Annotated in this window: 34 protein-coding genes and 2 pseudogenes (1 of these 36 cut by a window edge); 15 read left to right on the top strand and 21 right to left on the bottom strand. The window is 49.8% G+C overall.

Going from position 1 to position 46254, the window contains the following annotated elements; translation table 11 throughout:
* The 3 genes from ACN0YR_RS18755 to ACN0YR_RS18745 form a co-directional block, all read left to right on the top strand.
* Window positions 1–615: zinc-dependent peptidase (locus ACN0YR_RS18755; RefSeq protein WP_417850741.1), on the top strand; the 615-nt coding region annotated here is incomplete at its 5' end.
* A 387-nt stretch (window positions 616–1002) separates the two neighbouring features.
* Entirely contained in the window at window positions 1003–1338 is a 336-nt protein-coding gene (locus tag ACN0YR_RS18750; RefSeq protein WP_417850740.1) for a hypothetical protein, read from the top strand.
* 533 nt (window positions 1339–1871) lie between these two features.
* Window positions 1872–2951: a formylglycine-generating enzyme family protein gene (locus tag ACN0YR_RS18745; RefSeq protein ID WP_417850739.1), complete on the top strand. Its 1080-nt coding sequence runs from the start codon at window positions 1872–1874 to the stop codon at window positions 2949–2951.
* A gap of 218 nt (window positions 2952–3169) precedes the next feature.
* On the opposite strand, the gene ilvA is transcribed toward ACN0YR_RS18745, so the two are convergent.
* The 9 genes from ilvA to ACN0YR_RS18700 all read right to left on the bottom strand — a co-directional run bounded on the left by ilvA (window position 3170) and on the right by ACN0YR_RS18700 (window position 17785).
* Entirely contained in the window at window positions 3170–4690 is a 1521-nt protein-coding gene (gene ilvA, locus ACN0YR_RS18740) for a threonine ammonia-lyase, biosynthetic (protein ID WP_417850738.1), read from the bottom strand.
* 363 nt (window positions 4691–5053) lie between these two features.
* Window positions 5054–6154 carry a type III polyketide synthase gene (locus tag ACN0YR_RS18735; RefSeq protein ID WP_417850737.1) on the bottom strand — a complete coding sequence of 367 codons (1101 nt, stop codon included), beginning with the start codon at window positions 6152–6154 and terminating at the stop codon, window positions 5054–5056.
* Window positions 6151–7308, bottom strand: coding sequence for an NAD(P)/FAD-dependent oxidoreductase (locus ACN0YR_RS18730; RefSeq protein ID WP_417850736.1), 1158 nt, complete (start codon window positions 7306–7308; stop codon window positions 6151–6153). Before ACN0YR_RS18730 ends, ACN0YR_RS18735 begins: the two co-directional genes overlap by 4 nt.
* Window positions 7305–8039 carry a methyltransferase domain-containing protein gene (locus ACN0YR_RS18725; protein WP_417850735.1) on the bottom strand — a complete coding sequence of 245 codons (735 nt, stop codon included), beginning with the start codon at window positions 8037–8039 and terminating at the stop codon, window positions 7305–7307. Before ACN0YR_RS18725 ends, ACN0YR_RS18730 begins: the two co-directional genes overlap by 4 nt.
* 410 nt (window positions 8040–8449) lie before the next feature.
* Window positions 8450–11431, bottom strand: coding sequence for an FG-GAP-like repeat-containing protein (locus tag ACN0YR_RS18720; RefSeq protein WP_417850734.1), 2982 nt, complete (start codon window positions 11429–11431; stop codon window positions 8450–8452).
* Window positions 11432–11482: 51 nt separating this feature from the next.
* Window positions 11483–11911 (bottom strand): hypothetical protein, encoded by a 429-nt coding sequence (locus tag ACN0YR_RS18715; RefSeq protein WP_417850733.1) that lies wholly within the window; start codon window positions 11909–11911, stop codon window positions 11483–11485.
* 252 nt (window positions 11912–12163) lie between these two features.
* Window positions 12164–13153 carry a DUF1559 domain-containing protein gene (locus tag ACN0YR_RS18710; RefSeq protein WP_417850732.1) on the bottom strand — a complete coding sequence of 330 codons (990 nt, stop codon included), beginning with the start codon at window positions 13151–13153 and terminating at the stop codon, window positions 12164–12166.
* Between the two features lie 805 nt (window positions 13154–13958).
* The gene (locus tag ACN0YR_RS18705) at window positions 13959–16499 is read right to left on the bottom strand and encodes a DUF1592 domain-containing protein (RefSeq protein WP_417850731.1); all 2541 of its coding nucleotides are present in this window, start codon (window positions 16497–16499) and stop codon (window positions 13959–13961) included.
* A gap of 2 nt (window positions 16500–16501) precedes the next feature.
* Window positions 16502–17785 carry a DUF1552 domain-containing protein gene (locus tag ACN0YR_RS18700; protein ID WP_417850730.1) on the bottom strand — a complete coding sequence of 428 codons (1284 nt, stop codon included), beginning with the start codon at window positions 17783–17785 and terminating at the stop codon, window positions 16502–16504.
* Window positions 17786–19100: 1315 nt separating this feature from the next.
* On the opposite strand from ACN0YR_RS18700, the gene ACN0YR_RS18695 reads away from it, so the two are divergent.
* Together ACN0YR_RS18695 and ACN0YR_RS18690 are read left to right on the top strand one after the other, a co-directional pair.
* A complete protein-coding gene (locus tag ACN0YR_RS18695; RefSeq protein ID WP_417850729.1) occupies window positions 19101–20123 on the top strand; it encodes a DUF1559 domain-containing protein in 1023 nt (340 codons plus the stop codon).
* Between the two features lie 488 nt (window positions 20124–20611).
* Window positions 20612–21049, top strand: coding sequence for a hypothetical protein (locus ACN0YR_RS18690; protein WP_417850728.1), 438 nt, complete (start codon window positions 20612–20614; stop codon window positions 21047–21049).
* A gap of 268 nt (window positions 21050–21317) precedes the next feature.
* On the opposite strand, the gene arsC is transcribed toward ACN0YR_RS18690, so the two are convergent.
* Window positions 21318–21659 (bottom strand): arsenate reductase (glutaredoxin), encoded by a 342-nt coding sequence (gene arsC, locus ACN0YR_RS18685; protein ID WP_417850727.1) that lies wholly within the window; start codon window positions 21657–21659, stop codon window positions 21318–21320.
* A 449-nt stretch (window positions 21660–22108) separates the two neighbouring features.
* Here arsC and ACN0YR_RS18680 point away from each other — a divergent pair, with 449 nt between their 5' ends.
* Both ACN0YR_RS18680 and ACN0YR_RS18675 read left to right on the top strand, forming a co-directional pair.
* Window positions 22109–23623, top strand: coding sequence for an SDR family oxidoreductase (locus ACN0YR_RS18680; protein ID WP_417850726.1), 1515 nt, complete (start codon window positions 22109–22111; stop codon window positions 23621–23623).
* A 199-nt stretch (window positions 23624–23822) separates the two neighbouring features.
* Window positions 23823–24392, top strand: coding sequence for an HdeD family acid-resistance protein (locus ACN0YR_RS18675; protein WP_417850725.1), 570 nt, complete (start codon window positions 23823–23825; stop codon window positions 24390–24392).
* Window positions 24393–24624: 232 nt separating this feature from the next.
* On the opposite strand, the gene ACN0YR_RS18670 is transcribed toward ACN0YR_RS18675, so the two are convergent.
* The 4 genes and pseudogenes from ACN0YR_RS18670 to ACN0YR_RS18655 all read right to left on the bottom strand — a co-directional run bounded on the left by ACN0YR_RS18670 (window position 24625) and on the right by ACN0YR_RS18655 (window position 26967).
* Window positions 24625–25128 carry a hypothetical protein gene (locus ACN0YR_RS18670; RefSeq protein ID WP_417850743.1) on the bottom strand — a complete coding sequence of 168 codons (504 nt, stop codon included), beginning with the start codon at window positions 25126–25128 and terminating at the stop codon, window positions 24625–24627.
* Window positions 25117–25494 (bottom strand): annotated as a pseudogene (locus tag ACN0YR_RS18665) (ATP-binding cassette domain-containing protein); the annotation flags it as partial. The gene ACN0YR_RS18670 and the pseudogene ACN0YR_RS18665, both read right to left, overlap by 12 nt.
* A 135-nt stretch (window positions 25495–25629) precedes the next feature.
* A pseudogene (locus ACN0YR_RS18660) lies at window positions 25630–26412 on the bottom strand (ATP-binding cassette domain-containing protein); the annotation flags it as partial.
* Window positions 26413–26562: 150 nt separating this feature from the next.
* Entirely contained in the window at window positions 26563–26967 is a 405-nt protein-coding gene (locus tag ACN0YR_RS18655) for a diacylglycerol kinase (RefSeq protein ID WP_417850724.1), read from the bottom strand.
* 669 nt (window positions 26968–27636) lie between these two features.
* On the opposite strand from ACN0YR_RS18655, the gene ACN0YR_RS18650 reads away from it, so the two are divergent.
* Both ACN0YR_RS18650 and ACN0YR_RS18645 read left to right on the top strand, forming a co-directional pair.
* The gene (locus ACN0YR_RS18650) at window positions 27637–27987 is read left to right on the top strand and encodes a hypothetical protein (RefSeq protein ID WP_417850723.1); all 351 of its coding nucleotides are present in this window, start codon (window positions 27637–27639) and stop codon (window positions 27985–27987) included.
* A 42-nt stretch (window positions 27988–28029) separates the two neighbouring features.
* Window positions 28030–28527, top strand: coding sequence for a Fur family transcriptional regulator (locus tag ACN0YR_RS18645; RefSeq protein ID WP_145197412.1), 498 nt, complete (start codon window positions 28030–28032; stop codon window positions 28525–28527).
* A gap of 288 nt (window positions 28528–28815) precedes the next feature.
* Here ACN0YR_RS18645 and ACN0YR_RS18640 read toward each other — a convergent pair whose 3' ends face one another.
* Entirely contained in the window at window positions 28816–30474 is a 1659-nt protein-coding gene (locus ACN0YR_RS18640; protein ID WP_417850722.1) for a hypothetical protein, read from the bottom strand.
* Between the two features lie 602 nt (window positions 30475–31076).
* On the opposite strand from ACN0YR_RS18640, the gene ACN0YR_RS18635 reads away from it, so the two are divergent.
* Complete coding sequence (locus ACN0YR_RS18635; RefSeq protein ID WP_417850721.1) at window positions 31077–31643, top strand: transcription termination/antitermination NusG family protein; 567 nt, start codon at window positions 31077–31079, stop codon at window positions 31641–31643.
* 30 nt (window positions 31644–31673) lie between these two features.
* On the opposite strand, the gene ACN0YR_RS18630 is transcribed toward ACN0YR_RS18635, so the two are convergent.
* Window positions 31674–32315 carry a hypothetical protein gene (locus ACN0YR_RS18630; protein ID WP_417850720.1) on the bottom strand — a complete coding sequence of 214 codons (642 nt, stop codon included), beginning with the start codon at window positions 32313–32315 and terminating at the stop codon, window positions 31674–31676.
* Window positions 32316–32721: 406 nt separating this feature from the next.
* Here ACN0YR_RS18630 and ACN0YR_RS18625 point away from each other — a divergent pair, with 406 nt between their 5' ends.
* From ACN0YR_RS18625 to ACN0YR_RS18615, 3 genes are read left to right on the top strand one after another with little or no spacing between them, the layout of a single operon-like run.
* Window positions 32722–35055, top strand: coding sequence for a M1 family metallopeptidase (locus ACN0YR_RS18625; RefSeq protein ID WP_417850719.1), 2334 nt, complete (start codon window positions 32722–32724; stop codon window positions 35053–35055).
* A 37-nt stretch (window positions 35056–35092) separates the two neighbouring features.
* Window positions 35093–35641 carry a DUF6702 family protein gene (locus ACN0YR_RS18620; protein WP_417850718.1) on the top strand — a complete coding sequence of 183 codons (549 nt, stop codon included), beginning with the start codon at window positions 35093–35095 and terminating at the stop codon, window positions 35639–35641.
* Entirely contained in the window at window positions 35638–36915 is a 1278-nt protein-coding gene (locus ACN0YR_RS18615; RefSeq protein WP_417850717.1) for a Gfo/Idh/MocA family protein, read from the top strand. Before ACN0YR_RS18620 ends, ACN0YR_RS18615 begins: the two co-directional genes overlap by 4 nt.
* A 58-nt stretch (window positions 36916–36973) precedes the next feature.
* Here the strand turns inward: ACN0YR_RS18615 and ACN0YR_RS18610 are convergent, their stop codons facing one another.
* Both ACN0YR_RS18610 and ACN0YR_RS18605 read right to left on the bottom strand, forming a co-directional pair.
* Entirely contained in the window at window positions 36974–39319 is a 2346-nt protein-coding gene (locus ACN0YR_RS18610) for a PSD1 and planctomycete cytochrome C domain-containing protein (protein ID WP_417850716.1), read from the bottom strand.
* A 362-nt stretch (window positions 39320–39681) separates the two neighbouring features.
* Window positions 39682–41112, bottom strand: coding sequence for a tetratricopeptide repeat protein (locus ACN0YR_RS18605; RefSeq protein WP_417850715.1), 1431 nt, complete (start codon window positions 41110–41112; stop codon window positions 39682–39684).
* A 387-nt stretch (window positions 41113–41499) separates the two neighbouring features.
* On the opposite strand from ACN0YR_RS18605, the gene obgE reads away from it, so the two are divergent.
* On the top strand, window positions 41500–42507 hold the full coding sequence (gene obgE / locus ACN0YR_RS18600) for a GTPase ObgE (RefSeq protein ID WP_417850714.1): 1008 nt from the start codon (window positions 41500–41502) through the stop codon (window positions 42505–42507).
* A 50-nt stretch (window positions 42508–42557) separates the two neighbouring features.
* On the opposite strand, the gene ACN0YR_RS18595 is transcribed toward obgE, so the two are convergent.
* The 3 genes from ACN0YR_RS18595 to ACN0YR_RS18585 form a co-directional block, all read right to left on the bottom strand.
* Entirely contained in the window at window positions 42558–43490 is a 933-nt protein-coding gene (locus tag ACN0YR_RS18595) for a hypothetical protein (protein WP_417850713.1), read from the bottom strand.
* Between the two features lie 97 nt (window positions 43491–43587).
* The gene (locus ACN0YR_RS18590) at window positions 43588–44535 is read right to left on the bottom strand and encodes a DUF4349 domain-containing protein (protein ID WP_417850712.1); all 948 of its coding nucleotides are present in this window, start codon (window positions 44533–44535) and stop codon (window positions 43588–43590) included.
* A 134-nt stretch (window positions 44536–44669) separates the two neighbouring features.
* Entirely contained in the window at window positions 44670–45461 is a 792-nt protein-coding gene (locus ACN0YR_RS18585; RefSeq protein WP_417850711.1) for a sugar phosphate isomerase/epimerase family protein, read from the bottom strand.
* A gap of 697 nt (window positions 45462–46158) precedes the next feature.
* Here ACN0YR_RS18585 and ACN0YR_RS18580 point away from each other — a divergent pair.
* A protein-coding gene (locus ACN0YR_RS18580) for a Nif3-like dinuclear metal center hexameric protein (RefSeq protein ID WP_417850710.1) crosses the window boundary here: on the top strand, window positions 46159–46254 show its beginning. 705 nt of this gene lie beyond the right edge of the window; the window shows 96 of its 801 coding nt (coding positions 1–96); the start codon lies at window positions 46159–46161; its stop codon lies off the right edge, out of view.

The raw sequence follows: 46254 nt of genomic DNA, 5'->3' as shown, positions 1-46254 counted from the left end.
TGCAATGGATTGACGATCACGGATGAAATCAAAGTGACGATCGCTGCGCTGGCTGCCCTCTTGTTGTTGGGATTTGAGAATCGCTACTTCGATATGGTGCAATCGATTCTGGTGTACCCTGATTCGTACGTCCGGAAGGGTCAAGTGATGCTCTCGCATGGGCTGCTCATTGAGGGAGACTCTCACCTGGAAGGTGAAACATCCTACCGAGGACCAGTCATCCTTTCTTGGGACGACACTTTAAGAGGCGGACAACGCATCACCGGCCGAGACAACCTCGTCTTGCATGAGTTCGCTCATCAACTCGATATGGAAAACGGTCGCATGCCGGATGGTGTCCCACCTATTGAGAGCAAAGCACAGGCATCACGCTGGCTTGCTGTGATGGAGTTGGAATTCGACAAGCTGAAGCGGGCCTGTCAACGTGGGGAGGCGACTTTGCTCGATTGTTACGGAACAACGAACACCGCAGAGTTTTTCGCGGTCTGTACCGAATCTTTTTTCGAACAACCGCAAGCCATATACAGGCATCACCCCGACCTGTATGAGATTCTAAAAGAATTCTACAACCAAGACCCGAAGTCTCGCGAAACAGGGATCAGTAGAAGCTTGTAGAGCAGTTTGCTCAACCGTTTGCCTGTGAAGAACGCATTTCTCTAGAACTGATCCTGAAACTTGAAATTGCTCTCTCAAACGTTGAGGAAAGCATCTATTTCAGAGGTTTTCGGACTGGTTCTAGTAAAAATGCTGTTCGCCACGAGGCAGAGCCCGAACACCGATTCGAAAAACGTCAAATGACTCCTTCCCTACCCCTCTCTGCATGGTTCTCTTTACATTGAAGGTGACGTTTAAGCATCAGGAATCGTTGACTACGACCATGAAGCTCGAAGGGACGATCAGCGGAGAGGTCGACGGGACAGCTCATACCAGGAATTTCAAAGAAGAAGCCCCGGCCGCGAGTCGTTCAGCCTTTCATAACTCGGCAGAATTTGGGAGAGAAACATGTGGTGGAGAGCGGTCATTGCAGGTCTTGTCATCGCTGGGGTTTCGCAACTCGCTGATCGCTTTCCGCGACTGGGAGCGTTATTGCTGACACTTCCAGTTGTCAGCATCGTTGCGTTTGTCGCTGTCTGGAATAAGGAGCAGGACCTCGCCACTGTCTCTCGGCTCGCGCGGGAAACACTGATTCTTGTTCCACTCGGCCTCCCCTTCTTTGTTCCTCTGACTTTTTCACAACGCCTCGGAATCGGGTTCTGGGGGTCATTTGCCTTGGGGATTTTTCTCGCCTCGATCACCATCGGCCTCTGGTTCTGGCTTGGACCTCAAGCCACTGAATAGCAGTTCATCGAAGATGGCTTTTCACTTTCTTCGTCAGAACATGGATGCTCTGGCAGAATCACAGTTCGATTGTTGAATTCTCTACAACGACCAGGTCATGTTCGAACTTTTGATTGGCTTCTCAACAGATGCTTGAACGTCGGTGATCGATGTGCCACTCCTTCATCTCGCAACTGCTCGATTTCAATGTGTCTCAGTAAGCTCTTGCCAGTTGCAACTCTTGGACAGTATTCACTCAAATTTATCATTGTTGATGCGTAGCGTTGTGTCAGACTGCGTGACCTTCTACAACTCAGAAAGCACGAAAGTACTCAAGTTGCTCTGGCGCTACCCGATAACGATCGAGACGTTTTTTGTAATACGTACTTGAATTAGGGAGGGCCTGTCCGGCGTTCTTGAGCAGCGTTCGAAATCATGTTCGCGATCCGCCTTGTAGAGACGCAATATTATTGACGGAACCCGTTGTTCATGGTTAAACGGTAGAGCAATTTATTCTAGACGGAACGTCTGATTCGTTCAGATTGGAGAGACCGATGAGAAACCGAAGCGTGTTGAATTTGATTCTGTTCATCGTGATCGGAGTTGCCTCGAATGCGGCGCGCGGTGACGAACCGCAGCAAGGCGCAGTGAAAAAGGCTGACCTGGGTGACGGAGTCCTTCTGGAAACGGTGTTCATTCCGCCAGGCACATTCTTAATGGGAAGTACACAAGAAGAGAAAAACTGGGCGACAGGAATCGAAGGTGGTGCTCAGGCTGGGACTGAACGGGAGTCGTACGAAGGCGAAAAACCTCGATCGATGTCAGTGAAGTACGGCTTCTGGATGGGACGCACGGAAGTGACTGTCGGCCAGTTCAAACAGTTTGTGGAAGAGAGTGGATATGTCACTGATGCAGAGAAACCTGGCGGGCATACTCAGTGCTTCAATCCCAAATGGACGAGTTATAATCTGACAGGTGAGGTGACTCATCCTTGGGAACCGATGGAGGGGAAGAGTTGGCGCGATCCAAATTTCCAGTTTCCATTGCGAGATGACTTTCCAGTCGTGTGCGTCAGCTGGACGGACGGACGGGAGTTCGCCAAGTGGTTGACGAAACGTCAAAGTGAAGCGGGCCGTCTGCCGGACGGTCTGGTATACCGTTTACCAACAGAAGCTGAATGGGAATACGCCTGCCGAGGCGGGAGTCAGGAGAGCCACTACTTCTGGTGGGGAAACGAACTCAGCGAAGGTGAAGGACGACTGAATATCTCGGCTGTCGATTTCCTGCCTGATCGAAAGCAAAAATGGCCTCTCTCCAGTGCGCCATGGAGTGATGGATTTGCATTTGTTTCCCCTGTCGATCATTTCGGAAAACGTGGTCGCAATGGTTTTGGAATTGCCGACATGTGTGGCGGAGTTTGGGAAGTGATTCTGGATCACTTCGACCCCAAAGGAGGTCACGAAGAACTCTTCACTGTTAAAGAGAATCCGCGTCCAGTTTGTCGAGGTGGCAACTACTTCGATGTCCCCGGCAACGCACGCTGTGCGGTTCGCCTGGGACTGGCCGGTCCTCACTACTCCGACTCCCGCGATGGTTTCCGCATCTGCCTGGGACCTCCGCGAGACCATCAGTGATTCCTGGAGTATTTCCCATTCTTCCCGTGCCTATGGAGTTTGCTTTGATGACTCCATAGGCTGCTTGCCACAAAGCTGAACGTAAAGACTAATATTGGAAATGCTCTATAGCATTTTTCGAACCGGTGTTCGCGTTCTGCCTCATGAAAATGAGTGATTCAGCTTGTGAAAAGTACCTTCACGGACAAAATACACGAATGTGTTTTGGCTGACCTCGTTTAACGAAGGAATTGTGCGTAGACCGGATTTGCTGACTCATCGGCGTAGCGATATCCCAGTGTGTTGATGAAGTCGCTGAATGCAGGCAAGTCTTCATCGGAAACCTGAATGCCGACGAGAATGCGTCCATAGTCAGCACCTTCGTTGCGGTAGTGAAACAGGCTGATGTTCCAGTCTGGGTGCATGCTCGAGAGGAATCGCATCAAAGCAGCTGGTCGCTCGGGGAACTCAAAACGGTACAATCGTTCGTTTTCACAGAGCGGGCTTCTGCCACCGATCATGTATCGCAAATGCTGCTTCGAGAGTTCGTCATCCACCAGATCCAAAGCAGCGAACCCCTGCGCAGCCAGTAACTGGCTGATTTCCGGGACTTCTCCACGATGCCGAATTTCCAACCCGACCAGAACATGGGCTTCGTGCTGATCACTGATGCGGTAGCTGAATTCCGTCACGTTGCGTTGGCCGATTGATTCACAAAGCAACTTAAAGCTGCCGCGTTCTTCAGGGATGGTGACTGCGAACAATGCTTCTCGTTCGCCTCCCGCATCCGCCCGTTCCGCCACAAACCGCAGCCGGTCAAAATTGATGTTGGCTCCGCAGGTGATCGCCACCAGATTCTCACCCTGTAGAGCATGCTTCGCAACGTATTGTTTCAGCCCCGCGATACCCATTGCACCCGCTGGTTCCAGGATGATCCGGGTATCTTCAAAGGCATCCTTGATGGCGGCGCAGACGGAGTCTGAATCGACTTTTACGAAATCATCAACAAGTTCCCGAGTCATGCGGAACGTCTCTTCGCCAACCATTTTCACCGCTGTGCCATCAGAAAAAAGGCCCACATCTTTCAGCTCAACCCGCTCGTTGGCAAGGATCGATTGCAGCATCGCATCAGAATCATTCATCTGGACGCCAATGACCTTGATTTCCGGTCGAACCGCTTTGATGTAAGCCGCCACTCCAGAAATCAGTCCTCCACCTCCGATCGCCACGAAGACAGCATGGATCGGACTTTGCAGCTGCCGAAGGATTTCCATACCGACTGTCCCCTGCCCCGCGATAACGTCTGGGTCGTCAAACGGATGAACGAAAATATACTCATGTCGCTGTTGCAGTTCGAGCGCATGGGCATAAGCATCGGAGTAGCTGTCGCCATGCAGGATCACCTCTCCACCCAGTGCGAGGACCGCGTCGATCTTCAACTTTGGAGTTGTCACTGGCATGACAATATGTGCTTCGCATCCCAACCGGCGGGCACTGAGGGCAACTCCTTGAGCATGGTTCCCGGCGGATGAACAGACAACTCCGCGCGAAAGTTCAGCTGGAGACAGGCGGGCCATTTTGTTGTAAGCCCCGCGCAACTTAAAGCTGTGTACTGGCTGCGTATCTTCACGTTTCAACCAGACCTGATTCCCAAGGCGATCCGATAATTTGTTCGCCGGGTTGAGCGCTGTTTCGATTGCGACATCATAAACTTTGGCGTTCAGAATTCTTTGTAAATAATCCAGCAGATGTTGTTTCATGATTATCGCAATTTCGAATGAGTGTTCGCGTTCTGCCTCGTGGCATACAGTATTTTTACTGGTGAAACGCGTTTTTCACGGGCACGGGAAACACGAAAGTGTTCCAGCAAATGAGTCAGTATGTGAAATCATCGATGACCCGCCAAGAATATCAAGACCAGCACAACCTCACCACGAACCGCCGAGTTGCGACGTGATGCCAAAACTCAAGTCTCAATAATCTGGCAACACTCGCGGTCTGCCAGTCGGGAGCATTCAAATCAACCTAATGCTGCACTTGAACAGGCAGAAGTGACAAAAAAGTTTTTGTTGGTTGGATGACTTCTCAGCGATTATCTGCTGGCATCACTCAATGTGAGGTGATCAATCGATAAATAAAGCTGCTTCAATCGTGATCCCCGGTCCAAAGCCGATGCTAAGGCAAGGAAGTTGACTTTGTTCTTCGAGCATTCGCTGAATAATAAAGAAGACTGTGGTGGAACTCATGTTTCCAAAGTTTTGGAGAACGTATCGCGAATGAGATAAGGCTTCGTCGGGAAGTTGCATCGCTTTCTGAAACGAGGAGAGGATACGAGGCCCGCCCGGGTGAACCGCCCAGCTCTTGATGTCGTCCAGTTGAAGTTCATGTTCCGCCAGCCAGCCTTCTAACCACGGCCTCACGTGTTCTTCAATCAATTGGGGCAACTTGGGAGACAACGACATCTCAAACCCCAGCTTCCGGACCTTCCAGGTCATCATGTCATCGCTCTCGGAGATGACATGTGAAACCGAATCTTTCGCAATCCATGAGGTCGATTTCGACTGCTGAACTGCTTGCCCTGCCCCAACGAGAGCGATTGAACCATCTGCGAATAATGCATTGGAAACAATCTGATCGGCGCCTCCCTGATACTGATAATGCAAAGAGCACAATTCCGTGGCGCAGAGTAAAACGCAGGCGTTCGGGTCGCTTTCAGCGATGGCTCTCGCGACACGAAGCCCGTTCAGCCCACCGTGACACCCCATGAATCCGACATGGGTCCGTTGCACAGAGGGCAACAGAGGAGTTTCCCTGAGTAAAAACAAGTCGAATCCGGGAGCGGAGAAACCAGTGCATGAGACCGTCACGAGATGCGTGATTTGCTCCGGTGAGATGCCTGAGTCCGCAATGGCATTGCGAACCGCTTTCAAGGCAAGTGGACCAGAAAGTTCTTCGAAGAACTCCATCCGCTGAGTGATTGAAGGTCCTGAATACTCAGGACTGCTGCTACGAGGAAGGTACAAAGTCTGCCGTTCGGATAACGATCCATCGGAACTGTTCAACACCGCACTGTAGCGTCGCTTCACCCCGGTCCGTTCGTACAAAACCGGTAACAGCTTACGTTCTCTTTCCGTTCCGAGAAAAAAGTGTTCAGCGATTTCAAATCGATCTTCTAATTGATACGCATGCTCAGGGAGTGCGGTACCGAGTCCAAGTATTCTCATGATGAATATGATTTTTCTGAAGGCTCTCCGTGGATTGATTTGATAATCGGAGTTGCCAGAAAGGGGACGAATCGCAGCACGACTAAGGCTGTTGATATAAGCTTGGGAAACCGCATGACACGTTTGAGAAAGCCGATACTCCACTGCCGTTGAGAGACAGCTTGTCGATAAGTCTGTTCCCATTGTTTAATGAGCTTGTCGTCCCAGCGTTCGATTGCTGAAAGCAATACTGGGAGTCCTGCTTGAGCCCCGGAAAACGCCCAGGCCATCCCTTCTCCCGTAAAAGGTTCCACATACCCCGCAGCATCGCCAAGGATAAATAGCCTCTCTCCCGCAACGTGACTGCGGCGACGACTCAGCAGCGGAGTTCCCGTCCACTCAGTCGAATCGATTCCACCTGGGACTGGAAAACCAACTGACCGAATCAGATCAGAGATGATTGCAGACAAGTTTTTGTTTTTTCGAATCGTGTCAGACCGTAAAGCTGCCGCCAAATTTAATCGACCATCTTCAAGAACAACCAGCCCCACATACCCTGCCGGACCGGTCGCCATGTAGATGGTCTGAGATTCATAAAGTTTAGAGGACGGAAGAATGGTGGAGAAGCCAATTTTGTTATGTTGAGCGATCTCTTCAGCTCGCGCATCAGGTAAGATGCGGTGTCCTAATCCTCCACAAGCCAGCACGATTTTGCCCTGTACAGTTTGGCGTTGGTTGTCCTGACTGATTGCGACTTCACGGATGTTTCCGGGATGTTCAAGAATCGTGGCACTGGCTTCCTGAAGAAAAGTTGCGCCTGCCTCGATTGCGCGTTTGGCCAGCCTTTCATCCAGTACGGATCGCGAGATTGTCAGGCCGTTCGAAGTTTTCAATCGAAGCTGACGTTGGTTCGCTCCCAAGACGAAACTTTCGCAATTCACCGCTCCGGCCAACACTTCTGCTAAGCCGAGTTCAGACAAAGTTTGCACTGCACGACCACTCAGGCAACAGCCGCAAACTTTCTCACGCGGGAATCGCTTTTTGTCAATCAGTAAAACTTTTTGACCACTCTTTGCCAACAAAAACGCCGATGTCGCCCCTGCTGGACCGGCTCCGATCACAATGGCATCCCAGAGAGTCTTTGTAAGAGAGATGAGCGGCTGAGATTCTTTCACGAATTTGCCGATGTTGAAGGTGTCCAGCGCAGCAGCATTCGCTCAGGGAAAAACTTCTGAATTCGTGCAGATCCCAGGTCGGCACATTGACTGATTTCCCGAAGTTCTTCGGGAGTGAAAGCTGCCTCGACAGAAAGTGGTCCATCAGTGTGAACAATTTTCGAAGAAGAGAGGAGCCGTGTTCCCAGCCAGGCAAGGAGATGTCCAGTTCGGCTGCGAACCAGATCACTCACCAGCATCTCGTGTTCTGCTGCGGCGGACATTTTCCGAAGGACACTCACTGCGTCTGGGATCTCTAAGTGATGTAAGAAAAGTGAGCAGAAGACGACATCATGGGGCGGCAAGCGAGCATCACCGAAAATGTCAAACTGTAATGTTTCAAGGTCCACACCAGCTTGAGTCGCGTTCGCTTGTGTTTGTTGAACAGCGGTGCTGCTGATGTCCAGTCCCGTCAATTTCAGCGAAACGTGATTTCGACGTGCTCGCTGACCTAGCTCCACGAGGACATCACCGCCACCACATGCGACATCGAGTACAGTGAGAGGCCGCTCAAGACGTCGGCTGAGCTTTCGAATTGAATGCCAGAGCTTCCTCGTCGTCATCGACACTTTATTGATGCGCCGCAAACCCTCCAGAGCCTGACGATGCTCTTCAGCATCAAGTTCTGGATCATCCATCAATTCTGCGACTAGATGCCGTTCAAGAAGATCAGGGAAAAGTTGTGTATGCATAAAGATCAGCTATCACATTATTCGAATTGGTGATCGGTGCTGTCTGGTGGGGGTAGTCTGTGAAGTCATGAAATTAAAGTCATGAAAGTGATCTACACGGGCACGGCAAGCATTCAAAATGCTTTGATCAACGATTGTGTCGCACGGCTCGGTTGCGAGATTACTTCGGTCTTTGAATTTCGTTCCATTGTACGGAAAAGTCCAGAACCAAACCATTCGCGTTCTGAATCCATAAATCAAAGTCGACCGAAACTTGATAGCATTTTCAAATGGAGCTTCGGATACTGTTCCATGGTGAACAGGTATTTCCTGGCAAAGCGAGATCGGCAGCGACACGCAGAAAGGCGAACTGCTTTCCATTGGGATCAACACGTGAAGCATAATTCGTGTCCGATTCCCAATAGCATGGGTCAATCATGCGGAAGGTGGAGTGGTTCTGAGCGAGATTCGATGAATAGAAGTTCGGTGTCGACCGGAATGTTTTCAAACTTCTGGTTTATCCCTGAAGGCCAGCGGACAGTCAGTTCCTCGACAGCCTCAGCCGAGCCAATTCCAATGACGATCCGTCTTTCGTTGGATGCCTGGAATCCGTCACCAGCGGCCAGTTCGCGGACGAGACGTTTCCCACCAGCTGAGACTGTAACGACACTCCCGATGGCATCGCGGCTGGACTCGGTCCCTCGAAGTTGAAGGCTGACGAAGTGCCCCACGTCTTCGGTTTTATTCGTCAATAAGGCAAACGGGACATCGAGATGTGAGACAGCAATGTCGTCTCGGCCGTCACGATTCCAGTCCAGTCGGGCGAGTCCGCGACCGAGGTTTTTTTTCTTGAAGTATGGGCCCAGAGTGTCAGCTGGAACTTCTGTGAAGTTCCCCTGCCCATCGTTCGAGAAAAACTGAGCAGGCATCTCATATGGAATCCCTTCGGTGCTCAAATCGTCGATATGACCGTTTGTGACAATGAGGTCAAGATCGCCATTCAAGTCGGCATCAATGAACTGCGTGCCGAATCCGAGCATCTTTAAACTGGGATGATGAAGTTGACTCGCTCGAGTTGAGTCCTCGAAAAGCCCATCAGATGTCTGCCGGTAGAAGGTGTTGGATTCATTATGGAAATTCGTCACGAACAGGTCGATCAATCCATCATTATTCGCGTCTCCCGCTGCGACTCCCATACATGCTTCGGGAACTCCACTTTCGTTAATCGCCAAACCACTCACCAGTGCCTGATCCTCAAATTGAAGCTGTCCCTGTGGTGACGTCGCAGAGTTGACCAGAAAGAAATTCGGCACCGCGTCATTCGCCACAAACAGGTTCAAGGCCCCTGCTCTTTCGCCCGACATGGCGACAATTCCTAACCCTTTTCCATCGACCAGTTCGATTCCCGAAGTGTTAGTGATGTCAAGAAAAGTCCCCTCTCCCTGATTTAAATAGAGTCGATCTTGCGCACCCGGAAATTGCCGCGGAGAGCAACTTCGTGTTTGATTTCCTTCTCCAGAACAAATCCGCGTGAAGATGTCTGCTCCACTCAGATAATTCACAACGTACAAGTCCGGGAGGCTGTCTCCATTGAGGTCAGCGAGAACGCAACTGCTCGACCAGTCGTTACCCGCCGTCCCTGTTTGTGCTGTGATCTCTTCGAAGGTTCCGTCGCCATTATTCATCAAAAAACTGTTGCCGTGGAGATTGGCGATATACAAATCGGAAAAGCCATCGTTGTTAAAATCCCCAACTGTGACGCCGTTGCTGAACTGAGAGTCTGTTGTTCCGGACTCTTCACTTACCTCCACGAAACGAATGCCATCGATGTTTCGGTAAAGGCGATCACTCCATGAACCGCCGGAGTTTCCATCTGGCTCGTCGCTCCCCTGGGAGAGATAAAGGTCCGGCCAACCGTCATTGTCGAAGTCGACAACAGCGACTCCACCACCATTGAATTCGTACATCCGTCGCGTTTGGTGTTCACGCGGGGCACCGTTGTAGAAAGTCATTTCGATGCCGGCCTCAGCAGCCTGATCCTGAAAATGAAAGTTTGTTGCAGCGGTCTTTGACTTCGCCAATTCGGGAGTTTGCGGAGTCGACTCTTGAGCATTGAGTGCAGGAAGAGGAAAATCCGACAAGTCCACAGCGATTGCCGGATTTGCTTCCGCGACAACTCGATCAAGAGAGAGGGAGGAGACTTCTGGCCTGATGAGTCGAAGCATCTGCTCCGGCCATCTAATTTGTGGATGATGCAACTGCATCAACGAGGACCACCCAAAGACCTCCCACTTCATGCCGAGAGAATTTGCCAGTTCGGCCGCCTGGCGAATGGCGTCAAGGTTTTCACCGGTCCATGCTGTGCTGACGGTTGTGTAATACCGCTCCAGTAATTTGGAATGGTCCAAAAATTTCTCGGCGTCTTCTTCGTGATCTTCCACCCGTAACAACTGCGACAACTGGTACGATGACTGAGCTTGTGCGGGATCGATTTTGAGTCCTTCCCAGAAGCATCGGATCGCTTCTCGCGGTTTTGAATGAGCTCGCGACCAGTTTCCGATCAGCTTCCAGTAACCGGGATGTTTCTGGATCTCTTCAGAAACAGAATTGTGCCAGACTACGAAATCAGAGTCTCTCTTCTGTTCGAGCAGAAATTCCCCGAGTTTGACCTGCGCTTCCAGATCGCCGGGACTCAAGCGAAGGCAAGTTCTTAACAGTTTCTCGGCAGTTGTGAAATCCTGTCGGTCCGTTGCCTGTCGTGCCATCCCGACAAGGATGAGGGGGTCTTCTGGAGAGGATTGATAGAATTCGGCAAGCTCGTCAACGTTTTGCAGCAGGGAATCCCCGTCACACAACAGGTAAAGATCGATTGGGCTCGCCTGGTTCGCCCGAATTAATTGCAGGCGATATGGTATCACTTCCCAGTTTCGTCCGCCGATCCCAAGCAGGTATGCGATCCGATGGATGGCGAATGTATTCTCAGGGTCGACTTCCAGTACGCTGCGATAAACCTCGGCCGCTTCGGATGCACGCTTCAGGTGCGTAAAAAGAATCTCGGCGGTTTCAAGTTTTGCTGTCGTTGCCAGCGGACCCGCATCATTGGGAATTTGTCGAAGATACCCAAGTGCTTTCTCGAAATCTTGAGTTCCAGACGCGGATTGCCCAGCGATCAGCAAGGCTTTGGGGTTCTGAGGTTCGAGACGCAACGAGCGTTCCGCCAGAGATAATGCTCGAGTGAAATCTTTGCGGTCTAAAGCAGACCTGGCGCGTGAGATCTCGTCGGCCGCAGAACGCTGAGAGAGAGAAAAACCAACCACAAGAACAGTGATGGCGATGAGAAGAAGAGCGCCAATCACCACCACTCTGCGTACGGATCCATTGTGCCCTGATGGCGACGTAGAAGTGGTGGTCATGGATGCTTCTCAAGCTTCGTGTCCGTGAAATGATCCCGGTGTCACTCAGCGTCAGGGCGATAATTCAAGGGGAATTTTGTTCTTTCCTTCTTCAATTGTCGCGGTCAGATCTGTTGTTGCTTCACTTTGGTATTTTTGAGGAACGCCCTTTAATCCCGTGTTGGCATCTGCTTTCGGATTGTCTGAAGGAGGATTGTCTCCCAGTCCAACTGCTGTCAGATAAACTTTATACTGTCCAACTGGTAAAGGACCTTCAAAAGTAAATTCACCGTCCGGCGTCAGATCTGCCGAACCAGCAGCCCCTAAGGTCGCTGATGTAAATGTGATTTTTCCCGGGAAAACAGGTTCCCCTTTCAGCTTGACGGATCCGGAAACTTTTCCGCTGGGAGCCTTATCACCTCCGCCACCACATCCAGCCATGAGGCACAAGTTTAGCAGAACGACGAGAGTGAATCCAAGATTTCTTGAGTGGTAAGGCATTCGATCGGGCTTCAATTAAACTTTTAAACGGTTTGAGTAAAATATCAATTCCGGACTTCTGAGCGATCTTTGGAATTCGATAGCAGTTTTCGAATTGGTGTACAGGCTCTGCCTCATGGCGAGCAGCCTATGAAGTCATGAAAGTGGACTACAACAGGTGCGTCAAGCATTGAGGATGCTCTGATTGAGGGTGAGTGGCTCATTACCACTCACCCTCATCAAGCTGTTTTTCGCCTCGAAGGTTCAGCGTTCTTAGAACTCGCCGAGAACCTGTCCATCTTTGGCACTACCGAGTGCTAACAGAGTGGTGATATCGAGGTTTTCAGAAAGGAAACGTACAGAACCGTCAGCCATGACGATTTGAACTCCACCAACATGCTCTGAAGTGAGCGGACCGTTTGAGTTGTAGGTCTGATCGCCACCTGGAGGAGCAATTGCTGGGTTCGGGCTGTAACGAATTGTGCGGACACCTGTTCCCCAGCTATTGATACTGGAGTATCCAGCCCAGCCACCATAGTAGTTGGCTCGGTAGTCACGATTGTTGATCAATCCTGATTGTTCTCCGATGATCATTGTGTTTGAAGAACCATCTGTGGCATCTCGCATTCTTGACACGGCACCAACTCGCATGAGTCCGTTATTGCATGCATAACCACCGTAGATCTCTGTTCCACAGTTCTGGTTGTAAGGAGCCACGCCGGAGTACGACCCACTGATGCCGATGTAATCCATCGTCATTGCTGTCTCGTTTCCAAGTGAAGCATCCGGAGAAGGTTTTCCGTTGTTCGTGACAGGGCTTGTCGAAATGTTGAAACTGTCGGTAGTCGAAGAAGGACACTTGTACGCGGGGATGAGCTGATTGTTCAGCGCCTGGTTGGCGACTTGCCATCCGGCTGCAGAGTTTCCGTTTCCAGAAGCATATCCACGAGTTGGCTCTGGAGTTTGAGTTAACTGGTTGTACAACGGAGCTTGATCAAGGTAAGGCAAGATCGAAGCTCTCCAGTTTGCTCGGTAGTACGGAGTTTGTGCACCGATCGGGAAGGTCGAGTACACGTCGTGATAGTTGTGTAGAGCCAGCCCCATTTGCTTCAGGTTGTTCTTGCACTGGGTGCGGCGAGCCGCTTCTCGGGCCTGCTGCACTGCTGGCAGCAAGAGAGCGACTAAAATCGCGATGATTGCAATGACAACCAACAATTCAATAAGTGTGAATCCTTTGGAGGTTCTAGTTCGATAACGTTGCATTCTCTCAATCACTTTCGGTGAAAATCTGTTTGAAAAGTAAACTTACTTAAATTTAATGGCCTGCCTATTTAGCAGGCATCAGCCTAAAAGAATTGCCAGGAACTTTTTGATGTAAACGGTTTCTCCGCAAATTTGTTGAAGAATCTGTATACACCTTCTTTAGTATCAATCTGAATGCAAATTAGATGCCATTTAAGGCCGGTGATCATCCTGGATGATTTACTCTAATGTCATGCCAGCGACAATCGTCAGAATACGTTTTGTGTGGCATACCAGTCGCATGAAGAGTTGCCTGATTGTTTATGCGATGGTCTGGTTTACTCGTAACCTGGCTTAGCGAAAATCGAGGACTCCCAATCTTCTGAGACATGCGTCACGAGAGTCTCACTGAATGTGAGGATCTGAAGAGATGTTTGTGAAGAATCGACAACAGAATCCCGAGCAAAATTTATGTCCTTCACACTGAATGTCAACCCCCGAAATGGTTCAGAGCCTATAGAAAGAGGAGATCAGGAAGTCGATCTGGTCTCCCAATGTCACAGGCGAAGTGACCTTTTTGATTAACGCATCTGCCTTTGCCGATGTGCTTGTGTCACTGCGTAGCTGTGTGTCTATTGAACTCCGGACGATCTGTGAAGTTCTTCGATTTTTTTAATTTTCTCGGAGAGAACTTTACCGATAGAGAGGCTGCTCCAAGAGTTTTTTGACTTTCATACTCCGATACGCAGCCTATGAAGCTATGAAAGTCGTTTTCATAGACACGCAGTGTAGAAAACTGCTCTGAAAAGTGGGCTTGCTCAATCACTCATCGTGAACGGAAAGTTTTGGAGGTCAGAACTTCTGTCACGATTGTCTGAAGCCCGTAGTCATCAGCCTTCACACGCTCCAGAATGTCTTCGATCTCGAATTGATCGGTCCGTTCCATGTGGCGGCCGGTGGAGTAGGTGAGCAGTTTCTCGATCAGGGTTCGGGTGAAGAGGTCGAGACGACTCTTGACCAGGACTTGCTTGAAGCTTTCAAAGTCTTGATATGTTTCCCCAGAGGGAAACTTGCCGGTTGGATCGACCTTGGGAGCCGGCTTTTTTCCTTTCGGAGCAGGATACTTGCTGCGCCAACGACCGATGGGGTCGAACGATTCGAGTGCATGGCCGTGTGGGTCGATGTTCCGATGACAAACGTAGCACGTTTGGTCAGTGCTATGGATTGACAATCTCTCACGAATCGAGGTCGCACCACTGACGTCAGGTTCGATGGCAGGAACTTCGTCAGGCGGTGGTGGCGGGGGCATTCCCATCAGGTTTCCCAGTACCCAGACACCGCGAGTTACTGGAGATGTCTCCACGCCATTGGCGCTGACGGTCAGTACGCCCGCCATACCCATGAGTCCTCCACGCTGTTTGTTTCCAGCCAGGCTGACTCGCTGAAAGCCATCGGCCAGACGGAGTGTCTCCTGTTCCGGGAGTTGATAGAGTTTTGCCAAGTTTTTGTTGACGAAAGTGTAGTCGGCATCCAGAAAGCCAACGACTGATCCGTTCTCGTCAAGCAGCGAACGGAAGAACAGACGAGCTTCCTGCTTCATCGATTCGGGTAAATTCTGAGCGTAGTATTCCCAGGCAGACTTTCGAGGTGGTGGGAGGTCACCGATGTTTCGCAGGTTGAGCCAGCTATCCAGAAAGCCATTGACGAATTCATCAGAACGCGGGTCATTGAGCAGACGAAGAACCTGTTTTTTTAATTCCTTCGTCTCCGTCAAACGCCCGGACTCGGCAACAGCGAAAAGCTCGTCATCGGGAGGTGCTGCCCAAAGTGCGTAAGAAAGCCGGGAGGCAAGGTCATACGACTGCAACTCGTTTTGGTCCTCTGGAGTGATCTCGCTGAGGTAAAGGAAGGATGGCGAACAAAGCATCATCTTCAGGGTGTCGAGTGCTGCCTGACGTGGTGTGGCTTGGTCGGCCAAACGTTTATTGTACAGAGTTTCAATCCGTAGTTGATCGCGTTCATTCAGCGGACGCCGGTAGGCCCGTTTGGCAAAGGCATTCAGTTGCTCAATTGCGTGGTCTTCCTGAAATCCCTCTTCCCCAAACACTGCAAGCTCTTCTTTTCCGCCGCCTGGTTCCTCAATTGGTCCGTGGACTTTGATTTCTCCAATCTTAATATGCGGCAGTGCACCTTCCCGAAGAAGTGAAGTCCGGCTGACTCCGACTTTGGGGTCTTTGAATTCATCTTTGTAGCGTTTGTTTGTTTCAATGACTGAAGCCCGTGACTCATATGGGCCATTCGGAAAGATAAAACGAGGTGTCTGTCCTGCTTCAAGCCAGACCCGAAAGCTCAACCACTCCGGCTGGTCATCCGGGACAACAGCACTGGCCAGGATCGGTTCGATGGCCTGCGGGTAGTGAATATGTCCTTTTGTCGCGTCGCCGGGAACGACTGCCAGTTGAAAAGGCTCTGAAAAGTCGATTCGAAAAATCTTCGGATCGTAGTGTGTGTCACGATGCATCGCTTGAGCATTGACTTCGATGTCATAAAGCCCTGAGACAGGGACTCCCTCAAGGAAATCCTCGATATGTCCATATCCACCTTGCCGCGTATCAGTGTTGGGCTGCTCGTAAAGGCAAAGATATTGATATTTGAAGACTGCCCTGTGTGCGCCGGACAGTTCTTCGTATTGCCGAAAGTTGTCGGTGAAGTGCCACGATTTTGGTTTCATGGCAGGTTTTCCAAGACGTGTCTCGACCAGTCGATTGGCTGCTGCAAAGTATTGATCAAGCAGGAATCCCGATGTCACCAGAGACTTGCCGATGTTGTCCATCTGTTGGCTGGTCTCTTCCTTTGGGAAGTCTGCCGTTAACCCGAGCGTGTCGACGCGACGATCAAAAAGAGTCGCCAGAGTGTTGACGTATTCGCGATTGGAAAGCCGGCGCATGACGGTACGTCCTCCCGAGCTTTCAAATTGACTTCGAGCATCTTGGACGCTGCCCCGCAGAGCATTGATCACAACCAGTCGCTGTTCGTCGGTCGGCTGGTCCTCGTCGATGGGTGGCATATTGCGGAGCGTCAGTTGATCAATGATTTCATTGGCGGTGATCAATTGCTGCTCGGATTTGATCGGCAGCGAGAACGATTCGAATTCGCGCTCGCCATCGGCAGTGCTGGCGTCATGGCATTGGATGCAATATTGGCCTAGAAATTTGGCAACGACCGCACCATGCTCGGATTCCGCACCGCTTTCCTGAGGACTCGCTTCCGCACCATAAGCCGATGACGACACTGCGACGCAGATGGCGAGAATCCAACAGGAACGAAATGTTCCGCGACAATCAGAGACAAGAGAAGAGATGCTCATATTTATGAGAACGTTCCAGTACTAGTGCCGAACGATTCCTTCTGAACGCCCATTCGCTGAGCGATGTCAAGGAAGAGATTGCACAGGGGAACTTTTCCAGGTCCACTGGATGGTGTCTGCTTAAATTCTCCCTTTCCATAGCCACCGCCAGCCAGAATAATCGGCAGGTCGGTGTTGGTGTGAGTGTTGGCACTGCCGATACCACTCCCAAAGAGTACTGTTGTCGAATCAAGCAGTGTTTGCTCGCCATCCTGCATTCCAGCGAGGCGGGTTAAGAACTTGCCATAATGCTTCAGTTGATACTTCTCGAGAGTTACCAAGAGTGCGACAGTATCTTCGTCGTTGCCATGATGCGACAGGCCGTGATAGGACTTTTCGATCCCGAGGTGCTGAGGCAAAAAGCTGCCGCCGATTTCCAAAGTTGCGATTCGTGTCGAGTCTGTCTGCAAGGCGAGTGCGATCAACTCATACAGCATTGGAAGATCTTCGACCGTATTGAGGTCGGCTGGCTGGTCAAAAGGTCGCTGCGGTTTGGGTTGATCAGCCCAGCGCTTGCGGAGTTCCAGGCGTTTTTCAACGTCGCGGATCGAACTGAAATACTCGTCGAGTTTCGCTTTGTCCTCGTGATTGACACGTTTCGAGAGCGATCCCGCTTCCTCGCGAATTGAATCGAGAATGGAAGCCTGTAATGAGTTCGCCTGCACTTTCTGAGCGTGACGACTTTCCGAATCGGTGACAAAGAGTTTTTGAAACAACTCCGCCGGGCCAGTGATCGGTGGGACGCGAACACCTGACTTGGTCCAAGAAAGCTGACACCCGCCATGGATGCCACCTTCTGATCCAACCGTGAGTGATGGAAATCGAGTTTGGTCTCCTACTTCATCTGCAATGAATTGGTCGATGGTGACGTTACCATCCGATCGGTTTTTGGACTCGTGGTGCAGCAAGCCCGAGAGAAACGTATGGACTGCGAAGTGACCACCGCGAAGGCCGTGATCAAGCCCGCGATAGATCGTGATCTGATCTCGGTTCTCAGCGAGAGGCTCGAGCAACGGCGTTTCTTCAAAAGCTTTGCCCTTCGTTTCAGGGAAGAAATGTTTCTGCTGAAACCCCAGCAGGTTCCCTATCGCAACGAATCGGCGAGCTCCAACGCCCGCGCCGCGCGACTCTGCGACAGCAGATGTCCCGTTGATCGATCCAGCCATCAAGGATGGCAGCCCAGGTAAAGCGAGAGATCCTGCAACGGATCGAATGAAAAAACGGCGACGGTCGATGGTTTTGTTCATGCTGGCAGCCTATTGAAAACAAAGGAAAACCCACAGTTTTCTGAAAATGCTCGATGGCTCTCAAAATATTTGATGATTGAGATTGAGGAGGTTTCAGTCTGCAGCTCTTGGTTCTTTCAACACGCAGCGAGTCGCGGGGGGGGAATTCAAGGGAGCAGACCGGAGGATTCTTGAAACACTGAGGTCACAGTATTCGTGAGGACTAAGTCAATCGCTTTGAAACTAGAGTCCGATTCTACCTGAAACCGAGACGCATTCAAATGGAGAGATGTGAGAAGAAATTAGACATGCGAATTTGTTGATTGGTTGTCATGCAGTGACGTTTATACAGGCGAGAACGAGCGTCGTCGCTCCGGAACGCTGTTGTGTGCGGAACAGATGTGTCTTGAACCGGCATGAGATATGGGAAAAAAGGCCGCAGGCAAATTTTTTCAGAGGCTCTGCCGAATTCGAGATCGAAGTCAGCGAAAATTGGCTAGGCGATGCGATACACTGTGATGCGAGGCGATGCACCGTGATGCAAGGTGGGACACTGTTGAGTTCATCGTCGTTATCGTCGCCATCTCTTCGGCAGTGACTCTGGGAAAATTAGATTTAAGCTTCGCTTCAGCCTGACTTATCAACATTCATTGTTGCGTCTTGGTCTCTGCTATCTAAGTTCTGGCTGCATTGCTTATTTGTGAATCAGAGATTTCTAGAGCTGCATTAAATAAACTTTGATGCATAAGCATTCACTGCTGTGTTTGAAGGTGCGGCCGCCAGTCGCATTAATGTAGCTGCATTTGCTGATGGGATGGCAAGGCTAGGTGATAGACAACTGAATCAGGGATTCTATTCGGAATTTATGCAGCTGTTTCCAGTCGAGCAGGTTAATTTTTCGTGAGAAACTGATGGCGGTTGAATTGACTTTCAGGCTTAGTCAATTTGCGAATCCTACTTGACTTTTTTCTATTTGAGGGCTTTAATTATACAGCGCAAAAGTGACAGCTCGTTGTCATTTTGAGATGTTTTTTTCAAACTACGAATGAGCTTTTCTGTATTCTTTACTAGTCCCTACCCTTGTTCAGTGCATCACAAGCATCCTCGCAAATTTCCTTCCCCAAGATTGTTGTCCCACGGTGTAGCTGTCGTGTTGAGCAACGCCCCGCCAGATTTTTAGAATTTATTTTCAATTAATTCTAGTAGATACTCTTCGATATTCTGTGCGGACCTTGACGACCTGTCCCGGTTGGTTGCGAGTCAAATGCATTCTCAAATGATGTGCTCATCAGTGGAGTGGCTGCATATTAATTTCATCTTTGAAGAAAGAGCCCCCATGACTCAGATCTCCACGATTTCTGAACAGAAACCTCGCCGCATGCCAGGTTTCACCCTGATCGAATTGCTGGTCGTTATTGCGATCATTGCGATTCTGGTTGCCCTGTTACTGCCAGCTGTGCAACAAGCTCGCGAAGCCGCTCGGCGATCACAATGTAAAAACAATTTGAAACAACTCGGGATCGCGATGCACAACTATCTGGACACTCATAGTGTGTTTCCGTACGGGCACCAGCAAGAGTTGTATGCTGGGCAAACGAAACGACGAGATTCCTGGTTCCAGAGAATTCTTCCATTCATCGATCAAGCGCCTCGGTACAACCTCTACGAAAATTATCACACGGTTGATCCATACAAGGCGGAGTACATTCACCGAATTACAGACCAGGACATTGTTGGCCCAGTTCCAAGTGCATCGTGTCCATCCGATCCAGAAAGTCCAGGACGAGGCGGGAACGGAGGCACAGTAGCTTTCCAAAGTAGCTATGCTGTTTCTGCCGGAGCTGGTCAGACAATCACAGTCGATCCGACGACTCAGAACATTACCGTCACGAATATGAATGTGGCAAATACCACTCAGTCAACCGGCCTGTTCTATCTGAATTCCAAAACTGGAATTAACACTTGTCGTGATGGAAGTTCCAATACCCTTCTCTTCAGCGAAGGAATCGTTCGAGATAGTACTAAAGGAGGCTGGGGAGAGTTGGGTGGTCACTGGGGCGGAGCTCCACATGGATCGTTCGGGTTCTCAGTCGCGGAAACGCCAAACACCACAGTTCCAGATCGCGTCTACAGCTGTAAGCAAACTTCGGTGACTGGTGCTCCAAATCTTGCCCCTTGCGAAAGCGGTAACGCTGGAGGCTTGTCGGGACGCTGGAACTTCGCACGAAGCTATCACACCGGAGGCGTTCAGGTCACTCTCGCAGATGGCTCAGTACGATTCATTTCCGAGAACCTCGATCGTCAGACCTGGTTGAAGCTGGGTATGCCGCAAGATGGTCAAGTCATTGGTGAGTTCTAGAGCTTCTTCGAAATAGACGTTCACGTTTTGTGCCATGGTGTACGGTCTTTCTTTTCTTTAATGAGAGACATTTTCGCGGACATTCTGGAAGACGAACGTGTTCTTCACGGGCACACGGTAGAGCAAACTGCTCTAAGTCGATCATTTTTTGAGAAGGGGCCGGTCTATCTGTCTGAGATCGGTCCCTTTTTTTGTTCTGCGAATCGGGGCGTCCTGGTTTTTGCAGAACAACCTTTGGAGATTTCATCTGAGAGCGGATGAGAACGGAATTGGCCTGCTTCTGTTTTTGCGACCCGAAGACTTGAGCTATTTAGAACAAGTCCGAAAACCTCTGGGATCACTGCTTTTCTCAACGTTTGAGAGAGCAATTTCAAGTTTCAGGACCAGCTCTAGAGAAATGCGTTCTTCACGGGCAAACGGTAGAGCAAACTGCTCTAGGCTCAGTTCTAATTTAATCATTTTTCAATAATCACATCTGAAAGCACAACATGCGTATCAACATTTGTCGTTTGTCAAAGTCCTGGAATCTGCTCGCATGTGGATTGGTTTTTGCCTCTTTATCACTCGCTGGATGTGGAGGAGGAGAGACAGGTCCCAAGATGCATACCGTAAATGGTACGGTTACGTTCGACGGAAATCCTGTTGAGAAGGGACGGATTCAGTTCCGTTCGATTGATGGCGGGAAAGCTTATTCTTCTGAAATCGTAGAGGGCAAATATTCTTTGCAAGCCGAGGCTGGTGAAGTGAAAGTCGAGATTGTGGCTTCAAGGAATATCCCGGGGAAATTTGACAATTCTAACCCAGATGAAGAACCACAACCCGTTGGAGAAATGTACATCCCAGCGAAGTACAACACGAAATCAGAGTTGACTGCAACAATCAAAGAACATGGTGAAAACTCAATCCCATTCGATTTGAAATCATAATTGAAGAGTCGATTGCAAGGTTACTTGCGGGCTCCATTAAACATTGTAGATGTCGTGGATTGTGTTTTCGCTTGAAAGCACAATCCACTTTTGTTTGTACTCGCTGCCTCATGGTGATCTGTGATTTTACTGGTGAAACCTATATTACGCGGCGATGGCAATTATTGAGAAAGCTCTGACAGACGAGTTGGCTTTCATCAACATTGCGGCATTGATCTCCCCCGAGTTGTGGTCGTGCAGATGCCACTGAGGCTACGTCAGTCAGCAATCAGAGCAACTTGTTGACGTTTTCTGGCGGGCGACCGATCACAGCTTGATTCCCCTGTACAACAATTGGTCGTTCGATCAGTTTAGGGTTTTCGACCATCGTTTGAATGGCTTCTGCCCGGGAGAGTGATTTCTCTGCCAGTCCGAGTTCTTTGTAGATCGGTTCCTTTTTTCGCATCAGGTCCTCCGGCTCTAAGTCGAGCATCTTCATAATGCGATCGAGTTCCTTCGCGGTCGGTGGGGTCGTCAAGTACTCGACGACTTCCGGCTCGATGCCAGCCTCTTCAATGAGCTTTAAGGTTTGACGGCTTTTCGAACACCGAGGGTTGTGATAGATCTTCATGGCTTACAGTATCGCTTAAGTCAGTGGGTCGTGGTTGTCGGGGGTGATGTTCAGAGGAAGGTGAATCTCATGCACGCTGGTCAGGATTATACCAAATGAGACTTGTGAAACATCTGTCTTTTGCCCCAGAGAGGTTGATGGAATGATCTCGTAATTCGACGAAAGATGCCAGTCGAATCGAAGCGGGCTCTCGATCGTTGATGCCTTCTGTGATCACAGGATCAGAATTCGGAGGACATGCCAATGATGATAGTTGACGGTGAACCTTGTATGCTTCGATAGACCTCTTCACTTGTTTCCGGTTGCGATGATAGCAATTTTCGAATTGGTGTTCGCGCTCTGCCTCGTGGCGAGTTGTCTATGATGTCATAAAAGTGAGTTTCACGGGGCACGGCAAGTATTGAACTGCTCTAAATTCCGAGACACATTCAGTCGAACAGGAAGCTAGCATGACAGGCCGAATTCTCTTGACCGGCGCGACAGGCTACGTGGGAGGTCGCTTGCTGACGCTCCTTCAAGAACGCAGACACCTTGTCCGCTGCCTGAGTCGGCGCCCCGATGCTTTAGCCGATCGTCGAAATGAAACGACTGAAATAGTTCAGGGCGATGTTCTGGACGCCTCTTCGCTCAAAGCGGCGTTTGAGGGTGTCGACACTGCTTACTACTTTGTCCATTCGATGGGGGCCGAGGGGGACTTTGAAGAACAGGATCGGGTGGCAGCCGAAAATTTTGCTCAGGCTGCGGTGGAAGCTGAAGTGAAACGGATCGTCTACTTAGGTGGCTTGGGGAACCCCGACCATGACTTGTCCAAGCATCTCCGCAGTCGTCAAGAAACCGGGAACGTGCTGCGATTGCATCATCCTCAGGTGGTCGAGTTTCGAGCCTCGATAGTGATCGGCTCAGGGAGTCTTTCATTTGAAATGATTCGCGCTCTGGTAGAGCGATTGCCAATTATGATCTGCCCCAAATGGGTGAGTGTCAAAGCGCAGCCCATTGCCATTGAGGATCTTCTGCAGTACCTCATGGCGGCGCTTGAGTCGCCTCAAGGTTCGTCACAGGTATACGAAATCGGCGGTCCAGACCAAGTCTCATATGGCGAGTTGATGCAAGAGTATGCTCGGCAGCGAGGATTGCGTCGTTGGATGATCTCGGTTCCTTTTCTGACGCCGTACTTGTCCAGCTTGTGGCTCGGTCTGGTGACTCCGGTCTATGCACGTGTCGGACGGAAGCTTGTGGGGAGCCTGCGGAACCCAACTCTCCTGTCGGATAACTTGGCGATTCAGACCTTTGATATTGTTCCGCGATCTGTTCCTGATGCGATCCAGCGCGCGCTAACCAATGAGGATCGCGAGTTTGCCGAGACTCGCTGGTCAGACGCCCTCTCTTCTGGTGGCTCGACAAAAAATTGGGGAGGCGTCAGATTCGGATCGCGTTTGGTCGATTCGCGAAAAGTGACGGTGTCGGTTTCTCCGGAGAATGCGTTTGCTCCCATCCGTCGCATTGGAGGGAAAGTAGGCTGGTACTATGGGAACTGGCTTTGGTCTTTGCGTGGGTTTCTGGATCTGTTGGTCGGAGGGATCGGCGTCCGGCGTGGCCGTCGTGATCCAGAGCATTTGCGTGTCGGCGATGCCCTCGATTTCTGGCGAGTCGAAGCCTGTGATGAACCGAACCTGTTGAGGCTTCAGGCTGAAATGAAACTGCCGGGACGGGCCTGGCTCGAGTTTGAGGTCACACCATCTCCAGAAGGAAGTGAGATACGCCAGACTGCAATTTTTGATCCTGTCGGCTTATCTGGCTTGATGTACTGGTATGGAATCTACCCGCTACACCAGTTCGTCTTTGCAGGGATGCTGCGGAATCTTTCGCGAGAAGCGAACCAGTTCGCCATCGTTTCAAAATCAACACAGGATGACGGTTCTGGTGGTTCTGACTGTTCAAATGTAGCGACCAAAGAAGAATCATAAATTGAGATTTTTCAGACCCATGTCCCCGTTCTACGTCGCAGAAAGAGGCTATTCTGTTGGTAGAAAGAGTCTTCGCAGGGAAGCGATTGAGCAGATCTTTTAAAGATGTGCGCTCTGTCTCGCAGAGAGAATCAATTCAGCAATTCGAAAGTGCGATAGCCCTCCGGACTTCAAAATCAGCCTCTAAAAGGAACCAGCTATGAATACAGAACTCCCCTTAACACCAATCCAGGCGATTGCCTCAAACTGGTGGGTTCTGCTTTTGCGTGGCGTTTTGCTTGTCTTAGTCGGAATTTATGCACTGTTCGCACCGGGAGTTAGCCTTCTCGCCTGGGCACTCGTGGTGGGCTGCTATCTGATCGCTGATGGCATCATGGCGATTGCTGCGGGCGTTGTCGGATGGGGCGAATCCCGTGGATGGATGATTATCCGCGGAGTTCTGGCCATACTTGTTGGTGGTTTTGCAGCGATGCATCCAGCACTTTTCGGAGCACTCGCTGGGTTTACCGTGATTGCGATGCTCGGCGGTTGGTCGATCGCTGGTGGGATTCTCGAAATCGTTGTGGCAATTCGCGAGCGAAAGGCTATCGAGGGAGAAGGCTGGATGATTCTCAGCGGCTTCCTATCGATTCTGTTCGGAATCGTCCTGTTTATGGCGCCCTTGGTGTCACTCGAACTTTTCATCCGAATGAACGGAGTTTTCGCGATCATGTTCGGATGTGCTGCAATCTTCTTGTCGTTCAAGCTAAAGAAGCTGAAATCTGTATAAAGACTGCCTCTCCGGCCTTCTCAACTTCATTCAACAAACAGATCGTTGCCACACGGATTCTGCCTTGTGGCGAGTGGTCTTTTTCGTTGTGAGATCGCTCTTCGCAGACACGGGAAGTGTTGGCTAGAGCATCTTTCGAATTGGTTTGCAGGATCTGCCTCGTGGCGAACAGCATTTTCACTAGCGAAATGCGTTCTTCACGGGCACACGGTAGAGCAAACTGCTCTATGTTCTATTCTTTCGCGGCCAGTTCTTCCCAGCGATTGTAGAGTGATTCCAGATCTTTGCTGAGGGCTTGGAGTCGGGCTGTTTCTGAGGCGATTTTTTCGCCGTCCTGTTTAAAGAATTCTGGATCTGCCATTGCAGATTGTAAGCTTGCCTGAGTTTGTTCAAGATCGTCAATTTTTTGCGGAATCTCTTCAAGCTCTTTTTTCTCTTTGTATGACAGCTTCGGTTTTTGTTCGTTCTCGCGAACTCTTCCTGAGGCTCTGTTTTTTTTGGGTGATGTCTCAGGTTCTTGCTCAGATGGACGCTGTCTCAGGTAATCGTCGTACCCTCCGTCGTATTCGCTGACGGTTCCGTCGCCGTTGAGGACCAGCGTACTTGTCACCACGTTATTGAGGAAAGCTCGATCGTGGCTGACCAGTAGGACCGTGCCGGGGTAGTTGCCGAGTAAATCTTCGAGGAGTTCGAGAGTCTCTGCGTCGAGATCGTTTGTCGGTTCGTCGAGGACCATGATGTTTGATGGACGTTTGAAAATCCGGGCCAGCAACATGCGATTCCGCTCACCACCCGAGAGATATCTCGCGGGGCGTCTGGCACGTTCGGGTGTGAAGAGAAAATCTTGCAGGTAGCCCAGAACATGCTTTTGTTTGCCGTTGATTGTCAGTTGATCCTGTCCTTCGCCGACATTCTCAGCGACGGTTTTTTCATCATCGATTTGTTCACGAAGTTGATCGAAGTAGATGAGTTGCTGGTTTGTTCCTTGGCGAATATCTCCCGATGTTGGAGCTAAGTCTCCCAGGATTAATTTAAGAAGCGTACTTTTTCCGACTCCGTTGGGGCCGACGATGCCAATCTTGTCTCCTCTTGAAATCGTTGCAGTAAAATTTTTGATGATCGGGGTGTTTGCTTCGTAACCGAAGGTGACGTTTTTGGCTTCCATCACCAGTTGCCCAGAGCGGTCCGCCTCACCTGCCTGCATCTTCACGCTGCCGGTTTTCTCGCGGCGCTGGCTGCGTTCGTTACGCATGTTCTTCAGTGCTCGCACGCGTCCTTCATTTCGCGTTCGGCGGGCCTTGATTCCCTGACGAATCCAGACTTCTTCTTCCGCCAATTTTTTGTCGAAGAGCTGATTCTGTTGCTCTTCAGCGTGGAGGAGCTCATCACGTCTTTTGAGGAACGTCTGATAGTCGCACGTCCAGTCAAAGAGCTTGCCGCGATCAATTTCGAGCATGCGGGTTGCCAAAGCCTGCAGGAAGATTCGATCGTGTGTGACAAACAGGATCGTTCCCTGAAATTTTTTCAAGAAGCTTTCCAACCAGTTGATGGAATCAATATCCAGGTGGTTTGTTGGTTCATCAAGCAGAAGCAAATCCGGCTCGCGAATCAGCGCCTGTGCTAGCAGCGCTCGTCTTTTCATTCCCGAGGAGAGCTGAGCGAATTGAGAGTCGCCGGAGAGGTTCATTTGCGTGAGGAGCCGCTCCAGAGTTTGCTCGACTTGCCAGTCTTCCTGGTGGTCATCCAGTAGGCCTTCGCGAACAAGTTCAGCCACAGACTGAGTGGTTCCGTCGGGGACTTCCTGAATCAGTCGGCCGATTTTTAAGCCGTCCGCAAGTTTGAGTGTTCCATTGTCGACTGGAATCTCCCCAGCGATCAATTTCATCAATGTGGACTTTCCGGCTCCGTTGCGGCCCAGCAAGCCAATCCGCTCTCCACGTCCGATTTCCAGATTGATATTTTCTAACAGCGACGGTCCCGCCCATGTGAAGGAGACGTCGCGCAAACTGATCAAGGACATGAATTTTAACTCCAGTTGCGACGATTTCAGTCGCAATCAAGATAGGAAGAACGGCTTAATAGCTCGGTGGGACGACAGTCTATCTGCTCAGGCAAACGGAGCAAGTGCGTCGAACTCTACGAAAAGCCATCGGTCGGAGTTTCTAGCCGATCAAGAAAAGAGGTGCCAAATACGGCTTCCGAAGATGATCCCCAGAACAGTTGCCGCCGCAATATTTGTGACGAGGCACGCTGCGGTACCCAGTCTGAGCATTTGATGGACATCTTTTCTCAGGTGGTGCTGGAACTCCTGAACAAGAAATTTTAGCAGCTGGTGAAAGAGTTCTACCGAGAGTGTAAGGCCAAAGGTCAACACCAAGGCAATCCATTCGATTTTTTCGATGCCAAGAACGGCTCCTGAAGCAAGAGTCATAGAACCCATCAACACGTAGACAAATAGTGTTGAGTCGGTCCGCAAGCCGAGGCGAAAGCCTGTTTCTGCGTCTACGAGCCTTTGCCTCCACGGGGCACGGCCAGGTTTAATGATGTGCATTTCTTGGCTGGGGGGAGTCGACATGGTCTTCGTCAATAGGAAGAAAGGGTAGCGGAATTTAACTTTGATCCCAAAGTTGGGTCAAGGTGCACTTTGAGGCACTCTTTTGACGCAGATGTCATCAAAGCCAATTGAGGTGTGCTGGCGTGCTCATCTTTAATCCGTATTCCGTTCCATAAGTTGTTTTGAATTTCAGGCTCTTAATCTTCTGAAGCTTGGGGGCGCAGTCGATGCTCTCGGCAAACGATCTTTATCGGCAAGTGCATCGTTGGTGCTGTCCTGCAAGAAACGGGAAATGAGGTGAACTCAGAGAATGACAGCGAGTTCGAAGTCGGCGGGAGTTGAGTCGGATTGGGGATTTGGGAAGCTGGTCTCCGCATAAAACAGGCGAATTCGCGTGCAGTGCAGAGGATTTCCGAGTGTGCAAATAGTGCAAATCGATAATAATTTTGTAAAAAAAACATGAACATTTGTGGAATGTCCTCAACAGCCGTCTTCGTTAGAACCGATATCACCTGTACACCGGAAGCAACTTACGGTGAGAAATTAACATCATGAGAATCAGAAGTCGTTGACGTAAACCCTTTTGTATTCACAAGATCAAGTGATTCTCGGATTGAATCACCTTCATTTCAGCAAGACGCCGCGTTCTCACGCGAAACAGCACCAGGACGGTCGCTAAGGAGAATTCCTATGCGATCCGCACTCACTCTTTTTCATTCGCTGGCCTGCTTCAACTCTTCTGTGCAGACGCCATTGATTGCATGCACCGACCTGAGCTATGATCGGCAGTTCCTGCCGACCGAAGTCTTCTTCGAAAACGGCAATGTTATTCCAAACTCTGGGGAGGCCGAGATGGACCGAAAACGGCCCGATCGCACTCAACCTCATCAGGACAATCTCGATTCCGAGGCAGTTCCTTCAGCCGAAACGCGTGAAGAGCGTTTGGCAAGGATCCGCGCGGAAATTGATTCAGGTGTGTACGAGACTCCAGAGAAACTAGAAATTGCTATCAGCCGTATGCTTGGAGTGATTACGGATTGATTGCGAGAACGGCACATGTGAAAGTGTCATCAGGGGGATATTGTGTCTGAATTGGAAGCGGTTTCTGTTGCCGTCTCTCCAAGTGAGAAGTATCGAGAATACCTCGCCACGCAACGATTGCGCATGACGCGCGAGCGTGCGATTATTGTTGAGGAGGTTTTTGCAACCCATGAACACTTCGATGCAGAGCAACTGATACAGCGACTGAATTTGAGACAGGATGGAAAGCGAGTGAGCCGTTCGACGATTTATCGCTCGATCAAGCAACTCGAAGACGCGCGTCTCATTCGCAAAGTCGCTCGCCAGGATGATCGTGACCTTTACGAGCACGATTACGGTTACCCGCAGCACGACCATCTCATCTGCAAAAAATGCGGCGAGTTAACTGAGTTTGATAACGACAAGATCAGTGAACTCCTTGAAGAGGTCGCGCGCGGATTCGGTTTTCGCATCGAGGGACACCGATTAGAAGCGCATGGCTTGTGCGACAAATGTTGTCGTCGCCCCAGAGAACGCCCAAAGAAACTCAACTTGATTTGACGAAGTTACGCTGGAGTATTCCAGTGAAGCTAGAGCAGTTTGCTCTACCGTTTGCCCGTGAAGAACGCATTTCCCCGGTAAAATGCTGTTTGCCACGAGGCAGAACCTGCAAACCAATTCGAAAGATGCTCTAGTGAAGCGACTTGTCTCCGTGAAGAGTGGTTTTCATGTGATGAAGCCCTCAAATCCACGAGGCAGCAGGCGTTCATCGACCTCAAAAATGCTATCGGAGACGTAACGTTTCCTGTTGGACGGGAGTTCTATTTTAGAATTCTGCCTCGAGAACTCCTATTCCTCGGGGATTGAAAAGAATCCTCCACCAAAACCGCCTCCACCTCCTTGCATGCCCCCCTGCTTGCCTCCAATGGGGTCGCCATCAGTTGTGAATATCGGGGAGTCTCCGTTTGTGATCCGGTTGATGGCCTCCTGGATCTTCTTGTGTATTGAACGGTGGTGGGTGATGATCATTGTCGATTGATCGATGAGGACTGGCTCAGCTCTGGCGTTGTCAGTTTTCGTTCGCTGGGATGTCACCAATCTTAATTCAGGCTTCGCAGGGAACATGAGGATTTGTTCCAGGTTCCGATTTTCCTTGTCCGCTTCAGCAAGTGCTTTTGCTTCCGGGATGAGATTCCAGAGTCCATTAAAAAGCTTTTCGGCTGTTGCGGTGTCGAGTTTGTAATAGTGAGTGAAAACATCATCTTCGACAACCACTTTCTTACGCGGTTTTGATTTTGTCAGGGCTTCTCGATAGGCGTCCAACAGGCTGCGAACTTCCTCAAGACTTCGGTTGGTTTGGCGAATAACAAGTACTCCAGGTTTAGGGGAAGCAATCATTCCGCCTTCCTGGTCAATCTCAAACCATGGTCCGACTGTCTGTTCCTGAACCGCTTCGATCAGTGCATCTGATTCCGATTCATTCCGACATAAGTCTCGGACATCGTACACGGCTGTGCGTCGTTGCTCTGATGCCTTGAGATCGGTTGTGATGAGAATCACGCCGTTGTCTAAAGTTGTGGTGAGATCCAGTTCAGCAAAGAGCAATCCCAGAACCGTTTTCAGGTCGCGATCTTCGATCGAGAGTGACAGGCTGTCGCGCGAGCTGATCCCCTCGTTGGCAAGCTCATGAGTGTCCAGGCGAATGTCGAGTTTGTGACGGTCTGAGAGAAGGGCGACGACACGAAAAATGGGTTCTCTCTCAAAATCGACTGAGACAATCTGCTTCAGTTTTTCTCGAAGTTCAAAGTGCAGCTCCGGTTCCGACGTCGCAGTTTCGCGTCCATACTTTCGCAAGGCGCTGAGCAGTCCTTCTAGCTCGAGGTGGACATGGTACGTTTGTTTAACGAACAGGACATCTCCAAGAAGTTTGACATCACCCCCCTCCTGATCGATTTCATACCACGCTCCGCCGGTCATCTCTTGAATGGTGTCAATCAAACTCTCTTCGTCGTATCCGTTGTCCAGAAGATCTCCGACGACATACGTTTTTGTTCTCATTAAGTCGTCGGCAGCTAGTGTCGTTGTGATGCGAATGACTTCATCTTCGATAAACCAACTCAGCGAATTGGCGTTGAGTCGATTCAGTAAAAAGTAAATCGGAGCGTCGTTAAGCGTGTCTGAGTATTCATCATGAATCGAGAGCCCTTCGTTGGAGAATTCCGCTTCATCGATGACGACAGGCAGGCCGGTTGTTTTTTTCAGCCATTCACGAAGTTCTTCATATGATGAGTTGTTGAAATTCACGGATGCCTTCTGAGCAAGCTTTGGATGAATCAAGCTGACTGGATCAACCGTTTTTGGCTCGTCTGGAATCTCTGGAACTTTGGGGCGTTCCGGTGTTGCCTCTTGTGCGTAGAGAGGACTTCCCCATTGAGCCCATAGAAAAGTGACTCCGAACAGAATTGCCAATGGTGAGGAAACTGGTGAGTAGAGCGTCTTTCGGAGCATAATGGTGTCTCATGGAGTTGAGTTGAATGATTCTCGTTTGTCATCCGACGACCGTATCATTTTGAGTCATTGACTGGGGCATGTCGATAATTTACCTGAGTTTTTTAATCGACTGGCCAATTCGCAAGTGCGAAAGATCTCTGGACGCACAGCGGCTGCATGTTAAGATTTGGGTGACTCAAGCCAGTCTTGTCACAATGTCTGATGGTCAAGCCCTTGGGGATCGAGAGATTGGAAGCTTTCTGCTACCAACCAAAGTGAATCAAAACTTTTTAGAACTGATCCTGAAACTTGAAATTGCTCTCTCAAACGTTGAGAACAGTGGCTATTCCAGAGGTTTTCGGACTGGTTCTAAGTATTATCCCCGAAGCATCTCAAAGAACTGATGACGCCAGGTATTGCCTCGATGCAAAGCAAGTAGACATTTTGTAAGGTCTCTGTGTGCGGCCGTAACAACTTCCGAGCGTCCGCAATACAGGCCCCTACACTTTTGAGAGAGACTGTTGTCGTTGTGTGAATGCGTGAAGACAGACTGTTCTGAGCAGAATGTCTTTCGGAGCAAGATCGATGTTAAGGCGTAATTTATTTTCCCGAGGAATCGGATGCCCATCCTGAAAGAAGAGAAGTCAATCTATCCGGAAAATCTGTTTAACGAACAGTACCAGGAAGAACGACGCGAGGAAGGAGCGCGCTGGTGGGCAGTCTATACGATGTCCCGTCGCGAAAAAGAGTTGATGCGGCGACTGCTCCCAAAGCAAGTTCCATTTTTTTGCCCGATCATCGGCGTGCCCAAGCGTTCTCCTCAAGGGCGCGTCAGGACGACATTCTCACCGTTGTTCTCGAACTACGTTTTTATTCATGCTACAGAAGATGAGCGTATTCAGGCCCTCCAGACCAATTGCATCTCAAAATGTCTGGAAGTCAAAGAAGAAGAGAAACTCGTCTTTGATCTTTCCCAAGTCCACACTCTAATCAGTTCCAAGCAGGAACTGCGGCACGAATCGCGTCTGGAAGTTGGTACGCCAGTGCGTATCAAATCGGGACCCTTTGAAGGAATCAAAGGAGAGATTGTCGAGAGAAGAAGTGAAGCCCGATTGCTGATCGCGGTCAATTACTTACAACAAGGGACGTCGATAGCAATCAAGGATTTCGAAGTCGAAAAAGTCTAAGTTGATCGATCAGCGGCTGTGCTTCGAAGCTTATTGGATCGGGAGATACAATTCTGGGCGTGTCACACGGGGGTTGTATTCCTTCGCGGGATCTTTTTTCGGCTCTTTCGCCGGTGGCACAGCTGGCGGAACAAGCGGCGGAGCGACTGGTGGTTTTCCATCCAGCTCTTGCGGCGTCTCTTCCATTGGAACTTCAGGAATCGGGACGAGAGGCAAATGTTCTCTCATCTCTTCTGTGACCTTTGACCAATCAATTTCTGGTTCTGCCTTACTTGCCTGAATGTGAGGAGCAACATGCACTCGGCGGTGATTATGAAGTCCTTCAGTGGTCGCTGCCACTGAACCCATCCACCATCCATCGAACCAGGCTTTGGTTCGCATTTCTGCGTTGGGGCCACTATTGGCAGCACTCCAGTAATATCGCGGAGGAATCGCTGGCGGACAATCCTCTCCGTCTAGTCCGGCACTGTGACCAGCTTTGAAGCCCTTACGGAAATCTTTCTGAAACGGCTGATCGACCCAATAATGGCGATGGTCTCTCCACGCTTTCTCTGTGAGCTTGTTGTCCTGGCTTGTGATCAAGCATTCATCGACACGATCACGCAACTGAACGCAGCCAACCTGCATTGCGAGGCAGAGGAAGAACAAGGATTTCAGTGTCGTCCATGACATGTTGAAAATCGCTTTGATTAATGAGCCCTATAAAGTGGGGGACTGTCCATTGTTGGAAGATCTCTCACTCCCTGATATTCGTTATCGTATTTCGGCTTATCGACGATTGAGCTGGAAGAACTCAACCAGAATTCCGAACAACGAATATCTGCGAAATGTTCCGGTTGCAGAAGCTTGAGGGTCTGGCTGGTTTGCGGGAAGAACGGTAGTGTGGGTAGGCTATGTTCGCGTTCTTCTGGAAATTGATTCAGGTACGAAATTTAGGCTCATGATTTTGAAAAAGCGAAATTCCAGGGTGGTTCTGAATAAAGCGTATGCACACTGTCTTGTGGGCAAAAATGATTCATCACAAGAAAAGCGATTTTCACGGACACAAAAATCACGAAGGTATTCCAGTTCGCCAAAATTGGCGACTTTACTATTTCTGATCGCTTCGGCTGTTGCTCAGCCTCTCTTCGCTCAGGTGACAAATTCGAAATATGGGCAGGCAGACTCTTTCCGACAGTTGGACGAGATTCTGCCAACACCGACCGAAGCGCGACTCGGCTCGGGAGCGCCTGGTCCACTCTATTGGCAGCAACGGGCAGATTACGCCATTCAAGTTGAAATCGACGATGAGAAAAAACATCTCACCGGCTCGGAAAAAGTAACCTATCACAACAAATCGCCGCACACTTTGACGTACTTGTGGCTGCAACTTGATGCAAACATTTTCGCACCCGATTCAGATTCCGCACTCACCTCAACGGCGCCATCCTTGTCACGGATTTCAACCGATAGCTTGAAAAGACTACGCACGCGAGAAGCATTCGATGGTTCAATGACGGTAACGAAAGTTGTGGACGGACAAGGGCAACCGCTCAAACACACCCTTGTCAAAACAATGATGAGGATCGACCTCCCTGCTCCGCTAAAACCTTCAAAGTCATTTTCTTTTGAAGTTGACTGGAACTACGCAATCAATAACAGCGACCTGGTTCCGGGGCGGACCGGCTATGAGGACTTTGAGAAAGACGGAAACACAATCTACGAAATCGCTCATTGGTTCCCACGACTTGTGGCCTACACAGACTACGCAGGCTGGCAACACAAACAGTTTTTGGGCCGAGGAGAATTTACCCTTGAATTGGGGGACTACGAACTCAGTATTACAGTCCCGAACGATCACATTGTCTCTGCGTCAGGGGTACTTCAGAATCCTGACGAAGTCTTAAGTGAAGCCCAGCGACAAAGGCTTGAGACTGCAAAAAACGCGACAAAGCCGGTCTTCATCGTGACCCCTGAAGAGGCTGAGAAGAATGAGTCTTCAAAGCCGACCGGAAAGAAAACCTGGGTTTTCAAAGCTGACAATGTCCGTGACGTTGCCTTTGCGACATCACGAAAATTTATCTGGGATGCGCAGCGACACAACGTCGAAGGCCAATCCGTCTGGGCAATGTCTTTCTATCCCAAAGAAGCGGAGCCGTTATGGAGTCGATATTCGACGCACTCCATCATCCACACGCTGAATGTTTATTCGCGTTACACATTCCCGTACCCCTACCCGGTTGCGATTTCGGTGAACGGACCGGTATACGGAATGGAATACCCAATGATCTGCTTCAATGGTCCGCGACCTGAAGAGGACAAAACGTATTCAGATCGGACGAAGTATGGATTGATATCCGTCATCATCCACGAAGTGGGACACAACTACTTTCCAATGATCGTCAACAGCGACGAACGGCAGTGGACCTGGATGGATGAAGGATTGAATACGTTCTTGCAGTATCTCGCCGAACAGGAATGGGAAGAGAAATATCCCTCCCGGCGTGGTGAACCGAGATTGATCGTGCCTTACATGCGAAGTTCGTCGCAAGTCCCCATCATGACGAATTCAGAGTCAATCCTGCAATTCGGGAACAATGCGTATGCCAAACCAGCGACAGCTCTGAACATTCTTCGGGAGTCGATTCTCGGTCGAGAGTTGTTTGATTTTGCCTTCAAAGAGTACGCCCAACGCTGGAAGTTCAAGCGTCCTGCACCTTCGGACTTTTTCCGAACGATGGAAGATGCCTCGGGTGTCGATCTCGACTGGTTCTGGCGGGGTTGGTTCTATTCAACAGATCATGTCGACATCGCCATCAACAATATTCGTCTGTACACACTGGCATCTCCTGACCCCGAGGTAGAAAAAGGCGAGAAGAAACGGGAACGCGAAGAAGAACCGAAAACCGTTCCCAGTCAGCGAAATAAAGATTTGCCCAAACGGGTCGATCAGTTTCCCGAGCTGAAAGATTTCTACAACGATTTCGATAAGCTTGACGTGACTGAGGATGATAAGAAGGCCTACGAAAAATTCTTGAAGTCTCTTGATGAAGATGAAAAAGAGTTGCTTCTGGAAAAGCGGAATTTCTATATCTTCGATTTTGAAAACATCGGCGGGTTGGTCATGCCAATTATTGTCGAGTGCCATTTTGAAGATGAGACAAAACAGGTTCTGCGTATCCCTGCGGAAATCTGGCGACATAACAATCAGAAAGTCTCAAAGCTGTTCATCACTGCGAAAACGATTGAGTCGGTTCAGATTGATCCACATTTGGAAACCGCAGATACCGACGTTGAGAACAATCACTGGCCGAGAAAAATCATCAAGTCTCGATTTCAGCTGTATAAAGAAAAGAAGTCGAAGAACGAAATGCAAAAGGCTAAGTCGCTTCAAAAAGAGGCCTCAAAAGATGAGCAGAAAAAGGATGAGTAAAATTGCTTCACTTCAATCAATCATGAAGCGTTCTTCCATGAGATTTTCAAACACGAATCGATGTGCTTTCTTTGCAGTTCTCGCATTTCTCGCCATGGCGAATACGAGTCTCTTTGCACACCCGTTTCACTTCAGTTCGGCAGAGATGCAGTGGAATGAAAAGAACCGTACTTTTGAAGTTGCACTCAAAGTTGACCCGAATGATTTAGAACAAGAACTGCGACGGCGTACGAAAAAGAAACTCGTTCTTGAGAAGCTGGGATCGAATGCTGTTGTGTTTGAATACATCGAAGAAGTCTTCCAGGTTGAAAAGGGTGGGGAAAAGCTTAAGCTGAAGCCGATCGGCTTCGAGGTCGAGACGAAATCGGCATGGATCTATTTTGAGTTTCCAGTCGCATCCCCTCTCGGTGATCTCAAGGTGACGAATCGACTTCTTCAGCAAGCTCCGCATCAAACGAACACTTTGCTCTTTCGGTTTGAGAAATCAAAGATCTCGACTCAGTTCAACGAAGAGGCTGTAGAGCAAACGTTCAAATGGGACGCGACAGCCAAGACTTTCGTTCTTAAAAAGAGTTTAACGCCATGACGCAGAAAACGATTCGCATTGCAATCAGTGGAACTGGCTTCGCTGGGGACTACACCGCGAGTACTTATTCGATGATCCCACACAAGAATGGGATTCATATCGAGTTGGCTGGAGTCATTTCGGGAAGACGAGAGAACGCAGAGAATTTCGCCGCACGGCACAACGTGACGAATGCCTTTGATTCCCACGAGGAAATGCTGAAGTCCGTTCAACCAGATATCGACAACATCTGCTGCGCAAATTTTGCTCATGGTCCGTATGCGACGGAGGCTGGTCAGGCTGGCGTTCCGGTGATCGTGCTTGAGAAGCCGCCTGTTATTTGGCCAGGTTATCCCGAGGGGCGAACTGCCGACGCAGCGACCCGCAAACAGGAGTCAATGGACTACCTGGCAACAGTTCTGGATGCCGTCAGAGCCGGAAAGTCGAAACTGCTTTATGCCGAAGATTTTATTTACGTGGACGGGGTCAAGGGGATTGTGGAGCTTTTGATCGAAGCTCAGAAGCAGAATAAGGGGAAAGTTCTGTATCAATCCGGCGTGTGCGCTCATCAGGGGTCACATGCACCGGCGTACGATACGCCCAGCAAATCTGGTGGCGGAGCCCTCTTCAATAAAGCCTGCCATCCGTTGGGACCTGCTTTGTATTTGAAACAGGTCGAAGGAATTTTGAACGGAACCGGACCGATTCGTCCCGTACAGGTTTCGGCAGCTGCGCTTCAAATTTTAAAACACCAACCAGAGACAAGTCACGAATTCTTTCGACCGATGCAAAACGTCGATGACTTCGGACGTATTACTGTGATGTTTGAAGACCGGACGATCGCAGAAGTTCATGGGCATGATCTCAGCATTTCTGGAATCCGCAACGAATTCTCAGTGATTACAGACTTTGCTGAGTACGATGTTCGGATGAACCCCAATAACGAAAATGAATTGTTCTTACCCAAGGGGACAGCAGCTGGAAATATTTTGCTGCGAGAAAAACTATCGACTCCACAAGGAACAAGTTTTCCTCGACCAAATCAGACCTACTCGCACGGATATGTCAACGAGATGAACGATGCCGTTGACTGTGCCCTTGAGTCAGACCGTTCTCCACAATCTGGACCAATGATGGCTTGGGACACGATGGCTGTCTTGATGGCAAGTTATGAAAGTGCAGAAGCTGACGGTCGTTTTGTTGACATCAGCGAATACACAGTGCAGGGACGACAGTTCACGGAAAACGAAATTCCGGACCCGCACCGACTCGGGAAAGTGTTCCAACGCCAGTAACAGGCAGGCAGCCGGGATCGCACAGTCAGCGTGTGATTCAATCAGTGCGCGAGCCCATTCAATTTCGAGTGATTGATTCGTTCAAGTTCAGGATGACTCTCGTGACAGTCGTCCAGGCTGCGAGTTCTTGCTGATCGAGTTGTTTCTCGGACTGATCCGTTTCGAGATTCAGGCCGACATCAAGAAACGCAGCCACGCTCTCCTCTCTTTCTTTGAACTGCTTGCGGTTCTGCGCGAGAACTTCGAGGAGAACCTTCGATTCAACTTCGTCAGGCAAGCGGGAGACCGCTCTTCGGAAAGCAGATTCGAGTCGCTGCTGGTCGGTTCCATTTGATTCTTCAAGGATACGAGCCGCAAATGAGCGTGCCGCTTCGATGAAAGTTGGATCGTTCATCAAGACCAAAGCGGCCAATGGTGTGTTTGATCGCGGACGTTCGGCAGTGCATTCTTCTCGGCTGGGAGCATCGAACGCTTTCAGCATCGGATGCAAAAACTGACGTTGCCAATGAACGTAAACCCCTCGGCGATATTGCTGAGAATCTTGATCTGGTTCGTACTCGCGCTTGGGGAAGTTGAGGTGCCGGTAATATCCCGGAGGCTGATAAGGATGGCTGCTTTCTCCGCCATATTTCACGTTCAATAGTCCGGAGACCATGAGTGCATTGTCTCGAAGAACTTCTGCGGGGAGGCGGTAAGCACCTTGTCTGGCGAAAAGCTGGTTATAGGGGTCTTTCTGCAGGAGTTCGGCGCTCGCAATGGATGATTGTCGATAAGCTTTGCTGAGCAGAATTTGTTTCAAAATGTGTTTGACATCCCAGCCACTTTCAATGAATTCGAGCGTTAACTCATCAAGCAGTTCAGGGTACGAGGGAGGAGTCCCCTGCCCTCCAAAATCGTCGAGAGACCTTGAGAGTCCAGTCCCAAAAAGGAGATACCAGTAACGATTGACCTGGACCCGCGCAGTTAATCCGCCAACACCAGCTTCTGTTGCTGTCAGCCAGTTTGCGAGATCGAGTCGATTGGCGCGCCTCGATTCATGATCAAGATTCCCTAGAAACTCCGGGACGGCCGGTTCGACAATGGGGCCGCTATCATCGAGCCAATTTCCTCGCGGAAGAACTCGCATTTCTCGCGGTTCTTTGGCAACAGTGACCATCGTTAAGCGAGCCGACTCTTCGATTTCTTTTTTCTCGGCTTCCAGAACTCCGCGACGTTTCGACTGAGACATTGGAATCGTTTCGAGACTATGCTCAATCTCGACAAGTCGTTCACGACCACGCTGCGAAATGACTTCAAGTTCAGGGGGACGGCGAGTGGGAAGTGCATTGCTCCCGATGTAGAAGTGTTGATCTTCATCGATGTCGGCAAAGAAAGCGGCCAGCGAATAAAAGTCTTGAATGGTGTACGGATCGTACTTGTGTGAATGGCATTGGGCACACCCGACAGTTGCCCCCATCCAGACGGAACTGAGATTGCGGACCCGGTCAGCTGCGTAGATCGACAGATACTCTTTCGGTTGCACGCCCCCTTCATGAGATGTTTGCAGCAAACGGTTGTAGCCGGTGGCAATCTTCTGATCGATCGTTGAATCTGGAAGTAAATCGCCAGCGAGTTGTTCGCGGGTGAACTGATCGAAGGGCATGTTGTCGTTGAACGCTTCAATCACCCAGTCTCGATAAGGGGAGATGTGATGATCCTGGTCTCCGTGGTATCCGACTGTGTCGGCGTAGCGAACGAGATCGAGCCAGTAGATCGCCATTCGTTCCCCAAAGTGATCAGAGGCTAACAGCTTGTCGATGATGTCGCGATAAGCTTTTTCTGAATGGTCGGAGACAAAGGCGTCTACTTCCTCAGGGCTGGGGGGAAGCCCAATAAGGTCAAAGTATAGCCTGCGAATCAGGGTGACTGGTTCTGCTGGCGAAGAAAACTGAAGTCCTTCAGCGACCAGCTTCTCCAAGATGAATGAGTCAATGAGTGTTGGCGTTGAAGCCTTCTCATTCGTTTTTGATTCTCTAGGTTTGGGAGGGACATAAGCCCAAAACGGTTCGTACTTGGCCCCTTGTTTAATCCAATCGGTGAGGAGTTTGATTTCTTCCTCTGAGAGGTGTTTCTCAGAATCGGCAGGAGGCATGCGGAGTTCAGGGTCTGGGTTCAGCAAGCGTGCAATCAGTTCACTCTCTTCCGGCTTTCCAGGAACGATGGCGTACTCATGTGCAGCTTCTGACTTGTCGAGCCGCAAATCCGCCTGACGGTCTTCCTCGTCCGGTCCGTGACAGAAGAAGCATTTGTCCGAAAGAATGGGGCGAATATCCCGGTTGAATTCCAGATCCTCAGCAGTCACCGAACTGACGATGGCAAACGTGATGGAAATCACAACAGCGGACGAGACGAATAAACGCATCATAATTAAGTCAGATTGAATGGCGGGCAAAGTTGTCCCGTACCTTCATTTTACACTCTTCGGGAATCGGAATTCCAGAGTTGGCAGCAAACCAACCGATGCAGTGGCACAGATTCAATATTGATCATTATGTTCTGCCTTGGGCGAGATCTCTATGGTGACATGTAAAGTACACAATCTGGGCATGGTCAATATTGAAAATGCAGGACACACGAAAAAAGCCCGCTTCGAATGGAAGCGGGCTTGAGCGAATTAGTTGGCACAAACAAAACTAAAGGTGGTCTCGAAATCTCAGTGATTCAGAACGACTTCAGTAGTCGTGAACAAAACGAAGACTGCACCAATAATCATGGTGGGACGAACTACTACTGAACTTCAACACCTGAGTTTTTCAGAGCGAAGACTGCACCGCGATACGCTGACAATTTAGGTAGTCGTGATTTGGTCGCTTGCTTCCAATATCCAACAGCATCTTGTTGACGATCACGTCGCAGAAGTTCCATTCCGATGAAATAGTATCCTTCGCAAAGCTGAGCAGCTTTTGCGTCTTGATTGTCGGGGTGGACAGATTTCAGCATCGTGGCTGCATCGACTTGACCGAGTTGGAACAGGACTAGCGAATCAATCCAGTCGCGTGAACCTTCTGGCTTTGACAAGACTTCCTGGTAGTCAGCTTGCTTGTAGGTCCCTGAGCGAATTGCACTGGCGAGTTTCCAGGGCAATAAGAATCGCATCTCTTTTTGAAGCGTTAGCGCCTTATCAAACGACTGGCCTGCACTCGCGAAATCTCCGGAGAAGAATTGAGCAAATCCGAGGTCAGCAAATGCCATCGGGTTTTGCGGAGCGAGTTCAGCGACGCGTCGATAGTCGATGAGTGCTTCGTCGACTTTGTTTTGATTTAAACGGGCTGTTGCTCGAAGACTTTGCGCACCAAGCTGATTTGGATCAACAGTGAGTGCCTCCGTAAGTGCTGCTTCGGCTTTGGCAGAATCACCCGCTTCAAGGTAAGCAAATCCACGATTAATATAAGCGGGGATAAACCGACCATCGAGCTTGATTGCCTGAGTGAAGTCAGCGACGGCCTCTTGAGTTTTTCCTTGAGACTGCAGGAACATTCCCCGGTTGTTGAAAACAATCGGGTTTGTTGGAAACTTTTCAACGACGCTGGAAAACGCTGCGGTCGCTTCTTCTGGTGTTTTCGAAGTCGCAGCAAATTCGGCAAGTGCCATGTGGGCTGCCAAATGTTCCGAATTGAGTTGAATTGCTTTTTTCAAGTCTGCTTCAGTCGCTGCGTTATCTTTCAACCGCATGTCTGCCTGAGCACGTTGATAGTACAAGTTTGCAGTTTGCTCCGCTGTGAGGTCCTCTCGTTCGAGGACGGAGTCAACGACGGTTTGAGCTGTTTTGGCATGGTTGACCTTCCCTTCCATGTCAGCCAGGTTGCTCATTCCATAAATATACGGAAGGTAGTATTCCGCTTTTCCCTTTCCTTCGTGGCGAATCGCTTCTCGAGAATCAGCAATTCCCTGACGGATAAATTCCACTTTTCCAGTGACAATTCCCATTTCCACGTGAGCACTACCACGCAAGTAGAGTGCAACATGGTCGTTAGGAGATGCTGCCAAGACTTGATTCGTTAGCTCAACCGTCTTAGGAAAATTCCGTTGACGATAAGCAACATCAGCTTGCTCTTTGAGAGCTTCCAGGTTGGCTGCGTTATCATCCTGAGCCGCGAGTTGGCTCCCAAGTCCAAGAATGGCAATACAGAGCAGCGCTCCGCTAAACTTCCGAAACATCCAAGATCCCTCCCTGAGGAAATTCCAAAATCAGTTTGATTTGAATTTTTTGCGCACCACACCCTGATGAAGTGGTCTGGTGTGCCCCGCTGAAATCGTTTCAACGGCGATAATCAGGCAGGGTCGTACCTAATGGCCCATTTTTCATCAACCCCAGTATCGGTTCCTTGCGAATCCAGCGGTTGTCCCGGTGGTTCGGTGATCTCGCAAATCGTTGAAAATCGTGTACACTGTAGACTCGTAAGTTGTTCTATTGGAAGATGTTTAGTCTTTTTGCTGACGAGAGCGTCGTCCTGTTTACCAAATTTTTGAAAATTGCTCTTTCGTGTACACTCAGCAGTGATCACTGTACGAGATGTGAGCACCTTGAATCACAATTGATACCTCATGTTTGTTGATCGCGTTGAAATACTCTGCCAGGCCGGAGACGGCGGAAACGGGTGCATGAGCTTCCGTCGAGAAGCGCACGTTCCACGAGGTGGTCCAGATGGGGGCGATGGTGGCGATGGCGGAAGCATTTACATCAAAGTTGACTCAAATCTTGGGAGCCTCTCCAACATTGTCGGGCATCGGCACTGGAAAGCTGCTAAGGGACGTCAGGGCGAAGGCAAGCTGAAAACTGGGCGTAGTGGTGAGGACGCCTATGTTCTCGTGGCACCTGGAACGCTGGTCAAAGATCTTGAGCACGGATTTGTGATCAAGGAACTGCTGAAGGATGGTGAGTCGCTGCTGATCGCTAAAGGGGGAAGAGGTGGGCGTGGAAACAAACACTTTGCGACTTCCACCGACCGTGCTCCCAAACATGCCGAAGAGGGCTCTCCCGGAGAAATTCGCGAGGTCATGCTCGAGCTGAAAGTGATCGCCGATGTGGGGTTGATCGGGAAACCGAACGCGGGAAAAAGTACGCTCTTGAGCCGTCTCTCCCGGGCAAACCCAGAAATCGCAGCCTACCCGTTTACCACGAAATACCCCAACCTGGGAATGGTTCGAGTCGGGTACGACCATGAGTTTGTCATCGCTGATATCCCCGGTCTAATCGAAGGTGCACATGAAGGAGTCGGTTTAGGTCACGAATTCCTCAAGCATGTTCAGCGGACACGGCTGTTTGTTCACCTCGTCGAGCCGACGCCAATGGATCAGACCGATCCTATCGAAAACTATCATCAGATTCGAAAAGAGATCTGCCTTTACGATGAGACGCTCGAAGCTCGGCGTGAAATCGTTGTGGTCACCAAGTGTGAACTCCCCGATGCTCAAGCCTGTGCTGAACTCTTAAGCGAAGACCTCGGTCGAGAGGTGTTGCTCATCTCGGCAGTCACCGGTCAAGGTCTCCCGGAACTTGTACGGTTGATCGTCGCTGAATTGGACGAGATCGACGGCAAGGGAATGTTTTGAGAAGCTTTATCGTGATTGTGAAAATTGCTTTCAAAACTTTGTAACCAACTTTAACCAGCTTCGGCGTGGCAGGCGACACACTGTTGTTTGAGATTCTTCAGCTGCTTTGAAAGTTGTTCTTGTTCGCCATCGGTTGCAAGTGTTGCTGAGGTTTTCGACGCTTCAATAAATTTTGTACGCAACTTCTCGCTCAACTTCTTCAGGCGGGCAGACTCTTTGAATTCTTCGGACATTGCCACTGAATGTTCCACAATCAATTGTTGATTGGGGGTTACAGACTCGAGTTGAGCTTCCACGATACCGAAATGCTCCTCGATTCTCGTCATGATGTCGGAGAGTTCATCAACGGGGGCAATCTCAACCAGTTCGACTTGGGGAAGTTTTGCGTCTTCGCTCGGACTTAAGAGGCGGTAGTTCCCAACATCACGAAACAGACCAACGTACTTCGGGTCAGTCCCAACCTCTTTGAGGAATTTGATCGCTGTCTTGGAGGTCATTTCCTTTTGGGCAATTCCACAGATCGCAGCCGCTGCCGGCCCTCGATGTAATCCGTGATGACAATGCACAAAAATCGGTGACTCGCACTCCTCAACAACCTTCGCCAGCTTTCGCGCTGAATCGCGCGGAATGCCAGAATAAGGCAAAGGAATATGCACATACCGCAACCCGTACTTCCGAGCTAATTCAACACGCGGAGTCGTTCCGTCAACGCAAACGATCGTCTTGACTCCATACTTCTGAAGAGCAGCGAAGTCTTCTTCACCTTCCGGTTGAGCTCCACTGAACAGCAACTTGTTTACTTGTCGGAAATTTACAATCTTGGGGGCGGGAGGCTTCTGCTGTTGTTCCTCCGCAGTCAGGATTGAGATCGACCAGACAAGCATGAAGGTCAGCGAAGTCACTCCTGAAAGGATGATTGAAAGCCTCCATGAGAAGAGATCGTATCGTCGAGACATGAGCGGCTGTTGAATTTTGGTTTGCATACTTTGATTTGATCGTATTATTTCTGTTTCTGCAATGATCCTGAAGTACGCGTGCCGATCTCAATCTGTTTGATGAAATTTAAATTAGAAATCGTATTCACTGAATTTTTATATTCCACCATTTTCGCCAACCCTGAATGAAGCTCGTCAAGAGTTTGTTCAACCAGCTTGAACACCAGCGAACAATGAAGAGTGCAGGTAAAAACAACACTAGCACCCATGGGAGGACCCCCACCAAAACGATTGCAAGAGTCCGGATGAATACGACCAGTCGACTGATTGAGACGCTGAACGTTCGCTGGACTTCTGCCATAAATCCTAACTGCTGCTCTGGCTGGTAATCACGGTATTCTTGAACGTGTAGCGTCACGGTAGAGAAATCGACTTGGTGAGCGAGTAGCCGCATTCGTCCTTGCATGCTTTCCAGCTCCGTGCGGATTCTCATCAATTCTCTTTCGACAGCCAATGTCTCTTCAAGCTTTGCAGTATCTTCTTCCAGATGCTTGAGCATGCGAGACTCTTCTTGTTTCTTCGTGCGAATGCGCCCTTCCAAGTCATAAAACTGAGCGGTCACTTCGGTTGAGTTTTCATTTTGAGACTGCAGTTCTCCAAGTTTTCCTGCTTGATCCAGAAAGTCAGCATACTTCCGAATCGGGACCTTGATGACCCATGTTCCGGAACGTCGAGTTCCTGAGATTCCATCCAGACTTGAGCTGGCAACATAACCGTCGTGTGCTTTCACGACATCTTTGACCCGTGCCGGAATATCATCAAAAGAGGTCACCTCGATGCGGAGTTCGGACTCATAGATGATTTTTCGCTCGACCGCTGAATCTTCACTCACTTCGGGATCAAGTGAACTTCCCTCTGTTGGGACTTGATTCATCGCGATTTCATTGATGTCGCTGACGTCCTCTGAACCTGTCGATGCGAACTGTTCTGACTTCGAGAGGGGCATCGATTCGGATGAGCCACACCCAGAAGCAGAGACGCAAAAAATGATGGTCCACAAAGAGACAGAGCAGAAGAGCGAGATCGCTTTCATATCATCCTCCAAGAGTGAGTTGCTATGAAAGTACAGATGCGCCAGCTAAGGAAAAATTCCCAGTAATTTCCTATTTATGGAAAACCGATTCGTCAGAGAATGCGATCGTGAGGCAGATTCGAAGCAACTTGAGTTTATTCCATCGGGATGAGGTTTCGCAGATATTGGATGGCTCGCATTGAATCTCCGACCTTGTCGTTTCCAGTTGAACGTCGGACGTTTAACCAGCCGGAGTATCCCATTTCTTCGATGAGACCCGCGATCTCGTCCCAGTCGATCTCACCTCGACCGACGGGAACCTCTTCGCCGACTCCATCGACGTCCCGAACGGCGTCTCGAATATCGATATGCTCAATTACCTGGTTGAGTTCGCGCAACTGCTTTCCTGGTGATCGGCCAGAAAGAACCCAGCTTCCCAAGTCGGCATCAATTGCAATCGGCCCGGTTTTAATTTGATTCAGAAATGAAAGCAAAGTCTCAGCGGAATCACCAGCTGGGATCACGCAAATCGTCACACCGAAGTGGTTCGCGTGAGTGACCAAATCTCGCATGATCGGAAAAATGACCTGCTTGGCTTCTTCTGATTCCAGATCGGGAAGGCGACCGAGTCTCATCGTCAATGTTCGCAGCTTCATCTGTGAAGCAAACAGGATTGCATTCCGCACTGCTTCAAGTCTTTGTTCAAGGCGCTCATTCTCAAATAAAGAACTTCGCAAAGAAAAATGTGCAGAAGCTGGTTGAAGATTTCTCTCGCCCAAATAATTTTGAAGTTGCCTTCGCGCGGTCGAACCATAGTCTGCAGGTCGAAGCTGACTTCGCAAATCGAACTGGACGCCCTGAGCTCCGATTTTCATCGCTGTGTGCAAAGCACTGCGAATGTCCTGATCGAACTCGTAAGTTGCAACGGAAATTTTCACGCGAAACACAATTGAACCTTTTGATCGGTGTCTGCAGAGATGTTCTCGAACTTCTCTGAGGACGTTTGGTTTTCAGTAGCGACCAGGTGACGTTGAGCCGCTTCAGGAGACATCATAGCTCTCTGCATGGTGTGTCAATGATGAGAGAGGTTTCTCCCTTTTGTACCAAAACTGACAATCTGAATCCTGAACTGGTGTTCGGCAACCGTTCGCCGGATAGAATAGTTGTTCAAAGCAGATTCAAAGCCTGTTCTGATCCTCTCTGCTTCGTGGCAAGCAGTTTATGAATTCATGAAAATGAGCTTCACAGGGTAAACAGGCATTGAACGTGTTTTAGAACTGATCCTGGAGCAAATTCACGGTAATTTAGAGCATCCTTCGAATTGGTTTGCAGGATCTGCCTCGTGGCGAACAGCATTTTGACCAGAGAAATGCGTTCTTCGCGGGCAAACGGTAGAGCAAACTGCTCTACCGGGAACATCGCCGCATCTTTGGCGGTCGTTTAATCCCCAGAGAGTCACCGTGGGCGAAATGGGACACCGAAGACCTGAGAGAAACTTACTTCAATACCTGAATTTACTCTCTTAATCACTGAGAAAAATTACCATTCCACAAGTTTCCGGACTGGCTCTAGTGTTATAAAAAGTGCGGTGACCTTCGAGGGGCATCCAACATCGTTCCTGAAAGTCCGACATCGATTATGTCCATGAAATTGAAGAAGCTAATTGAGTACCTTGGAGAGTTCGCACCGCTTGAACTCGCTGAGGATTGGGACAATGTCGGTCTGTTGGTCGGGGATGAG

The sequence above is a fragment of the Thalassoglobus sp. genome (assembly GCF_048270125.1).
Lineage (GTDB): Bacteria > Planctomycetota > Planctomycetia > Planctomycetales > Planctomycetaceae > Thalassoglobus.
This window is presented reverse-complemented; position numbering and strand designations above follow the sequence as displayed.

Bases quoted from the DNA above. Each gene is read 5' to 3' on its own strand.
- ACN0YR_RS18750 (WP_417850740.1), top strand. From the start codon at position 1,003: ATGTGGTGGAGAGCGGTCATTGCAGGTCTTGTCATCGCTGGGGTTTCG.
- ACN0YR_RS18745 (WP_417850739.1), top strand. From the start codon at position 1,872: ATGAGAAACCGAAGCGTGTTGAATTTGATTCTGTTCATCGTGATCGGA.
- ilvA (WP_417850738.1), bottom strand. From the start codon at position 4,690: ATGAAACAACATCTGCTGGATTATTTACAAAGAATTCTGAACGCCAAA.
- ACN0YR_RS18735 (WP_417850737.1), bottom strand. From the start codon at position 6,154: ATGAGAATACTTGGACTCGGTACCGCACTCCCTGAGCATGCGTATCAA.
- ACN0YR_RS18725 (WP_417850735.1), bottom strand. From the start codon at position 8,039: ATGCATACACAACTTTTCCCTGATCTTCTTGAACGGCATCTAGTCGCA.
- ACN0YR_RS18720 (WP_417850734.1), bottom strand. From the start codon at position 11,431: ATGACCACCACTTCTACGTCGCCATCAGGGCACAATGGATCCGTACGC.
- ACN0YR_RS18715 (WP_417850733.1), bottom strand. From the start codon at position 11,911: ATGCCTTACCACTCAAGAAATCTTGGATTCACTCTCGTCGTTCTGCTA.
- ACN0YR_RS18710 (WP_417850732.1), bottom strand. From the start codon at position 13,153: ATGCAACGTTATCGAACTAGAACCTCCAAAGGATTCACACTTATTGAA.
- ACN0YR_RS18705 (WP_417850731.1), bottom strand. From the start codon at position 16,499: ATGAGCATCTCTTCTCTTGTCTCTGATTGTCGCGGAACATTTCGTTCC.
- ACN0YR_RS18700 (WP_417850730.1), bottom strand. From the start codon at position 17,785: ATGAACAAAACCATCGACCGTCGCCGTTTTTTCATTCGATCCGTTGCA.
- ACN0YR_RS18695 (WP_417850729.1), top strand. From the start codon at position 19,101: ATGACTCAGATCTCCACGATTTCTGAACAGAAACCTCGCCGCATGCCA.
- ACN0YR_RS18690 (WP_417850728.1), top strand. From the start codon at position 20,612: ATGCGTATCAACATTTGTCGTTTGTCAAAGTCCTGGAATCTGCTCGCA.
- arsC (WP_417850727.1), bottom strand. From the start codon at position 21,659: ATGAAGATCTATCACAACCCTCGGTGTTCGAAAAGCCGTCAAACCTTA.
- ACN0YR_RS18680 (WP_417850726.1), top strand. From the start codon at position 22,109: ATGACAGGCCGAATTCTCTTGACCGGCGCGACAGGCTACGTGGGAGGT.
- ACN0YR_RS18675 (WP_417850725.1), top strand. From the start codon at position 23,823: ATGAATACAGAACTCCCCTTAACACCAATCCAGGCGATTGCCTCAAAC.
- ACN0YR_RS18670 (WP_417850743.1), bottom strand. From the start codon at position 25,128: ATGGTCCTCGACGAACCGACAAACGATCTCGACGCAGAGACTCTCGAA.
- ACN0YR_RS18655 (WP_417850724.1), bottom strand. From the start codon at position 26,967: ATGTCGACTCCCCCCAGCCAAGAAATGCACATCATTAAACCTGGCCGT.
- ACN0YR_RS18650 (WP_417850723.1), top strand. From the start codon at position 27,637: ATGCGATCCGCACTCACTCTTTTTCATTCGCTGGCCTGCTTCAACTCT.
- ACN0YR_RS18640 (WP_417850722.1), bottom strand. From the start codon at position 30,474: ATGCTCCGAAAGACGCTCTACTCACCAGTTTCCTCACCATTGGCAATT.
- ACN0YR_RS18635 (WP_417850721.1), top strand. From the start codon at position 31,077: ATGCCCATCCTGAAAGAAGAGAAGTCAATCTATCCGGAAAATCTGTTT.
- ACN0YR_RS18630 (WP_417850720.1), bottom strand. From the start codon at position 32,315: ATGTCATGGACGACACTGAAATCCTTGTTCTTCCTCTGCCTCGCAATG.
- ACN0YR_RS18620 (WP_417850718.1), top strand. From the start codon at position 35,093: ATGAGATTTTCAAACACGAATCGATGTGCTTTCTTTGCAGTTCTCGCA.
- ACN0YR_RS18615 (WP_417850717.1), top strand. From the start codon at position 35,638: ATGACGCAGAAAACGATTCGCATTGCAATCAGTGGAACTGGCTTCGCT.
- ACN0YR_RS18610 (WP_417850716.1), bottom strand. From the start codon at position 39,319: ATGATGCGTTTATTCGTCTCGTCCGCTGTTGTGATTTCCATCACGTTT.
- ACN0YR_RS18605 (WP_417850715.1), bottom strand. From the start codon at position 41,112: ATGTTTCGGAAGTTTAGCGGAGCGCTGCTCTGTATTGCCATTCTTGGA.
- obgE (WP_417850714.1), top strand. From the start codon at position 41,500: ATGTTTGTTGATCGCGTTGAAATACTCTGCCAGGCCGGAGACGGCGGA.
- ACN0YR_RS18595 (WP_417850713.1), bottom strand. From the start codon at position 43,490: ATGCAAACCAAAATTCAACAGCCGCTCATGTCTCGACGATACGATCTC.
- ACN0YR_RS18590 (WP_417850712.1), bottom strand. From the start codon at position 44,535: ATGAAAGCGATCTCGCTCTTCTGCTCTGTCTCTTTGTGGACCATCATT.